Origin of the sequence: Alkalibacterium sp. AK22 (assembly GCF_000585255.1) — a bacterium.
In the GTDB taxonomy this organism is placed as follows: Bacteria; Bacillota; Bacilli; order Lactobacillales; family Carnobacteriaceae_A; genus Alkalibacterium.
In genome coordinates this window covers 1-51,521 of record NZ_JANL01000041.1, presented here as the reverse complement: position 1 = coordinate 51,521, position 51,521 = coordinate 1, and the positions used below count along the sequence as shown (strand labels likewise).

The 51,521-nt window shown below is 41.7% G+C and carries 43 protein-coding genes and 1 other RNA gene; 43 read left to right on the top strand and 1 reads right to left on the bottom strand.

Annotated elements, in window-relative coordinates:
• Window positions 1-106: 106 nt before the first annotated feature.
• Window positions 107-862 carry a CPBP family intramembrane glutamic endopeptidase gene (locus ADIAL_RS09425; protein WP_034302926.1) on the bottom strand — a complete coding sequence of 252 codons (756 nt, stop codon included), beginning with the start codon at window positions 860-862 and terminating at the stop codon, window positions 107-109.
• 193 nt (window positions 863-1,055) lie between these two features.
• Between ADIAL_RS09425 and ADIAL_RS09420 the strand changes: the two genes are divergently transcribed.
• The 43 genes from ADIAL_RS09420 (at window position 1,056) to ADIAL_RS09215 (ending at window position 51,448) form a co-directional block, all read left to right on the top strand.
• The gene (locus ADIAL_RS09420; RefSeq protein ID WP_034302925.1) at window positions 1,056-2,021 is read left to right on the top strand and encodes a LacI family DNA-binding transcriptional regulator; all 966 of its coding nucleotides are present in this window, start codon (window positions 1,056-1,058) and stop codon (window positions 2,019-2,021) included.
• A gap of 13 nt (window positions 2,022-2,034) precedes the next feature.
• Complete coding sequence (rbsK, locus tag ADIAL_RS09415) at window positions 2,035-2,949, top strand: ribokinase (protein WP_034302920.1); 915 nt, start codon at window positions 2,035-2,037, stop codon at window positions 2,947-2,949.
• Window positions 2,924-3,325 carry a D-ribose pyranase gene (rbsD, locus tag ADIAL_RS09410; RefSeq protein ID WP_034302918.1) on the top strand — a complete coding sequence of 134 codons (402 nt, stop codon included), beginning with the start codon at window positions 2,924-2,926 and terminating at the stop codon, window positions 3,323-3,325. Before rbsK ends, rbsD begins: the two co-directional genes overlap by 26 nt.
• A gap of 12 nt (window positions 3,326-3,337) precedes the next feature.
• Window positions 3,338-4,819 carry a sugar ABC transporter ATP-binding protein gene (locus ADIAL_RS09405; protein WP_034302916.1) on the top strand — a complete coding sequence of 494 codons (1,482 nt, stop codon included), beginning with the start codon at window positions 3,338-3,340 and terminating at the stop codon, window positions 4,817-4,819.
• Complete coding sequence (locus ADIAL_RS09400; protein WP_034302914.1) at window positions 4,819-5,781, top strand: ABC transporter permease subunit; 963 nt, start codon at window positions 4,819-4,821, stop codon at window positions 5,779-5,781. Before ADIAL_RS09405 ends, ADIAL_RS09400 begins: the two co-directional genes overlap by 1 nt.
• Before the next feature lie 19 nt (window positions 5,782-5,800).
• Complete coding sequence (locus ADIAL_RS09395; RefSeq protein WP_034302912.1) at window positions 5,801-6,736, top strand: D-ribose ABC transporter substrate-binding protein; 936 nt, start codon at window positions 5,801-5,803, stop codon at window positions 6,734-6,736.
• Window positions 6,737-6,945: 209 nt separating this feature from the next.
• Complete coding sequence (locus tag ADIAL_RS09390; RefSeq protein WP_197017796.1) at window positions 6,946-8,370, top strand: cryptochrome/photolyase family protein; 1,425 nt, start codon at window positions 6,946-6,948, stop codon at window positions 8,368-8,370.
• A 137-nt stretch (window positions 8,371-8,507) separates the two neighbouring features.
• Window positions 8,508-9,104: an ATP-dependent Clp endopeptidase proteolytic subunit ClpP gene (clpP, locus tag ADIAL_RS09385; protein ID WP_034302910.1), complete on the top strand. Its 597-nt coding sequence runs from the start codon at window positions 8,508-8,510 to the stop codon at window positions 9,102-9,104.
• Between the two features lie 475 nt (window positions 9,105-9,579).
• The gene (locus ADIAL_RS09380; protein ID WP_034302908.1) at window positions 9,580-10,110 is read left to right on the top strand and encodes a thioredoxin domain-containing protein; all 531 of its coding nucleotides are present in this window, start codon (window positions 9,580-9,582) and stop codon (window positions 10,108-10,110) included.
• Between the two features lie 231 nt (window positions 10,111-10,341).
• Window positions 10,342-11,376, top strand: a complete 1,035-nt coding sequence (locus ADIAL_RS09375) for a sugar-binding transcriptional regulator (protein ID WP_034302906.1) — start codon at window positions 10,342-10,344, stop codon at window positions 11,374-11,376.
• A 33-nt stretch (window positions 11,377-11,409) separates the two neighbouring features.
• The gene (gene gap, locus ADIAL_RS09370; protein ID WP_034302904.1) at window positions 11,410-12,402 is read left to right on the top strand and encodes a type I glyceraldehyde-3-phosphate dehydrogenase; all 993 of its coding nucleotides are present in this window, start codon (window positions 11,410-11,412) and stop codon (window positions 12,400-12,402) included.
• Window positions 12,403-12,629: 227 nt separating this feature from the next.
• The gene (locus tag ADIAL_RS09365) at window positions 12,630-13,817 is read left to right on the top strand and encodes a phosphoglycerate kinase (protein ID WP_034302902.1); all 1,188 of its coding nucleotides are present in this window, start codon (window positions 12,630-12,632) and stop codon (window positions 13,815-13,817) included.
• Window positions 13,818-13,949: 132 nt separating this feature from the next.
• Window positions 13,950-14,705, top strand: coding sequence for a triose-phosphate isomerase (gene tpiA, locus ADIAL_RS09360; RefSeq protein ID WP_034302900.1), 756 nt, complete (start codon window positions 13,950-13,952; stop codon window positions 14,703-14,705).
• 1 nt (window position 14,706) lies between these two features.
• A complete protein-coding gene (gpmI, locus tag ADIAL_RS09355) occupies window positions 14,707-16,236 on the top strand; it encodes a 2,3-bisphosphoglycerate-independent phosphoglycerate mutase (RefSeq protein WP_034302898.1) in 1,530 nt (509 codons plus the stop codon).
• A gap of 92 nt (window positions 16,237-16,328) precedes the next feature.
• Window positions 16,329-17,630, top strand: coding sequence for a phosphopyruvate hydratase (gene eno / locus ADIAL_RS09350; RefSeq protein ID WP_034302897.1), 1,302 nt, complete (start codon window positions 16,329-16,331; stop codon window positions 17,628-17,630).
• 187 nt (window positions 17,631-17,817) lie between these two features.
• Window positions 17,818-19,350 carry an ATP-binding protein gene (locus ADIAL_RS09345; protein ID WP_034302895.1) on the top strand — a complete coding sequence of 511 codons (1,533 nt, stop codon included), beginning with the start codon at window positions 17,818-17,820 and terminating at the stop codon, window positions 19,348-19,350.
• Window positions 19,334-20,032 (top strand): response regulator, encoded by a 699-nt coding sequence (locus ADIAL_RS09340; protein ID WP_034302893.1) that lies wholly within the window; start codon window positions 19,334-19,336, stop codon window positions 20,030-20,032. Before ADIAL_RS09345 ends, ADIAL_RS09340 begins: the two co-directional genes overlap by 17 nt.
• A 232-nt stretch (window positions 20,033-20,264) precedes the next feature.
• Complete coding sequence (locus ADIAL_RS09335) at window positions 20,265-20,576, top strand: hypothetical protein (protein ID WP_034302891.1); 312 nt, start codon at window positions 20,265-20,267, stop codon at window positions 20,574-20,576.
• A 17-nt stretch (window positions 20,577-20,593) separates the two neighbouring features.
• Window positions 20,594-21,016 carry a potassium channel family protein gene (locus ADIAL_RS09330; protein ID WP_034302890.1) on the top strand — a complete coding sequence of 141 codons (423 nt, stop codon included), beginning with the start codon at window positions 20,594-20,596 and terminating at the stop codon, window positions 21,014-21,016.
• 19 nt (window positions 21,017-21,035) lie between these two features.
• Window positions 21,036-21,701, top strand: coding sequence for a potassium channel family protein (locus ADIAL_RS09325; protein WP_034302888.1), 666 nt, complete (start codon window positions 21,036-21,038; stop codon window positions 21,699-21,701).
• Between the two features lies 1 nt (window position 21,702).
• Entirely contained in the window at window positions 21,703-23,178 is a 1,476-nt protein-coding gene (locus ADIAL_RS09320; RefSeq protein ID WP_034302886.1) for a TrkH family potassium uptake protein, read from the top strand.
• 261 nt (window positions 23,179-23,439) lie between these two features.
• Window positions 23,440-23,670 (top strand): preprotein translocase subunit SecG, encoded by a 231-nt coding sequence (secG, locus tag ADIAL_RS09315; protein WP_034302884.1) that lies wholly within the window; start codon window positions 23,440-23,442, stop codon window positions 23,668-23,670.
• A 174-nt stretch (window positions 23,671-23,844) separates the two neighbouring features.
• Window positions 23,845-24,585 (top strand): alpha/beta hydrolase, encoded by a 741-nt coding sequence (locus ADIAL_RS09310; RefSeq protein ID WP_034302882.1) that lies wholly within the window; start codon window positions 23,845-23,847, stop codon window positions 24,583-24,585.
• Entirely contained in the window at window positions 24,586-27,009 is a 2,424-nt protein-coding gene (gene rnr / locus ADIAL_RS09305; protein ID WP_231492158.1) for a ribonuclease R, read from the top strand. It begins immediately after the preceding gene.
• Window positions 27,010-27,023: 14 nt separating this feature from the next.
• Window positions 27,024-27,485: an SsrA-binding protein SmpB gene (gene smpB / locus ADIAL_RS09300; protein WP_034302880.1), complete on the top strand. Its 462-nt coding sequence runs from the start codon at window positions 27,024-27,026 to the stop codon at window positions 27,483-27,485.
• 128 nt (window positions 27,486-27,613) lie between these two features.
• Entirely contained in the window at window positions 27,614-28,297 is a 684-nt protein-coding gene (locus tag ADIAL_RS09295; protein WP_034302878.1) for a histidine phosphatase family protein, read from the top strand.
• A 278-nt stretch (window positions 28,298-28,575) separates the two neighbouring features.
• The gene (locus tag ADIAL_RS09290) at window positions 28,576-29,622 is read left to right on the top strand and encodes a PTS sugar transporter subunit IIC (RefSeq protein ID WP_034302876.1); all 1,047 of its coding nucleotides are present in this window, start codon (window positions 28,576-28,578) and stop codon (window positions 29,620-29,622) included.
• A 20-nt stretch (window positions 29,623-29,642) separates the two neighbouring features.
• The gene (locus ADIAL_RS09285; RefSeq protein ID WP_051503843.1) at window positions 29,643-30,605 is read left to right on the top strand and encodes a 2-dehydropantoate 2-reductase; all 963 of its coding nucleotides are present in this window, start codon (window positions 29,643-29,645) and stop codon (window positions 30,603-30,605) included.
• A gap of 502 nt (window positions 30,606-31,107) precedes the next feature.
• Entirely contained in the window at window positions 31,108-32,085 is a 978-nt protein-coding gene (locus ADIAL_RS09280; protein WP_231492156.1) for a PTS sugar transporter subunit IIC, read from the top strand.
• A gap of 88 nt (window positions 32,086-32,173) precedes the next feature.
• Entirely contained in the window at window positions 32,174-33,103 is a 930-nt protein-coding gene (locus ADIAL_RS09275) for a 2-dehydropantoate 2-reductase (protein WP_034302874.1), read from the top strand.
• 757 nt (window positions 33,104-33,860) lie between these two features.
• Window positions 33,861-34,225: a transfer-messenger RNA gene (gene ssrA, locus ADIAL_RS11265) on the top strand.
• Between the two features lie 145 nt (window positions 34,226-34,370).
• Complete coding sequence (locus ADIAL_RS09270) at window positions 34,371-35,342, top strand: tyrosine-type recombinase/integrase (protein WP_051503842.1); 972 nt, start codon at window positions 34,371-34,373, stop codon at window positions 35,340-35,342.
• Between the two features lie 398 nt (window positions 35,343-35,740).
• On the top strand, window positions 35,741-36,355 hold the full coding sequence (locus tag ADIAL_RS09265) for a recombinase family protein (RefSeq protein WP_034302873.1): 615 nt from the start codon (window positions 35,741-35,743) through the stop codon (window positions 36,353-36,355).
• A 472-nt stretch (window positions 36,356-36,827) separates the two neighbouring features.
• A complete protein-coding gene (locus tag ADIAL_RS09260; RefSeq protein ID WP_034302871.1) occupies window positions 36,828-39,428 on the top strand; it encodes a DEAD/DEAH box helicase family protein in 2,601 nt (866 codons plus the stop codon).
• Window positions 39,429-39,530: 102 nt separating this feature from the next.
• Window positions 39,531-41,558, top strand: a complete 2,028-nt coding sequence (locus ADIAL_RS09255; RefSeq protein ID WP_034302869.1) for a DUF262 domain-containing protein — start codon at window positions 39,531-39,533, stop codon at window positions 41,556-41,558.
• A 309-nt stretch (window positions 41,559-41,867) separates the two neighbouring features.
• A complete protein-coding gene (locus tag ADIAL_RS09250; RefSeq protein ID WP_034302868.1) occupies window positions 41,868-43,166 on the top strand; it encodes a hypothetical protein in 1,299 nt (432 codons plus the stop codon).
• Between the two features lies 1 nt (window position 43,167).
• The gene (locus ADIAL_RS09245) at window positions 43,168-43,386 is read left to right on the top strand and encodes a hypothetical protein (RefSeq protein ID WP_034302866.1); all 219 of its coding nucleotides are present in this window, start codon (window positions 43,168-43,170) and stop codon (window positions 43,384-43,386) included.
• 183 nt (window positions 43,387-43,569) lie between these two features.
• Window positions 43,570-43,815, top strand: a complete 246-nt coding sequence (locus ADIAL_RS09240) for a hypothetical protein (protein ID WP_034302864.1) — start codon at window positions 43,570-43,572, stop codon at window positions 43,813-43,815.
• A gap of 63 nt (window positions 43,816-43,878) precedes the next feature.
• The gene (locus ADIAL_RS09235) at window positions 43,879-45,159 is read left to right on the top strand and encodes a hypothetical protein (RefSeq protein WP_034302862.1); all 1,281 of its coding nucleotides are present in this window, start codon (window positions 43,879-43,881) and stop codon (window positions 45,157-45,159) included.
• 50 nt (window positions 45,160-45,209) lie between these two features.
• A complete protein-coding gene (locus ADIAL_RS09230; RefSeq protein WP_034302860.1) occupies window positions 45,210-47,987 on the top strand; it encodes a DNA methyltransferase in 2,778 nt (925 codons plus the stop codon).
• Between the two features lie 319 nt (window positions 47,988-48,306).
• Window positions 48,307-49,629 (top strand): AI-2E family transporter, encoded by a 1,323-nt coding sequence (locus tag ADIAL_RS09225; protein ID WP_197017795.1) that lies wholly within the window; start codon window positions 48,307-48,309, stop codon window positions 49,627-49,629.
• Between the two features lie 296 nt (window positions 49,630-49,925).
• Window positions 49,926-50,705 (top strand): Cof-type HAD-IIB family hydrolase, encoded by a 780-nt coding sequence (locus tag ADIAL_RS09220; protein WP_034302858.1) that lies wholly within the window; start codon window positions 49,926-49,928, stop codon window positions 50,703-50,705.
• Window positions 50,706-50,953: 248 nt separating this feature from the next.
• Window positions 50,954-51,448 (top strand): metal-dependent hydrolase, encoded by a 495-nt coding sequence (locus ADIAL_RS09215; protein ID WP_034302856.1) that lies wholly within the window; start codon window positions 50,954-50,956, stop codon window positions 51,446-51,448.
• The last annotated feature ends 73 nt before the right edge of the window (window positions 51,449-51,521 follow it).

Below are 51,521 nucleotides of genomic sequence, written 5' to 3'. Positions count from 1 at the left end.
ACTATCCCCATTAGAATTTGGAGGAATAGCAGTCTAAGAAGGTGTTTTATTAGTGTCTCAAATCAGCAGGTCAGTCTATTTACAGGGACAGTTTTTTTAAAATCAGTTATCCGGCGGCAGCCAGAACAATAAAGCCAATCAGATTATTGACAAAGTGGAAGAAAATAGCGGCTTCCACAGAACGTGTTCGCTTGGCAGCATAGCCGAACAAGAGGCCCATACCGACGTAAGTATAGACAGCCACGACCGTCGTCGGGACATGTACTAGACCAAACAGAATAGACGTAACGATAAGGGTCGTCCAGCTGATTTCATTGTGCTCGCCGCGGAAAAAGATGACTCCGCGAAACAGCCATTCTTCGGCAATCGGTGCCGCAATCACGATAATGATGAAGAGCATCCACAAAGGTGTATCGACCACAAGAGCTTCTACTGCCTCCTGGTTGACTAGCTCACCTCCGCCCATTACGATTTCCAAAATCGTTCCGCCGATATTAAACAGCACATAGGAAACGGGCACAAACCAGCCTAAAAATTTCCAGTCTTCCTTGGTCAGGCCACGCATCCCGACTGACTCTTCCCTGGTTAGACGTTTCCGGTTCATCACCGGCAGCTTTTTTTGGGTGATGATCAGAGCCATCAAAAGCAGACTGCCGGCAAAACCGACAAAGGTAATCAGGCCGTCCAGGCTGCCGATGCCCTCCAGCAGTTCCTCTGAAGTCTGTCCGGCATTCATCACGCCGAAGACTACACCAATCAACACGGACGGAATGATCGGGAAAAGAACAGGCGAAGCCAGCCACATCAGCAGCTGTTCCATAAAAGTGATTTTTCTCAAGGGGTAACCCTCAGTTAGTTTCATATGATTTCCTCCCAAAAAGCTTTATGGTCTCAAGTATAGTAAATATTTCAGGCTGATGCCACTAAAGACTGCCTGAGTAACTGAATAACAGGCGCATGAATGGAATAAAATAAAATTAAAGCGTTTTCTATTGACAAATAAGAAAGAGGTGATACACTGAGTGTGTAATCGGTTACAGAATGGAGCAGCTAATATGATAACGATCAAGCAAGTAGCAGAATATGCAGGGGTCTCGGTGGCTACAGTCTCGCGTGCCCTCAACGACAGCGGCTATGTTGGAAAGGAATCCAGAAAAAAGGTGGAAGAAGCGGTTGAAGCCTTAGGCTATTTTCCCAATGAAGTAGCCCGGTCTCTTTTTCAGAAAACATCAAGAATGCTGGGTCTGCTGCTTCCTGATATTTCTAATCCCTATTTTCCGCTTCTGGCCAAGGGTGTTGAAGACTGCGCACAGAAAAATGGCTACATGGTTATTTTAGGCAATGTGGAAGAAGATGCGGACAAGGAAGAGATGTATGTCAAATTTTTCTCCCAGTATAACATCAGCGGTATTCTGTCTGCGGCTTCGGGGAAAAAAGCCTATGGGGCTCAGGTTCCACAAGTACTTTTAGATAGGGCGCTGGAAGGAGAAAACTACTCTGTATCTACCGATGATACATTAGGCGGAGAGCTGGCGGGTCAGGCCGTCGTTGATGCGGGGGCCAGAGAAATTATAGTCATGGCCGGCCCACGCAAGGTATCGGGAGCCAGAGACCGGCTGTCAGGGATTCTGTCCGTTTTAAATAAAGAGCAAGTTAGCTACAAAGTACTGGAAACGGAGACGTTCAATGTCGAAAAGGCTGAAGCAACAGCCCAGAAGTTATTCGACACATTTGACACTTTCGATACAGTCATTGCGAATAATGATGTCTTCGCGCTGGCCGTCATGAAAGAAGCCATAAAAAGAGGGTTCAGTATTCCTGAAGACATTCAGATCATCGGCTACGACAACATGCTGTTCAGCCGCCTGATGTATCCGGGACTGACTACAGTAGCCCAGCCGGCTTATGAGGTCGGTTACAAAGGAGCTAAAATGCTCATCGATTTGATTGAAAAGAAAACCGTTGCAGATAAACGCGTGAAGCTTGAACCGGAACTGATCCGGCGGGATTCACTAAGATAAAAGGAGAGATCAAATGGCAAAGATTACAGTAATCGGCAGCATTTCAACTGATTTTGTCGTGGAAACAGCTAAACTGCCTGCCATGGGGGAAACCGTCGAAGGAAAAAGCTTTCAAACCAGTTTCGGTGGAAAGGGTGCCAATCAGGCAGTAGCCTGTGCCAGACTTGGAGCTGAGACTGTGATGCTGGGAGCAGTAGGGCAGGATGTGTTTGGGCAGCAGCTGCTGGCTAATTTAAGGGCTAACGACATTCATACAGATAATGTGGAACGGGTTACACAATCATCCGGCTCTGCCTTTATCACTCTTTTCGATTCGGACAATGCGATTGTCTATGTCGCAGGCGCCAACGGGCTGTATGGTCCGGACAGTGTGGACAAAGTTATGGATCAGAGTGCTGTTTTTCAGACAAGTGATCTCGTACTGATTCAGAATGAAACACCAGCCGATACGGTTAGGCACGTGATTGAACGCTGCAGCCAGCTGAATATTCCCTTGCTGCTTAATCCCGCACCGGCCCGTGAGCTAGCACCTGCCTACCTGGACAAAGTTACGTTTTTGACGCCTAATGAGACGGAGTTTGCTGTTTTATTTCCGGATGAAACGATGGACAGTGTTTTAAAGCGCTATCCGAACAAACTGATCATTACGCTCGGAAGTAAGGGGGCTATGTATTATGATGGCGAGTCGATTCAAACTGTGCCACCCGTGCAGATTGACCAGGTGGTAGACACAACTGGGGCTGGAGACACTTTCAACGGGGCTTTCGCCTATGCCTTCAGTTCAGGCCTGCCAATCAGAGACAGCATCCGGTTTGGAAACATAGCTGCAGGGCTGTCGATTCAAAAAGCAGGAGCTCAGACAGGTGCACCAACACTCAGACAGATGAAGGAGCATGAGAGTTTTGAAAAAGAATGGGATTTTAAATAGTAATATCAGTAAAGTGCTGGCCGATCTGGGCCACACCGACGAAGTGGTTATTGCAGACTGCGGCCTGCCCGTGCCAGAAGGAGTCACTAAAATAGATCTGGCTCTCAAGCCAGGCACTCCGGGTTTTCTTGAGGTACTAGAGACGCTGCTGTCTGAAATGAAAGTAGAAACCGTTACTCTGGCAGAAGAGATAAAAGAACAAAATCAGCTAATCCACCAGAGGCTGCTTGAGCAAATCAGCAAAGAGGACATTCCTGCATCCTATATCACGCATGAGACATTTAAGGAGCAATCCAGACAAGCAAAAGCCATTATTCGAACAGGAGAAATCACACCTTATGCCAATGTGATCTTACAAGCGGGTGTCATCTTTTAGGAGGAATCGACAGTGCAGGTAAAAATGAAAGGCATTACAAAAGCATTTGGTGAAAATAAAGTGCTCAGAGGCGTAGATTTCTCACTGGAAGCAGGAGAAGTTCATGCCTTGATGGGCGAGAACGGTGCGGGGAAATCGACCTTGATGAATATTCTGACCGGACTTCACAAGAAAGACAGTGGGGAGGTCTGGATTGATGGAGAAGAGACACTCTATGCCAATCCAAAAGAAGCTGAAGAGCAAGGTGTCAGCTTTATCCATCAGGAAATGATTACTTGGCCGGACATGACCGTGCTTGAAAATATGTTCATGGGAAAAGAAGTGCAAAATAAGATGGGCTGGATACAGAATAAGGCAATGGAAAAGCAGGCGGAAGCGGTCTTTAATGAACTGGGCATCGATATCGCCTTTGACCGTTTGATGAAAACTTTAAGCGTCGGCCAGCAGCAGCTGGTGGAAATCGCCAAGACTCTGCTCAATGATGCTGCAATTATTATTATGGATGAACCCACTGCCGCTCTGACGGACCGGGAAATACGGACATTGTTTACCATCATCCGGCAGCTAAAAGAAAAAGGGGTAGCCTTCGTGTATATCTCACACCGGATGGAAGAAATCTTTGAAATTAGTGACCGGGTCACGGTAATGAGAGATGGTGTATCGATCAGTACGAAAAAAACCACAGACACCAGTTATGATGAAATCGTCAAGCACATGGTCGGACGTGATCTAGAAGATTACTATCCTCAAATGGATAACCAGCCGGGAGAACCGCTTCTGGAAGTCAAAAAACTGAGCCATCTCCCGGCTTATGAAGGGGTTTCGTTCACCTTGCATGCTGGAGAAATATTAGGATTCTCCGGGCTGATGGGTGCTGGACGCACAGAAATCATGCGAGGGATATTCGGGATCGACCCGACAGATGAGGGTGAACTGTATCTGGATGGAGATAAAATAGATATTTCCAGTCCTTCGGATGCGGTTAAGAGAGGTATCGGCTTTCTGACAGAAGACAGAAAGTCTGAAGGGTTGATCCTGGACTTTTCGGTAAAAGACAACATCAGTTTGACCGCATTTGAGGAATTTTCAACCAAAGGATGGATAGATACAAAAGAGGAAGAGGCATTTGTTGACTTGCTAATCAAGCGGCTTACCGTCAAAACGGCAAATATGGAGCTGCCGGTAGGAGCCTTGTCAGGCGGAAATCAGCAGAAAGTAGTTCTGGCCAAATGGATTGGAGCCGGCTCACGTGTGCTGATTCTGGATGAACCGACTAGAGGAGTGGATGTCGGAGCCAAAAGAGAAATCTATAATTTGATGAAGGAACTGGCAGAGCGGGGTGTGGGGATTATCATGGTGTCTAGTGATCTTCCTGAAGTGATTGGGGTCAGCAACCGGGTGCTCGTTGTTCACGAGGGGACTATCTCCGGTGAGTTGAGCAGAGACGAACTGTCAGAAGAACGCATCATGACCTTAGCTACGGGAGGAAAATAATGGAAACGAAAAGTGCAGCAATTACGAGAAAAAAAGAAAGACGAAGTGATCTGTATCGCAAGCTGGGGCCGCTGGTCGCTCTAATTATCCTCATGCTGATTGTAACCATAATGAATGTGAATTTTATTAGGCCGGCAAACCTGCTGAATCTGCTGAGGCAGGTGTCAGTTAACGCCCTGATTGCATTTGGGATGACCTTTGTCATCATTACGGGAGGCATTGACTTGTCTGTTGGTTCGACCCTTGCATTGTCAAGTGCGCTGACAGCGGGCATCATTGGTATCGGTGTGCCGCCTGTGCTGGCCATCATAGCCGGCTTGCTCACAGGCGCCTTTTTGGGGATGATCAATGGTCTGCTGATTACTAAAGGCAACGTGGCTCCCTTTATCGGCACTTTGGCAACCATGACCATCTACAGGGGGCTGACGCTCGTCTATACGCAGGGGAATCCCATTACTGGTTTTGGCGGTGGCTTTGCCTTTCAATTCTTCGGCAGAGGCTACCTCTTTGGTATTCCTTTCCCCGTTATTATCACGACAGTCGCCTTTATGATCCTGTTCGTTGTGCTCCACAAAATGACCTTTGGCCGCAAGACCTTTGCTATAGGAGGAAATGAGCAGGCAGCATACATCGCAGGCATCAAATCCGACCGGGTCAAAACATCAGTATATGCCATATCGGGTATGATGTCGGCACTGGCTGGACTGATTCTGACGTCCAGACTGAATTCAGCTCAACCCACTGCCGGTACAGCCTATGAACTGGATGCGATTGCGGCCGTGGTTATCGGCGGAACCAGTCTCGCCGGAGGGAAAGGACGGATTGTTGGGACACTGATCGGGGCCTTGATTATCGGTACATTGAACAACGGCCTGAACCTATTGGGTGTATCCAGTTTTTATCAGCAAGTTGTCCGTGGAGTCGTTATTATTATTGCGGTATTACTAGATAGAAAAAAATAAAAAAATGGAGGAAACAATCATGAAAAAACTAATCGGCTTACTATCTGTATCAGCACTTATGGCACTGAGCGCTTGCGGGGCAGCTACCCTTGAGGGAGAACAGTCCGGAGACAATGGGGACGTCGAAGAGCGTGCAGCGGAAGATATAACTATTGGCCTGTCTATTTCAACTTTAAACAATCCATTTTTCGGCGATCTGCAGCGTGGTGTGGTTGAAACAGCAGAAGAAAACGGCTCGACAGTACGGGCAGTGGATGCACAAGATGATACGGCGACTCAGATCAACGGCATCGATGATCTAATTCAGCAAGGTGTGGACATTCTGCTCATCAACCCTGTTGATTCTGACGCCATCACCCCTGCTATCGAGTCAGCCAACTCAGCAGGCATCCCAGTTATTACCATCGACCGCTCCAGTTCAGGCGGGGACGTTCTAACCTTTATTGCTTCAGATAATGTTGAGGGAGGAGAAATGGCAGCTGAATTCATCATTGACCTAGTGGGAGAAGAAGCAGAAGTCGTCCAGCTGGAAGGTGTCCCGGGAGCATCGGCTACCAATGAGCGAGGCGAAGGATTCAGAAATGTTGCAGATGAGCGTCTGAATGTGGTGGAAAGCCAGTCAGCGAACTTCAACCGCTCTGAAGGTCTAAGTGTCATGGAGAACATTATCCAGTCCTACTCCGATATCGAAGCCGTCTTTGCTCAAAATGACGAAATGGCTCTTGGAGCGCTAGAAGCTCTTGAAGGTGCCGGTCTGAGTGACGTTGTGGTAGTCGGCTTTGACGGTAACGATGATGCACTGTCTGAAATCGAAGCAGGCCGCCTGGATGCGACGATTGCTCAGCAGCCATATGAAATGGGGTCCATTGCTGTAGATACTGTGTACAGCTACTTCTCCGGCGAGTCTATTGACGAGGAAATTGCCGCTCCTCTGGAACTGATCACGGCAGAATAAGCTTTAAAAAAGATCTGTGCCTGCGGGTGCAGATCTTTTTGCTGCTGCAAACGCCCCCCTTTTCTCTTTTATACCGCAGGGAGGCAAGCAGACCGTTCCTTATTTCCTTGTCGCTGATTTTTTGTGTTTTAAGTTTGCTTATGAATAGTGATTCGGGGCGCGAACATGGTACATTATTAAAATAACAAAGTGTTCAGGGAGGAATCAGTGTGACATCAGTGATGTGGTTTAGAAGAGATTTAAGACTAGAAGATAATATGGCGTTGAAACATGCCTTTGAAGAAGCAGACCGGCTATATATGGTTTTTCACGTGAATCCGGAACAGTTTCTGGAAGAAGGCTCCACCAATCAGGCCTCTTTTTTTAGTAGTGTGCAGACGCTGCGGGAGGAAATAGAAGAAAAGGGCGGCAAGCTGCATATTCTGAAAGGAGACTTGAAGGCGTGCTTTGAAAAGCTTTATGACGAGTTGGCTGACTGGACCGATGTCTATATCAACCGTGATGAAAAAGGATATGGGCTGGAACGGGACAAGATGATCGCGGCATTCTTTAAGGAAAAAAACATCAAGGCACACGGGTATTTCGATCATCATATGCATGCCTCAGGTGAAATCAAGACCAACTCCGGTACACCTTATCAGAAGTTCACGCCTTATTTTAGAAAATGGAAAGAACTGCAAAAACCCGAACCGGTCGAGGTATCCTTTGATGCTGATAAAGTCATGCAGCGTCCTGTGTTTACAGAAGACCGTGATTCGTTTGAAGCATTCTTGAGCCAGCAAAAAGAGCTCAAGGAGCTCAAGCAGGGCACACAAGCAGCCCACGACAGTCTGGATAATTTTATCGATGAGTATTTAAAAGACTATAAGGAAGCCAGAGATTTTCCGCTGAAAGACGCGACCAGCCACATGTCCCACCATTTACGCTCAGGGGAGATTTCGGTCCGGACTGTATACCACAAGGTCATGCAAGCGCCGCAATCAGAAGGCCGGGAGACCTATATACAGGAACTGGCTTGGCGTGATTTTTACAATATGGTATTTGCCGGCAATCCGGATCAGAAAGACACGGAGATCGACGAGAATTTCAGGAAAGTCCAGTGGGACAACAACGAAGACAACTTCAAAAAATGGACAGAGGGTCAGACTGGCTATCCAATTGTGGATGCGGCAATGAGACAGCTGAATCAGACCGGCTGGATGCACAACCGCCTGCGCATGATTACTGCTTCCTTCCTGATTAAAGATCTGCTGATTGACTGGAAGTGGGGCGAACGGTATTTTCAGGAAAAGCTGGTCGACTATGATGTCAGCAGTAATGTCGGAGGCTGGCAGTGGGCTGCATCGACGGGAACTGACGGGGTACCTTATTTCCGTGTCTTCAATCCCAATACCCAGTCTGAAAAGTACGACAAGGATGGAGATTTCATTCGTCAGTACGTACCCGAGCTGAAAAATATAACGAGTAAAAAAATTCATGATCCGTCCAAGTTGTCAGATGAAGAACAGGAAACATTCGGTGTACATTTGGGGGAAGACTATCCAAGACCGATTGTGGATCACAAGCAGAGTCGTGAGCTGGCTATTCAGGCGTATGAAGACAGTAAGAAAAAGGTTCAGGGAAGCAAGAGCTGAAAATGGGGTAAGGTAGAGAATCAGGCAGTTCAGGAGAGTTTGACCTTGTTTGACCTTTAGTGTATAATCTTTTTAGATTCACCATGAGCTTTAAGTATGCTACACTAATTAAGAATTGAATTTTAGGAGGAAAACACATGAATTTAGTACCTACAGTCATTGAACAGTCGCCACGTGGTGAACGTGCATATGACATTTATTCACGTCTGTTAAAAGACCGCATCATCATGCTGGGTGGACCGATTGACGATCAGGTTGCCAACTCAGTGATTGCACAGCTGCTTTTCCTGGATGCGCAGGATCCTGAAAAGGACATTTACCTTTACATTAACTCTCCAGGTGGAAGTGTCACGGCTGGCCTTGCCATTTACGATACAATGAACTTCATTAAAGCTGATGTTCAGACAATCGCTATCGGACTGGCTGCCTCAATGGGAAGCTTTTTGCTGGCTGCTGGTAAGAAAGGCAAGCGTTTTGCTCTGCCAAATGCGGAAGTCATGATCCACCAGCCACTGGGTGGAGCGCAGGGTCAGGCAACTGAAATCGAAATCGCAGCCAAGCATATCCTAAGAACACGCGACCGCTTGAACAAAATATTGGTTGAGCGTACAGGTCAGGAAATGGAAGTTATCGAAAGAGATACTGACCGTGACTTCTTTATGACAGCTGACGAAGCCAAGGATTATGGCTTAGTCGATTCTATCATGGATAGTTCGGCAGAACTGGGAAGCTGATTTAAAATCCGTATCCATTTAAAATATAAAGGCCCCTTGATTAGGTGTATAACGCATCTGGTCAAGGGCTTTTTGCTGTCCTGGCTTCAGGTGTGCACCTCTTTGCATTTTTATTCAAAAGGAACAGGTACCATGAATCACAAGTGAAAATAAATACAGTAGACCTGATTGTCAGTTTTGATGCCAGGTCTGCATGGTAGATATTGAAACGGGTACAAGAATTGAAGGGAAGTCTCGACGATTGGGCTGTAGTTAGATCTATCAGAAAGAAAACAAAGAGGTAGACTTGCCTAAGAGCTAGGTGTAATGGACCGGGCTAACGGCCTTTTCAGGTTAGTCAGCCAATATATAAATCACAAACTCGTATCATACGAAACAGCAGTAAATCAAGCACGGATAGTTAAAGCTTATCATTAGCCAGACGTTTTTCACAAAGGTATAATGAATGTTGCAGGGATTAACTAAGGAGGAAACAATGAATACAGAGCAAATTAACAGCGAAGCAGTTAATCAGACGGTCGGTTTTCACTTGGGACAGGCAGACGCGCCTGTTAAAACAGTTGAATTTATCAACCTCAGATGTCCATACTGCAAAGAGTGGTGGGACAAATCCGGCCAGGTTCTGGATCCTTATGTATCGAACGGTCAGGTCCAGCGAATCGTAAAGCTGTTTGACAAGGACAAGCCAGGATTGAGAAAGGGGAATATCCTCCACACTTATTTGGATTATGAGGACAGGAAACGCGCAGCTGAGGATCTGAATTATTACATGCATCACTTTAACGATTGGGCTGCTTTGCCGGATCAGGATCTATCCGTTTTTGCAGAGACACAGCGTCAGGCACGAAAGCAGGACAACCGCAGTCAATCCGAAGCCATTGTCCAGGAAGCAGCAGAAGCCAACGTGCGTTTAGTACCGACAATTTTTATCGGGGAGCATGTTTTTGATGAACATATATCGGTAGAAGAACTGAGAGATATCGTAGAAAACAAGCTGAAACACTAAGCCTGTCGGCCCTAGAAAGACTCGTGCAAGATTTAGCAGCGGGTCTGGAGGGTAAAATAGATAAAAAAAAGCAGGGGCATGCGTTGGGCGTAAAAAGTCCCGCCTAATTCTTTTTTTGGGTTGAAATCTGCCCCGCTTCTTGATACACTGTAATAGAACGTGCTAAGGAAGTTCATTAAGTAAAAAGTTTAATACAATTTAGATTTGTGTCAGGGAAGGTGCCGTTTCGTTATGCTGTCAGTTATTGAAAAAGTAGCACCGGGCACACTTCATATATTGAAGAAACGGTTTTATATCCTGAGTCACATACAGAAGTCTGGTCCGATCGGTCGCAGGACACTGGCCGAGCGTCTAGGCTTTACGGAACGTGTGCTGAGAAAAGAAGTTGAGGTCCTGAGAAGTCAGGGGCTGATCAAAATTTCCAGTCAGGGTATGGAGTGTACCCCTACGGGAATCACGGTTTTTTACCAGCTAGAAGAGCTCATGGGCCAGCATGTTCAGTCGCAGGAAAAGGAAGCCCGCTTGGCCAACAAGCTGGGAATTCAGCACTGCACGATTGTCATTGGCAACTCTGATAAGGATATTGCGAGCCTAGTCGATATGGCTCGGGCGACAACAGAAGTGTTGGACTTCCTGCTGCCTGAAGGCAAGAGTACCATTGCTGTCATGGGGGGGACAACGATGCTTGAAGTGGCTGAGGTCATGACCCAGCAGATCGGTATGCACCGGGAACTGCTGTTTGTACCGGCACGTGGGGGACTTGGAGAATCGGTTGATATTCAGGCCAACGCCATTGCCGAAAGCATGGCCAGAAAGACCGGCGGTAAAAGCAGAGCCCTCTACGCACCTGAACATGTGCGGTTGGAGACCTATTCGCTGCTTCTTGAAGAACCTGAAATTAAGGAAACAATTGAAATACTGGAAAATGCGACGCTTGTCTTATATAGTATAGGTAGCGCGCTTGAAATGGCTCAGCGAAGAGGACTGGAAGAAGAGACGATGAAACAGCTGATTGAAAAAAGTGCTGTTGCGGAAGCGTTCGGTGAATTTATCGATCCAGCCGGGGACATTGTATTCAAACTTTCCCGTATCGGTCTGCAGTCATCCAAGCTGCCAAGCATTCCGCATGTTGTAGCCGTAGCCGGTGGACGCAAAAAAGCTACCGCTATCAAGGCGCACATGAAAACTGTCCCTCCGCACACATGGTTAGTGACGGATGAGGCAGCCGCAAACGAGATTTTAAATGGGGGAAACCCTTTAAAATAAAAATTTTTTATTTCCTAAGGAGGAAATTAAGTTATGTCAGTAAAAGTTGCAATTAATGGTTTTGGTCGTATTGGTCGTTTAGCACTACGCCGTATCCTGGAAATCGATACAGAATTGGAAGTCGTGGCAATTAACGATTTGACAAGTAACGAAGACTTGGCTTACCTACTGAAATATGATACTGCTCAAGGTCGTTTCCCGCACGATGTAGACGTCAAAGGTGACGCACTTGTAGTCGGCGGAAAAGAAATCAAATCTTTCGCTGAAAAAGATGCAAGCAAACTGCCATGGGGAGACCTGGACATCGACATCGTTCTTGAATGTACTGGTTTCTACGTATCTAAAGAAGCTTCTCAAGCACACGTAGATGCAGGAGCTAAACGTGTACTGATTTCTGCACCAGCTAAAGGCGATCTTAAAACAATCGTTTACGGTGTAAACCACGACATTCTTGAGTCTGACGACCAGATTGTATCTGCTGCTTCATGTACGACAAACTGCTTGGCACCAATGGTAAACGTACTGAACACTGAGTACGGAATTAGCCGTGGACTAATGAGCACTATCCACGCTTACACTGCAACTCAGGCAATGCAGGATGCACCAGGCGGACGTAAAAACCGTGCCGGCGCAGCAAACGCGATTCCAGCTTCTACAGGAGCTGCTAAAGCAGTAGGTAAAGTTATTCCTGAAGTTAACGGACTAATCGACGGAACAGCTGTACGTATCCCAACTATCACAGGTTCAATGGTTGAACTGTATTCTGTACTGAAAAAAGACGTAACAGTTGAAGAAGTAAATGCAGCAATGGAGAAAGCTTCATCAAGCGCATACCTGTACACTGAAGACGAAATCGTCTCTTCAGACGTTATTGGCGTACCTGCAGGGTCAATCTTCGATGCAACACAAACAAAAATCATGGACAGCGAAGACGGTCAGCTTGTCAAGACTGTAGCTTGGTACGACAACGAGTACGGCTTCACTGGAAACATGGTATCAACTCTGGAGTACTTCGCAGGATTATAAGCAACAATCCAGCACAAGCCTCCAAAGCTTGACTCAATAATGAAACAGTAATAAATAAGCGGGGGAGCATATACTCTACTATTTAAAGAACAAAGCGGAATTGCGAAAGCAAGACATTCAGGCCTGTTCAATTTAAATATAGGGAATCGCGCTTCCCCCTTTTTTTGTGGACACGAACACCTTGCTACTCCAATATATTTTTCTATCCAGAAAGGTAGGATCCATTCATGGCAAAGAAGACAGTTAAAGATTTAGAGTTGAACGGCAAAAAAGTATTAGTGCGTGCAGATTTCAATGTACCGATGAAAGACGGAAAAATCTCGAACGACAACCGTATTCAGGCAGCTTTACCAACACTTGAATACATCCTGGAGCAAAACGGAAAGCTGATCGTCTTTTCTCACCTAGGACGTGTAAAGACCGAAGAAGATAAAGCGGGTCTTTCCATGCAGCCTGTAGCTGAACGTTTAGGTGAACTGTTAGGAAAAGACGTCACATTCGTCGCGCAGACACGTGGAGAAGAACTAGAAAAAGCAGTAGCTGAGCTAGCTGACGGCGAAGTGCTGATGTTTGAAAATACACGTTTCGAAGATGTAGATGGCAAGAAAGAAAGCAAGAACGATCCTGAATTAGGTAAATACTGGGCAAGCCTGGGTGACGTGTATGTCAACGACGCATTCGGTACTGCTCACCGTGCGCACGCTTCAAACGTGGGTATCGCCTCAAATCTTGAATCTGCAGCCGGTTTCCTGGTTGAAAAAGAGATCAACTTTATTGGTGGAGCAGTGGATGAGCCTAAGCGTCCATTTGTCGCGATTCTTGGTGGAGCGAAAGTTTCCGACAAGATTGGTGTTATTGAAAACCTGATTGCTAAAGCAGACAAAGTGCTTGTCGGTGGAGGCATGACCTATACCTTCTACAAGGCACTGGGACATGACATCGGCAACTCGCTAGTCGAGGAAGACAAAGTATCTTTGGCTAAAGAATTGATTGACAAAGCCGAAGATAAACTGGTACTGCCAGTCGACTCTGTGGTAGCAGCTGAATTCTCCAACGATGTAGACACCGATATCGTCGGAGAAAACATTCCTGAAGGTAAAATGGGTCTGGACATCGGACCAAAAACAGTTGAACTGTTTGAAAATGAGCTGAAAAATGCCAAGACAGTTGTCTGGAACGGACCGATGGGCGTGTTTGAAATGTCAAACTTTGCTCAAGGGACAGTCAAAGTCTGTGAAGCACTGGCTAAACTGCAGGATGCAACAACCATTATTGGTGGGGGAGACTCCGCGACCGCTGCCCAGCAGTTAGGTTTTGAAGAAGACTTCAGTCACATCTCAACAGGTGGCGGAGCCTCACTGGAATACCTAGAAGGTAAAGAACTACCTGGTATTGCAGCTATCTCAGACAAATAATACAGTTGAAATTTTTCAAGACGGTCTGGCTGGATCGGGTGTACAGAAAACCCGATCCGTCTAAGACGTTTAATTGACGAAACAGTAAGGTAACCCTTACTGACTCAAATAAGTAGAAAGAAGGATGAGAGCATGCGTAAACCGATTATTGCCGGAAACTGGAAAATGAACAAAACGTCTACAGAAGCAGCAAGCTTTATTGATGGAGTATTGGGTAAAATCCCAGCTTCAGATAAAGTAGATGCTGTTATTGGTGCACCCAGCCTGTTTCTTCAGAGCCTGATTGACTTGACTGTCGATACAGACCTTAAAATTGCAGCTCAGAACTGCTACTTTGAAGATGAAGGAGCCTTCACAGGCGAAATCAGCCCGAAAGCTCTTCAGGATATTGGTGCTGCTTACGTCATTATCGGACACTCCGAGCGTCGTGAGCTGTTCCATGAAACAGACGAAGAAATCAATAAAAAAGCGCACGCCGTAATTAAGCACAACATGGTGCCGATTATCTGTGTAGGAGAAACACTGGAACAAAAAGAAGCAGGACAAACGAATACGCTTGTTGCTGACCAAGTTAAAGCAGCACTTGCCGGGCTGTCTGGTGACCAAGTCAAGGATGTCGTGATCGCGTACGAGCCAATCTGGGCAATCGGAACAGGCAAAACAGCGACAGCTGAAGATGCCAACGATACGATTTCCGTTGTGCGTCAAACCGTTGCAAGCATCTATTCTCAGGATGTTGCGGATGCTGTCCGTATTCAGTACGGGGGGTCAGTTAAGCCAGCGAATATCAAAGAGCTGATGGCTCAGCCTGATATCGACGGCGCACTGGTTGGAGGAGCAAGCCTGGAAGCTGATTCCTTCCTGCAATTACTGGAGGCGGCTGAATAACATGAGTAAAGCACCTGTAGCCATCATTATCCTTGATGGATTCGGATGGCGCGAAGAAGAATACGGGAATGCCGTTGCACAGGCAAACAAGCCGAATTTTGACCGCTACTGGAATGAATTCCCGCACAGCACCATGCAGGCTTCCGGTCTGGCTGTCGGCCTTCCGGAAGGTCAGATGGGAAACTCTGAAGTCGGACACACCAACATTGGTGCCGGCCGTGTTGTGTACCAGAGCATTACGCGTATCGATAAAGCTATTGAAGACGGGGAATTTGAAACCAATGAAGCCTTTAACGGTGCAATCGATCATGTGAAAAAACATGGTTCGGCATTGCATTTGTTTGGACTGGTTTCAGACGGCGGCGTGCATAGCCACCAGCGTCATCTGACGGCCCTGATTGAAACAGCCAAGAAAAAGGGAGTCGACAAAGTCTACATCCACGCCTTTACTGACGGCCGTGATGTGGCACCTGATTCAGGGGAACGCTTTATTGAAGAGCTGCAGACCATCGTCACTGATTTGGGTGTAGGAGAGATTGCTACGATTTCCGGCCGTTTCTTTGCCATGGACAGAGATACACGCTGGGCTAGAGTTAAGCGCGCCTATGATGCCATTGTCCACGGTGAAGGGGCCAAGGCAATAGATCCAGTTAAAGCCATGAAGGACAGCTACAAGCAGGAAGTGATGGATGAATTCGTCGAGCCGGTTGTTATCGAAAAAGACGGGCAACCTACAGCAACTGTATCAGACAATGATGCTGTACTGTTCTTCAACTTCAGACCGGACCGTGCCATCGAGCTGTCCCGTGCACTGACAGAACCTGACTTTGATGATTTTGATCGCGGAGAAAGACCGTCAAACGTCAAGTTTGTAACCTTCACTCAGTATACGGCAGATATGGACGCGGACATTATGTTCCCGCCCACACTAATGAAAAATGTGATTGGCCAAGTCTTGTCTGACAACGGCTTAAAACAGCTGCGTATCGCTGAAACAGAAAAGTACCCGCACGTGACGTTCTTCATGAATGGCGGAACAAACGACGAATTCCCGGGAGAGAAGCGTATCCTGATCCCGTCACCGCAAGTGGAGACGTATGATCTGAAACCTGAAATGAGTGCTTATGAAGTAACAGATGCGCTCGTTGAAGACATTCAAAACGATCAGCATGATGCCATCATCTTGAACTATGCGAACCCGGACATGGTTGGTCACTCGGGTATGCTTGACAAGACAGTCGAAGCTATCGAGGCCGTTGATGAAAACCTGGGACGCGTCGTTGATCTGATCCATGAAAAAGGCGGATCGGTGATCATCTTTGCCGACCACGGCAATGCCGACACAGAACTGACTCCAGAAGGTAGCCCGCATACGGCGCACACGACAGTGCCTGTACCGGTAATCGTTACGAAAAAAGGTGTGACCTTGAGAAACGACGGTAAGCTTGCCGATGTGGCTCCAACCATGCTTGATCTGCTAGGGCTAGATAAGCCAGCAGAAATGACTGGAGAAAGCCTGATCCAACACTAATGATTTTAAACTGTTCCATTTAAGGAACGATTAAAATAAACTAACCCTAATTTTCCCGAAACGGGAGAAGACAATCAAAGGAGAGAATATTAATGCCATTTATTACAGATGTACTAGCACGCGAAGTTCTTGATTCACGTGGTAACCCAACAATCGAAGTCGAAGTCATTACAGAATCAGGTGCTTTCGGACGCGGAATGGTTCCTTCAGGAGCTTCGACCGGTGAACACGAAGCCGTTGAACTGCGTGACGGCGATAAAGACCGTTACCTGGGTAAAGGTGTTTCTAAAGCTGTTGAAAACGTAAACGACACTATCGCTGATGCAATCATTGGTATGGATGTCCGTGACCAGATGGGTATTGACAAAGCGTTGATCGAACTTGACGGTACAGACAACAAAGGTAAATTAGGTGCCAATGCCATCCTGGGCGTTTCTATCGCTGTTGCACGTGCAGCTGCTGATTACCTGGATATGCCGCTTTACCGTTACCTTGGTGGAACAAACACCAAAGTCTTGCCTACACCAATGATGAACATTGTTAACGGTGGATCTCACTCAGACGCACCGATTGCATTCCAGGAATTCATGGTATTGCCAGTTGGAGCGCCAACCTTTAAAGAAGCACTGCGTTGGGGAGCAGAAATCTTCCACGCACTGAAAGCGATTTTGAAAGACCGTGGTCTGGAAACTTCAGTTGGTGACGAAGGTGGATTTGCGCCTAAGTTTGAAGGAACTGAAGACGGTGTTGAAACCATTCTTGAAGCCATCAAAAAAGTTGGACTTGAGCCTGGTAAAGATGTCTACCTAGGATTTGACTGTGCAGCAGCTGAATTCTATGAAGACGGCGTATACAACTATGCTAAATTTGAAGGTGAAAACGGTGCTAAGCGTACAGCAGAGCAGCAAGTAGATTACCTTGAAGAACTAGTAAGCAAGTACCCAATCATCTCTATTGAAGATGGAATGGATGAAAACGACTGGGATGGATGGAAACTATTAACTGAGCGCCTAGGCAACAAAATTCAGCTGGTAGGAGACGACCTGTTCGTTACAAACACTAAGATTCTTGAACGTGGAATCAAAAACGACACAGCCAACTCTATTCTGATCAAAGTTAACCAAATCGGTACATTGACAGAAACCTTCAATGCAATCGAAATGGCTAAAAAAGCTGGCTACACTGCTGTCATTTCACACCGTTCTGGTGAAACTGAAGATGCAACGATTTCAGACATCTCAGTAGCACTGAACGCCGGTCAAATCAAGACAGGTTCCCTGTCACGTACCGACCGTATTGCGAAGTACAACCAGCTTCTAAGAATCGAAGACCAGCTTGGCGATCAAGCAGTCTACGAAGGCCTGGACGCTTTCTACAACCTAGCAAACAAGTAAGCACAATAAGGTGAACTGATTTTGATCGGTTCTCTGAGCCCCGCAAGCCATTCGTATGGCCTGCGGGGCTTTTTTTTTTAGTTTAGACAGTATCTGGTTAGAAGGCTCGATGAAATGAGGCTATCTTTTCAAGACACTCTCCTATAAAATGAAAATAAGATCAGGCATATATTCTGGAGGTTAAAATATGATAGAAACTGTAGAGCGTAAACAGTGGCTCCGTGCACTAATGCTGATGGTCTTCTTTCTTGGAAGTGCTTCGGTAGTTGGTATTCTTTTTGATTTAATAGGGTTTCCTGAAACGAATATTGTGATTATTTATCTGTTTTCTGTGATCCTCATTTCCCGGTTCACCCTTGGATATGCCTATGGTATTACAGCCAGTATTACTGCGACCCTACTGTTCAATTATCTCTTTACGGTTCCGTACTACACACTGACTGTAGACAATCCGAGCTACTTTATCACTTTTGGCGTTATGGTGACGACAGCTGTGATCACCAGTGCATTAACGATCCGTACCAATCAGAACAAGCAGCATGCGGAAGAAAGAGAGAAAGAGGCTAAAGCCCTGTACAGTCTGACTAGTCGTCTCACAGACGCTGTGGATATTAGCCAGATTATCAGTATATCCATTCATATAATTAGTGAAGTTTTAGATTGCCAAGCCGCTTGTGTGCCGTTTGACCATAAGGGTGAGCCGGCACCGTTTTTCTTGCAGGAAGTTGGTGCAAACAAGCAAGTGAAAATAGAGCTGAAAGAACCACAGGAGTTGAAAGATCAAATACTCAATTTGCGAAATGGATATGATGCCAGTTCTGAAGACTTTCATGATTGGCCTATATATGGACAAGACCATATTCTGGGCGTCATGAGAATTCCTACAGAAAATGCTAGAGCACTGGACCATACGCACAAGCGACTGTTATTGTCTATGATTGAAAATACCGCCTTGGCTATGGAAAGAGTTTACTTGGCTGAAGAAAGACTGAAATCCAGGGAGGAAACCACTCAGGAAAGACACCGGGGAAATTTATTAAGGGGGATTTCCCATGATTTGCGCACACCACTGTCGGGGATCATGGCTACATCGGAAATGCTAAAGGAGATGACAGATTCCGAGGATAGCCGCTATAGCATGATGGAAGCCATCAATAACGATGCCATCTGGCTTCATTCGCTGGTTGAAAATGTGCTTAGCTTGACCAAGCTTCAGGATGGCAGACTGATTTTGAAAAAAGAGAAAGAAGCTTTAGAGGAAATTATTGACGAAGCGGTCAGACAAATCAAAAAGCGTTCTCCCAATCAGCGGATTACAGTGAGCATGCCTAATGAGCTCATCCTTATTCCTATGGACAGTAAACTGATCATGCAGGTGTTTATCAATCTGCTTGAAAATGCTATCAAGCATAATCCATCGGCTGCACCTGTTGATATAGAGGTACAAAAAGATTCAGAGGCCAAAGAAGTCACTGTATCGATCAGCGATCAGGGGCAGGGCATAGACGAAAATGATCTGGAGAATATCTTTCAGCCTTTTTATACGTCCAGCTCAAAACATGCTGATGCCTATAACCGCACAGGGCTTGGCTTGGCCATTTGTGATTCGGTCATCAAAGCCCACGGTGGTCAAATTGAAGCACGGAACAAAAAAGATAAGGGAGCTGAACTGATTTTTACACTCCCTCTGGAAGGTGAACCTAATGGGAAAGCTGAATGAAACGGTCCTCATTGTTGAAGATGATCCTCAAATCAGGAATTTTCTTTGCTACACATTAAAAAAAGAAGCGTTCAATTTTCACTCTACAGGCAATGCTCAAGGAGCCTTGAATATCTTGGTATCTGAGCAGATTGATCTGGTAATCCTGGATCTGGGCCTGCCGGATTTTGATGGATTGAAGGTTATTGAAAAATTGAGAGAGTGGTCAGATATTCCTGTCATTATTGTGTCCGCCCGTGACCAGGACAAGGAAAAAGCGCACGCGCTCGATTTGGGTGCTGATGACTATTTGACTAAGCCCTTTTCTGCTACAGAGCTGCTGGCCAGGATACGTGTAGCCTTTCGTCATTATTTCAGAACCGCTTCTGAGCAGAACAAGCCGGTTGTCACTGTTGGAGACTTGACGATTGACTTCGACAAAAGAGTCGTCACTCTGGCCGGGGAAATCATTCACACAACACCAATGGAATACAAGCTCCTGTCTTTATTCTTTAAGAATATCGGAAAAGTACTGACAGCAAGTTTCATTATCAGTCATGTCTGGGGAACCGCTTATGGCGAAGATACGCAGGCTCTAAGAACCATGATGGCCGGACTCAGAAGAAAAATAGAAGATAATCCTGCTCAGCCTCGATACATTATCACTGAAATAGGGGTAGGTTACAGGCTGGTTGAAGATTAGAAGAGCATCACCCCACAAGAGAAACGCTATTTTAAGTCCAGGCACTCCGGTCCGACTTTGGTAGCGTTTCTCTTGTGGGGTCTTTTTTTTTACGAAAAAATCTGAGACCTGTCACGCATGATTGTCCCTTCCTCACACCATCCTCACATCCACTGTCTATGGCTCACACCATCCTCACAGGTCCTGGAGTATGCTCTATATATAGAGAAGAACAGATTGAGGAGGGAAGAACATGAAGTCACTGGTTGGTCATGATGAGAAGCATCAGCTGAACACTCTTTGTAAGGAGGTAGAGCGCTTATTCAAAGACAAGCAGTATGAGCTTTGTCTGGAACGAGCTACCCTGGCTGTCGGACAATATCCGCATGCTGCCGAGCCGCATAATCTTCTAGGGGTTCTGTTAGAAGCAAAAGGAATGAAAGCAGAAGCAATGAAACATTACCGGGCGGCGATTGCACTGGAACCGGGCTATCGTCCGGCCAGAGAGAATCTTTACCGGAATGGGGACCTGAGCAATAATAGCCAGAGATATTCATTTAAGTGAAACAGGAGGAGAGCGTTATGAAGTTATTTAGCAGTGAAAAAGAATATACATTAATTATTGGTTCGGGACGCCTGGGTGCTAGCCTGGCTAATGATCTCTCAGAACAAGGGGGAAATGTTATTGTCGTGGACAAAGACAAGTCATCCTTTAGGAAATTGTCACCTTCTTTTGGGGGATTAACAGTAATTGGAGATGCGACCAATTTAAATGTACTGAATGAAGCTCAAATAAAAAAGGCCAAGACCGTTATTGTGGTGACAAACGATGACAATGTAAATATTATGATTTCCCAGATGGCTTCCAAGTTGTTCGATAAGCAGAAAGTCATTTCAAGACTATATGATCCAGACCGGAAAAGCGTCTATGAAGGGTTCCATATCGACCTGATCTACCCAGCGATTCTGTCAGTCAATGAAATTAACCGCCTGCTGCAGGCATAAAAAAGGAGAGAGAATGACGATGAAAAAGCATATATTACTCATAGGAGGATACAACAAGACCCTAGCCTTAAGTAATTCACTGATCAAAAAAGGGTATCAGGTTACTGCAGTCAATAAAAACTACCAGCACTGCCAGAAGCTGGCGGAAATCAACCGGCTGGGAGTAATATTTGGAGACGGGACCAAGCCGTATATACTTGAAGAAGCCAAAGTGCATACGGTGGATATAGCAATCGCTTTGACCCAGAAAGATGAAATCAACCTGGTCATATGTGAACTGTGCAAAAAAAAGTTTCATGTCAATAAAACAGTGACACTGATTGATGATCCTAAAAAAGTGGATTTCTTTTACAGTATGGGAGTCGATTCAGTTGTGTCAGCAATCAATGCGATAACCAATATCATCGAACAGCAGGCCTTGCTTGATCAGATCACGACAGTTATCCCTGCAGGAGCAGGACGCATTAGTATAACTGAAGTAGTAATTCCGGAATCAGCTGAGACCGTTGGCAAAAAGCTGATGGAAATCGACTTGCCGACAGATGTAATTATCGGCTGCATCATCCGTGAAGGAAAAGGTCTAGTCCCAAGAGGAGACACACGCATTCAGTCAGGAGATGAGCTGATCCTGATTTCATCTGACCATCAGGAACAGGCTACAAAACAACTGATAGGTGATGAGTAAAATGAAAACTAAATTTAAAGAACTACACAATATCGGAAAGCTGATGATTTTGATTGGAGGTCTCCTTGCGGTTCCTGTAGTCATGGTACCCTTTTACCCTGATGACACAGTCTATCTCGGAGCCTTCCTGGTACCATCCTTTGTTTCGATTGCCTTGGGACTGATAGTGGGTATCCTGTTCAGGCATAAAAATGATGAAATCCAGTTTCAGTATAATTCACAGGACGGAAGCCTGACGGTACTGTTTGCGTGGTTTTACGGCTTTCTGCTGGGAGCTTTTCCCTTTGTGCTTTCAGGACAGCTGACCTTTTTGCAGGGTCTTTACGAATCAGTCAGTGGCTGGACAACGACAGGCCTTTCAGTTATGGATGTCACACAGACTTCACCGACTTTTCTCTTTTACCGCAGCTTCATGCAGTTTTGTGGGGGGCTTGGATTCATCATGATGATGATCATGATTATTCAGGGAAAAGACTCCATGAGTTTATACAATGCCGAAGGACACCCGGACCGTCTAATGCCCAACATCAAGAAAACAGCACAGGTTATATTCCAGATATACAGCCTGTTTCTGGTTATAGGGACTTTGATCTACATTGTCCTGGGGATGCCGTTTTTTGACAGTCTGCTGCATACGATGTCCGCTTTGTCTACAGGAGGATTTTCGACTCGAGCAGACAGTATAGGAGCTTTTGACAGTCCTGCCATTGAGGCGTTCACCATTGTTCTGATGATTATCGGAACAACCAATTTTGCGGTGCTGATGCTACTGACCAAGCGGAAATTCGACCGAATCTTCAAGGTCAGTGAGCTTCGTTTTCTTGGGATTCTCCTGCTGATTTTTGTTCCGATCATTTCTATTTCTCTATTCCAGGGGATGTACTTGAGCCTAGGTGATAGTATCCGCCATTCGCTTTTTAATATTGTGTCCGCTCTTTCAACGACAGGGTATTCAACGATGGGATATGAAAACTGGCCCGCAGGAAGTATTGGAATTATGATTGTCATGATGATCATCGGAGGTGGACTGGGATCAACAGCCGGTGGACTGAAGTTGACACGGGTGTACCTTATGATTCGCATTCTTGGTTTCAATATCTACAAGCGATTGTCCAGCCAGCGTAAAGTCAGCCTGTCATACTACGGCACTGCCCAAGGCAAACGCTCGATCGACACGGACCTGATTTCAGATACAATCGGCTTTATTGCCTTGTATCTGATGATTCTGACTACTGGTGGACTGCTGATTACCTGGACTTCAGGCGCGAGTCTAACGGAATCGATGTTTGAATTCGCCTCATCACTGGGAACGGTCGGCCTGTCGATTGGCTTAACTGGCCCGACAACCGATGGGGGAACACTGATTGTTCAAATGATCGGCATGATCCTTGGTCGACTGGAAATCTTTATTGTTCTGATCGGTATATACTCTGGAGCAGCTTCTGTTCGTTACAAACTGCGAGAGGCGACCCAGTAAATCTATTGCTATAGGAACAGCACCGGAGTATACTTTCTCCAGTGCTGTTTTAATTATGGGATATACTGGCTTTCACATAAGTAAAGTGTAAGCAGAAGATTGCGAAAAATGATCAACAGAGAGTACTTGAATCAGGTTCAGTGATGAATGAACCAGGCGGATGTCTCACCAGTGAATCATGGGTCAATCCGGACTGGAAATACTGATTTGCTTATGGTATATTATAAAATAGGAGATTTGTCAGAAGGAGGTACGTTCTTAATGTATGAAATTTTGTTAACGGTTATGCTTATACTTTCTATATTCATTATCATTGTTATTGCCATGCAGCCAACAAAAACGCAAAGTGCATCCAATGCCTTTATGGGCGGAGCGAGTCAATTATTTGGAAAACAAAAAGCAAGAGGCTTTGAAGCCGTGCTGATCAAGACAACGGTGGTCAGCCTGATCCTGTTCTTTGTTCTCTCTTTCCTGTTGACCCGATTCTTTTAATTAAACTCAAGCTGATCTTAGTACTCCTGTTCTCTCTTGTCGCAATAAGCTCCGGGCTTATTGTGCTTGGAAATAGGGGTACTTTTTTATTGCCTGTGAGGTTTGGGAGTTGTATTTCGGTACAAAAAGCGGATAAATTAAGGTAGAATGAAGAAGAGACTGAAAGGGGATAATATGAAAGATCAATCACTGTTTTATCAAAAAGGAAAGAAGGCGGTTCTATTGTTTCATGCCTTCACCAGTAATCCTAAAGATATGCTGAGCTTAGGGCGGGCTCTGGAGAGAGAAGGCTATACAGTATATGCACCAGTTTTTTCTGGTCATGGAACCACTGACCCGGATGATCTGTTCGATTATTCAGTTGAAGACTGGGTCCAGGACGGTAAGGAAGCACTAGCTTTTTTAAAGGGAAAAGGCTATGAGCAGGTTGCGGCTTTAGGTTTGTCCCTCGGAGGAGTGGTCGCTACTGATCTCCTCTTAAATGAAGAAGTACTGGGTGGAGGCATCTTTGCCTCTCCAGTCGTTTCTGAATACGAAACCAGTGTCGCCGGCCATTTTATGGTCTGGTATAACAATATGAAAGAAAAAGCGGGTCTGGACCAGGACGAACGGGAGCGAATCGAACCGGAAGCCCGTCAAAAGGTCAATGCGATTCTTAAAGGGGTCAATCGTCATGTAGCGAGGATGGAAGAAGACTACAGTGGCTTAAAGAAAAAAGTGTTTATTGCCCAGGGTGGCAAAGACAATATGATAAATGAACAGTCTGGCAAGAAATTTAAAGAAAAACTGACGAACGCGCAGGTCGATTTTCACTACTATGAAGAAGGTCCGCACGTTCTCACAACCGGCAAGATAGGTAAAGAGTTGCAGCAGGATGTGCTGGCTTACCTGTCAAGCCTAGAATGGAGTGTTTAAATGAGTTCTGAGAAAGACATGGAAAAAGAAAAAGGCATATTGAAAAAACAGATCATCCAGTTTATGGAAGAACAGGAAGGTCAGGCGGTAGAAGTCAGCGACATCAGCAAGGGGCTCGGCAGATCAGGTTCCAAAGCGTTTAAAGAGATGGTCAAGGCCATCGCCCAGCTGGAAAGAGAAGAAAAAATGGTCCTGCTGCCAAGCGGAAAATTTAAGCTGACCGGTGGATCAACGGCCATGCAGGGACGCTTCAGCGGAAACGAAAGAGGCTTCGGCTTTGTATCGATCGACGAATATGAATCAGATATTTTTATTCCGCCCACTGAGACCCGATCAGCTTTAAATGGTGATCTGGTCAAAGTAGAAGTGACACAGGAATCCATCCCGAGCCAGGACAAAGGCCCAGCCGGCAGAGTCATTGAAATTCTTGAACGCGGGACGACGGTTGTGTTTGGTGAATTTCAGCCTTACACGGATGATGAAGTGGAAGAAATGAATCTTTACGGCTTTATCACGCCCCATAATCAGAAACTGCCGAATGTACTGGTCAAGATTGAAGCAAAAGGTATCCGCCCGGCAGCCGGCAGTATCGTACAGGTCGAGTTGACCCAGTACAATGATACGCAAGCAGGGACTGACCTCAAGGGAATCGTGACAAATACCATCGGACACAAGGACGAACCGGGAATCGAAATCCTGACGATTGTTCACAAATATGATATCCCGACAGAATTCCCGGAAGCCGTGATCCAGGAAGCGGACGCGGTGCCGGACACAATTGCCGAAGAAGAGACAAAAGGACGCAAGGATTTCCGAGATGAAATGATCATCACGATTGACGGAGCCGATGCGAAAGACTTAGATGATGCCGTTCAGGTCAAGAAGTTGGATAACGGAAACTACTACTTGGGTGTGCATATTGCCGATGTCAGTCACTATGTGACAGAAGACAGTGCCATGGACCAAGAAGCCCTGGAGCGCGGAACCAGTGTTTACCTGACCGACCGGGTTATTCCGATGCTGCCTCAGAGGCTGTCAAACGGTATCTGCTCGCTTCATCCGCACGTGGACCGACTGACTCTGTCCTGTGAAATGGAAATCGACCGAAGCGGTAACGTAGTGGACTATACAATCAGTCCGAGCATCATCAATTCACACCACCGCATGACTTATGCAGCAGTCAATCAGATCCTGATGGACAAGGACGAAGAGGTCAGAGAAGAGTACAGCGAAATCACTGACATGCTGGAACAGATGGAAGAGCTGCACCATATTCTTGAAAAAAGAAGAGAACAAAGAGGATCAATCGACTTTGATACAAGAGAAGCGAAAATCGAAGTCGATCCACAGGGCATGCCTGTAGATATTCTTCTGAGAGAGCGTGGAGTCGGAGAGCGCCTGATTGAATCCTTCATGCTCGAAGCCAATGAAACAGTATCCGAGCACTTTGCAACGCGCCGCCTGCCGATCCTTTACCGGATTCATGACCGGCCGGATGAAGGCAAGATGCAGCGGTTCATTGAATTTGTCTCAAGTTTTGGAATTGAGGTCAAAGGGACCAAGGATACAATCAGTCCGCTTCTGCTTCAGGATATTTTGAACAAGGTTAAAGGAAAACCGGAAGAGGGCGTCATCAGTATGCTGCTGCTCAGATCAATGCAGCAGGCCAAGTATGATGTGGAACCGATTGGACACTACGGTCTAGCGGCCGACTTTTATTCACACTTCACGTCCCCGATCAGACGGTATCCTGACCTGATTCTGCATCGTCTAATCCACTACTATACCGAAGTGGACAGCTCTCAAAAAGCAGTCAACCGATGGGCAGCTAAGTTGCCGGATATTGCCGAGCACAGTTCCGTTACGGAAAGACGGGCCGTAGATGCAGAACGTGAGACAGACGAACTAAAGAAAACAGAGTACATGCTGAGCAAACTGGGTGAAACTTTCGAAGGTGTTGTAACTTCGGTAACCAACTTTGGTATGTTTGTCCAGCTTGACAATTCAGTTGAAGGCCTGATCCATATGTCGAACCTGAACGATGATTACTATGAATTCATTGAACGAGATCTGCTGCTAGTGGGTCGACGCACAGGTAAGATCTTCCGCATCGGCCAGACCGTCACAATCAAGGTGATCGGGGCCGATACAGATAACTACAAGATTGATTTTGAGCTGGTTCCGGATGAGTCTCAGGAAACCGTCAAACAGAAGGGCGACGCTAAAAAGTCCAAAAAAGGACGTTTCCGTAAACGTACGGTAGACCGTAAAAAAGGCAAGGACGGCAAAAAGGAAAAAGCGGGCAGTCAGAGCCAGGACCAAAAAGGGCGCTTTAAGCGCAGAAACAAGTCGGATGACAGCCAGACCAAAAACCGGAAAAAAGGACGCAGGAAAACAAAGAAATCCGGTAAAAAACGCAAATAAAAAGGGGGAGTAACATGCCTAAAGGTGAAGGCAAGTTGATTGCCCAGAACAGAAAGGCGCGCTATGAATATTCGATACTGGATACCATCGAAGCGGGGATCGTTCTCAAAGGAACAGAAATTAAGTCGATCCGTGCCGGTCGTATCAATTTAAAGGACGGCTATGCCAGTATCAGAGATGGTGAAATCTGGCTGTATAATGTTCATATTTCGCCTTTTGAGCAGGGGAATCAGTTCAATCATGATCCTGTCAGACCGAGAAAGCTGCTAATGAAGAAAAAGCAGATTGACAGTTTGACTGGAGAAATAAAGCAGGGTGGGATCACTCTAGTTCCTTTAAAAGTCTATATCAAGAACGGCTTTGCCAAGGTACTGATCGGACTGGCCAAAGGGAAGAAGCAGTATGATAAGCGGGAGACCATCAAGCGCCGTGATCAGGACCGTCAAGTCAGACGCGCACTGAAAGAAAATTATTAAAATGACACAGACACGTGCTGAATGAGCGTTCAGCACGTGTTTTTATGTGTTTGGGGCATTCTCTGTCGAATAAGTCCAATCAATTTGATAGAATGGAAGAAGACGACTGATGAAAGTGAGGAGCGACAATGGCTAACAATGGTGTAACAATCTATTTTGTAAGGCACGGGGAAACGTACTTCAACTATTATGGACAAATGCAGGGGTGGAGCAATACACCGCTGACTGAACACGGAAAAGAGGATGTCAGACGCTGTGGGCGCGGTCTGAAAGGGGTAACGTTTGACGCTGTCTACACCAGTGATCTCTCACGGACCCAGGAAACAGCCTCTCTGATCCTTCAGGAAAATGGACAGTTCGATACGATGAATATGATTCAGATGCCCGAATTCCGGGAAGTGTTCTTTGGATCGATGGAAGGCTGGTATGGATCCGATGCCTACGCGAAAATCCGTGACTATCTGGGTTATGAAACCACTAAAGAGATGTTCATAAATACGGATGTTGCTGAACGCATGAATGCCTTTCATGCCGCAGACCCTGAAAAGCATGCGGAAGACTTTATGATGTTCTGGTCCAGGGTGGAACAGGGTCTCTTAAAACTGATTGACAAGCATCGGGATAGTGGAGAGACGATTCTGCTGGTTGCTCACGGAGGAACAATCCGTTACATTCTGGAAAACTTGATCCCGGATTTGACTGAAACTAAATCGCTGCTAAATGCCAGTGTCTCCGTAGCTCGTTACGACGAAGGTCTGTATCATCTGGAAAAATATAATGATGTGTCCCACTTCACTGACGCAGACGACTAGTCGACTGTAGCTGTACACAACCCTATATAATTCATCAGAGCTTCTGTTCTTATTGCCTGTCTTCTGACAGATAGGCAGCAAAGACAGGAAGCTCTATTTTTTATATATAAAGAAAAACTGAACAGATAGAGTTGGCTCTATGAGATTATCATAGGCAAACATTTAAGAACCCTTAATTATTTTCATGCAATTTTCTGAAAACAAAACTTTTTATGTGATATAATGAGCATGTTAGTGAAAAGAAAACACATATACATTGTGATTAAGGGGATGTAGACATGTTAAACAAAGAACAATACTCATTTAAGGACTATCTCAATAAAGTCCTGGCTGGAACAGCCAGCGGCATTGTGATCGGGTTAATCGCAAATGCCATTTTAGGCGGAATCTTCAAGGCACTGATACCATACGGATCGATTTTTCAGACATTGGCGACCGTCGTTTCTACCATGCAGTTTATTACACCGGCCCTGATTGGTGTGCTCGTAGCGAATCAGTTCAAGCTGAATGCCATGCAGAGTGTAATCATCGGGGCAGGGACCTTTCTCGGTTCAGGTGCTTATGCGGTGACAGAAGCCGGTATTACTCTTGTTGGTATTGGAGACCTGGTGAATGTCATGCTAATATCCGGTCTAGCAGTTTTCGCCACGCGTTTTCTTGAAGGCAAGCTGGGTTCTCTGAACCTGATCCTACTACCTATCCTCGTTGGAGGAGGAATTGGGACTGTCGGCCTGCTGACTCTTCCCTATGTGAGTCTGGTCACTTCAACTATCGGAAGCATCATCAATACCTTCACGACACTTCAGCCGCTGCTGATGGCCATTCTAATTGCCGTCGCCTTCTCAGTGCTGATTATTTCACCCATTTCAACTGTAGCGATCGGGATTGCCATCGGCATCACCGGCCTAGGAGCTGGGGCTGCTGCGGTGGGCATTACCGCCTGTACCGCTGTACTGGTTGTCGGGTCTAAAAGAGTCAATGAAAAAGGAACAACGCTGGCCATTCTGCTTGGAGCCATGAAAATGATGATGCCTAACTTAGTGAGACATCCAAGAATCGTTGTACCAATCATCATTAATGCCATCCTTTCGGGTATGGGGGCTTACCTTTTCAACATTCAAGGACTGCCGCAGACGTCCGGTTTTGGTATCGTCGGCTTGGTCGGACCAATCCAGGCTGTTGAAATGGGTGCGCCACTCTGGACAGTTATTATCGCATACTTCGTGTTGCCGTTTGGTGGGGCTGTATTGATCGACATATTACTGAACAAAATGCTCAAAGTCTATGAACATGATATTTTCAAATTTGTACCAGCAGCCAATTAATTAAAGGAGAATTAAACGATATGAAAATAGCAATTGCAGGATCAGGAGCACTGGGATGCGGGTTTGGATACTTGCTGCAAAAAAATGGCGAGTCTGTGACCTTGCTGGACAACTGGGGCAAGCACATCGAGGCTATCGCTTCTCAAGGGCTTAAGATAACAGTCAACAGAGTTGAAGCAACGGAAAATATGGCTATCTGCAGACCCCATGAAGCAACTGAGACCATGGATGTAATCTTTGTATTTACAAAGGCCATGGGTCTGGAAGCGATGATGGAAAGTATTCGTCATCTGATCGGCAAACAGACCCAAATTGTCTGCTTGCTGAATGGTCTGGGACATTTAGAGACCTTACAAAAGTTTGTAGATAAAAAGCAAATCATCATGGGGACCACAGTCTGGACAGCGGGGATTGATGCTCCCGGCGTGACACATTTCAATGGTCAGGGACCGGTGGAGCTGCAGAACAGCCATCCCGATGAAAAAGACAGTGCTCAAAAGATTGTCCAGATGCTGCAGGACAGCGGCCTGAACGGTGTTTACAGTGAGAATGTCAACTTTACAACTTGGAGAAAAGCCTGTGTCAACGGGACGATGAATGCGCTGTGTGCACTGCTTGATGCAACAATCGAAAAAGTATTTCAGTCTTCAACGATTGACTCCATGCTCAATGGCATCGTCTCCGAGTTTTCGCAGGCAGCCAAGCTGCAGGACGACGTTGAGCTGGATGTGGAAGAAACAGTCCGCTACCTGAAGGCGGTCGCTGAAAAAGTGGGGGCACACTATCCGTCCATGTATCAGGATCTGGCTAACAAACGGCCGACCGAGATTGACTTCCTGAACGGTGCAGTGGCTCAGGCTTCAGTGAAACTAGGATTTCAGGCTCCCTACTGTCAGAAAATCACTGACCTGATCCATGCAAAAGAGGATATTTTAGGCATCAGAGAACTTCCAAAATTTTCACGGACATCTCCTGTCTGCTGATTCCAGTTATTAGTATCAGTCAGTTCAGTAAAACAATTAGCATGCACCCTGAGTGGAAAAGTTCGATTCACTCATGGTGCATTTTTCTATGCTTCAGACAACTCATGGTCGTATTTGTTATGAGCAGTTTAAGCAAAAAGGCCCTTTAGTCAAGTGTATACCCAGCCAGCGCTGAGCTTGCCGAATAGGGATTTTTTGACCCAGCCAGTGCAGCTGACCGCATGAGAAAGCCGAAAGAGAGGCCTTCTTTTAAACATTACAGCTCTTGCGTTTACAGTCGGCTGATAAATGTCACAAAAAAGAAAAACCTTTAGCCGTCCTGTAATAAAGGCCCGTCAGTGGCGGGCTGATGCACTTGATTAATTTATAATGAGAGATAAACAGACTTAGTTTTAATTAAATCTCATTTTTCTCATGAAAATTGCTGGATTCGATGTACATTTATGATACAATCGTCACCAACACAAAAAAGCTGAGAGGCTATAGTTAAAGGGGAGTTATCATGGTAGAAACAAGGTCATACAGTTTCAAGGACTATTTGAATAAAGTACTAGCGGGGACAGCAAGCGGGATTGTAATCGGGCTCATTCCCAATGCCATTCTGGGCGGTATCTTCCAGGCTCTCGTACCTTATGCCTCGATATTTCAGACAATGGGTACAGTGGTGGAGACCATGCAGTTCTTGACACCGGTACTGATCGGTGTGCTGGTTGCGATGCAGTTCAAGCTGGATCCGATGCAGAGTACCGTCATTGGAGCCGGAACGTTCCTGGGGTCCGGTGCCTACACGGCTAGCGAGGCCGGGACCAGTCTCATCGGCATGGGAGACCTGGTCAATGTAATGCTGATGGCCGGAGCGGCTGTCTGGCTAACACACTGGCTGGATAGCCGCCTGGGGTCATTGAATCTTATTTTGCTGCCAATCCTGGTTGCTGGAGGAATCGGGACTTTGGGATGGCTGACATTGCCGCACGTCAGCCTCGTCACGCAATCAATCGGCAATCTGATTAACATCTTCACGACTTTGCAGCCGCTTTTAATGGCTGTCCTGATCACGGTAGCCTTCTCTTTAATCATTGTTTCGCCGGTCTCGACAGTAGCGATTGGTATCGCCGTTGGAATCAACGGACTGGGTGCCGGAGCAGCGGCTGTCGGAATCACAGCCTGTACAGCTGTTCTGGCCCTAGGTTCCAAGCGTGTCAATGAAAAAGGGACCACCCTGGCGATTTTGCTTGGAGCCATGAAGATGATGATGCCCAACGTGATCAAGCATCCGATGCTGGTGGCGCCAATCATTATCAATGCCATTATATCAGGTGTTGGCGTCTACATGCTGAACCTGCAGGGAGTCCCTGAAACAGCGGGTTTTGGAATCATCGGCCTGATTGGTCCAATCCAGGCTGCACAAATGGGTGCCCCCCCTGTGGGCCGTCATCATGGGATATTTTGTCATTCCATTTGGCGGAGCCTTGCTAGTTGATGTATTATTATATAAGGTACTGAAAATCTACGAAGATGAGATTTTCAAATTTGTACCGGCAACGAACTAGTAAAAGGGGATTAGATCGATGAAAATTGCAATTGCCGGATCAGGCGCACTCGGATGTGGATTTGGTTATCAGCTTCAGAAAAATGGACAGGACGTCACGCTCCTGGATTACTGGGAAGACCATATCCAGGCTATCAAGGACAAGGGACTGACCGTTTCTGTCAACGGAACCGAAGGAAACCAGCAGATGAAAGTCTGCAAGCCGGAAGAAGCTGATGGAGAGATGGATATTATCTTTGTCTTTACAAAAGCCATGGGACTGAAAGCAATGATGAAAAGTATCGCCCATTTAATTGGTCCAGACACTAAGATTGTCTGCTTACTTAACGGACTGGGCCACCATGAAACGCTCCAGGCTTTTGTGGACAAGCGCAACATCATCATGGGGACTACAGTCTGGACAGCGGGCATCGAAGCACCGGGAGTAACCCGTCTAAACGGTCAGGGACCGGTTGAGTTACAGAACAGCCATCCAGAAGAAAAACAGGCGGCGCTTGATATCGTCGATATGCTTAAAGAGAGCGGTTTGTACGGTGTGTACAGCGAGAACGTCACTTACACAACCTGGCGTAAAGCTTGTGTGAATGGAACCATGAATGCTTTGTGTGCGCTTCTGGACACGACAATCGATAAAGTCTTTGCCTCATCGACCATAGAATCGATGCTCAGAGGAATCGTATCCGAGTTTGCCGCAGTTGCAGAATTGCAGGACGGTATCGCCATTGATGTGGATGAGATGATCATTTACCTGAATGATGTTGCAAAACAAGTGGGAGAGCATTACCCATCCATGCATCAGGATCTGGCAAACAAGCGTCCGACAGAAATTGATTTTTTAAATGGCGCAGTCGCTGAAGCATCCAGAAAATTGGGTCTTTATGCACCCAATTGCCAGAAAATCACTGATTTAATCCATGCCAAGGAAGATATCCTGGGGATCAACCGGTAAGTTTAGTGAAAGACCGAAAGACCTTGCTTTCAGACAACGTTTAGGCTCTTAAGTATTTTAAAGGGCCTGAAGCTGCCTGCAGGCTGGGTCTTTTTTTGGTTCTATACTGGGTCGTGTTTGAGCTGACACGATGGGTCTATCATTGGAAAAAGTCAGCCTAGTTTATTGTCAATCAGTTGATTGAACGCTCAGAGTCGTTGATTTTTGCCAAGGCGAAAAGCGACATCCAGCATGACAACCTAAAATGACAACAATCAAATGAGTGCAGTAGACTGTTTAGTTTTTGTTATAAGTACAGACTTGATCAGTGTGTACTTGTCATGACTAGGGATAATTGTCACAAGTACAGCACAGTCGAGGCAGTAGACATGACGATTAGGGCTAATCATCGCTTTTTCGTGAACAAAGCGAAACGCATCATGATAAAAGACTCATCGCTATAAGTTTGGCTTTTGTGGATAAAGAAAAAAGCAATGAATACGCGGATGCATCATCCGTTTTTTCTATGCTGCCCCCACTGCTGGCCCCACACTATTGGGAACAGGACACTGTTTGATCAAGGCGATGCGACTAGGCGCCTGTTCGCTTTTCTCCGTATAGCTTACGTCTGAAAAAAACTATCAAACTGTAAATAGTAAATTACTCTCCCCGAAATAGGCACAAGAGGTAAAAAGAGCGGGGAAAGCGAACACTCTTTCTTTATAAGACAGATTATGCTATAATAAAAAGAGAACAGGAGATGTTCTACTTTTAAAATGGGGTTGTTACGGATTCGACAGGCATAGATTGAGCTTGGGTTGCGTTTTGCAGGTGACGGCTGCGCATCAACGTCAACAGTTAAACTAACTGCAAACAATAACAATAACTCTTACGCTTTAGCTGCGTAATAACAGCTTAGCGTGATCCGACCGGCATCGCCCATGTGCTCGGCACCGGGTCCTATATTAAGTGGGATACGTCTGTTCCTCCCGTCTGCAGGAACAGAAAGAGATTATCAGACTAGCGGCGCATGATGCCTGTTTTACGGCTAATGCTTAGCGAATTTAAGTAGTAAGACTATGAACGTAGATACTTGAGTGGCAATGTGTCTGGACAGGGGTTCGACTCCCCTCAACTCCATATTAAAATTTAGGTCAGAAGTGCTGATAAATCAGTGTTTCTGGCCTTTTTTGTCGTCTGAATAGCCTTAAATATCCTTTTAGGGAGACGGACTAGACGAAAAAGGATTACTGAGTGTGATTATAAAAAAGCAAAGGAGAGAGGTAATATGGGGCTTTATACTGTTGATTTAACTGGAAGAGAAGATTCTATTGAGTTTGGAAATGTTGGTAATAAGAATAACGAGTTAAAATTTTTTGTTGATATCCTAGAAACTAGACTAAGGATGGAAAACCTTAGATCGAGAACAATACATGATTATTTAAAATGGTATAAACATTACATTCAGTATTGTAACTCCCAAAGTACTTATGAGGTATCAAAACTAGATGCAAATTCGATATATGATTGGTTGGACAGTATGAAAGTATCGGATTCTACTAAGAATATTAGGTTAAAGTCTTTAAAAGCTAGTTTAAATCGATTGTATGATATGAATTACTTTAAAAATAATTACTGGAAGAATGTCAGAATAAGAATAGATATAAAGCAAAAACATGGGGCTAATGAAAATGATGTGCAAAAGCTGCTATCTACGCTGAATTTAAATGATTTTTTTGGGTTGCGTGATGCAGCTGCAATTTTATTGATGTACAGAACGGGTATTAGAAATTCTACGATGATGCAAGTAAGAGAAAAACACTTTGATTTTTCTGAGAATATTATTTATTTAGATGGCTCTATAATGAAAAACCACAAAAAGCTAGCATTACCAATTGATAATCAATTATCCCAGCTATTACAGTTATTGATATTTCAAAATAGCAAAATCAGAAATCATAACAATGTACACAATGATTATCTTTTTATTAGTCGTATTGGCGAAGGAATATGTGTTGGTGGCGGTCATTCAAATACAATTCAAAAAAGACTATTTAAGTACTCTAACAAATACAATATTGAAAATATTAGTCCCCATGGTTTAAGAAGAGGATTTGCGACAAATTTATTGAAGTCTGGAGCAAATATAGCTTTAATAAGCAAAGCACTAGGTCATAGTAGCTTAGAGGTCACAACAAGATATTTAGACATCTCAGAGAAAGAATTGATCGAAGGACTTAGAGAATTCCAAAATAAATAATTGGCTACGTTAACACCCCTAAAAACGTGGAGATATTAAGAGTCTAACGTTTAAAAGGTTTTACGTCTCCACCTTATTATTTTAGGTGTTTAGTGTTCTTTTAATCTAAATTTATTATTTTTTTAAATTTCTGTGTGGATTTGGGCACTTAAAGCGGTAATCAGATAAATAATTGAACTTTTAGAGTAATTTAACCCCGTAGGTTTAATTAGGGATTAAATTATGTAGACGGCTATTTCTATGGGAATTAAACATCTATTCTACTAACACTACTTTAGAATGCACTACGATAGTCAGAAACTTAACAGTTTATGACTACTGAACTTAATAATAAGAAATAGTTAAATCTAAAGGCTCTCAGAGTATTCAGAAACTTATGTTCATTTAATAATTTAGAAATGGAGGAAATTACAATGGATTATGGCTATGCAAGAGTATCAACTAAAGGTCAATCACTTGGAGACCAAATAAACCGACTTTCAGATGCAGGTGTCCTAAAAGAGAATATATACTCAGAGAAGTGTACAGGCACAAAGACCAACAGGCCAGTATTCAACATATTGATGGACAAATTGAAAGTTGGAGATACTATTCATATAACAAAGTTAGATAGGCTAGCTAGGAACACTAGAGAAGCTCTAACAATAATTGAGCAGCTTTTGGAAAGTAATGTAGCAATCAATGTACTTAACATTGGGAAAATAGAGAACACTAGTATTGGTAAATTAATATATACTATACTTTTATCAGTAGCTGAACTTGAAAGAGACATGATCGTAGAGCGTACTCAATCTGGTAAAGAGTTTGCTAAAAAGAATAACTCAAATTATAAAGAGGGCAGACCAAAGAGAAAGCTGACTAGTAAATATTTGCATGCCCTAGAACTGCTTGATGAAAATAGCTACAAACAGGTCGAAGAGAAAACGGGTATTAGTAAAAGTACATTGCAAAGAATCAAGAAGCAACATAAGAAAGAAGTAGATGATGGACTCAGAAAAATTAAAACTAGTTAGGTGCTGGAAAGTTTATAAGTTTACATTTGCTTATTTTAATAATTAGTTTACGAGTAACATTTTGAGAGATTTTCCAGAAGTGAGAAAGTATATACTATGGTGCATCAATTTAAAATTGCTGCTATTCAGTGTTATAGAGTACGGTATTAGTATATTTTCATCGTTAGTTTAAAATTATCGTTTTTCCAAATGAAAAATATTATATATGATATAATTTTAACTATAGGATTATTAGAAATAATAAAGTGATTCTGTACTAATTAATATTATTCAGATTGATAAGATTGGCTTATATTAGTCTCGTTAATAACGGTTACAATAATAAACTACTCATAGTTTACTTTCATAGAATAGTAAGTAGTTGTTAACGACACTTCTCAAGTAACGATCTTTATTAATTTTCATATACATGTTTATATGAGTTTAATTATTTCAATCAAAACTAGCGCTTATACTTGAGGGGGAGAATGTAATGTCAAGATTTAAATTCGAAGAAGAAACAACTATTAATTATTTTAGCCCACAAGAGATGTATATAGATTATAAGAAAAAGAAAATTAAAGGAATTATAAATTATCAGTCAGAAATGGTTGATAAATATATGAATGAAGGCTTTTACAAAAAAGATGTGGCTCTGGAATTACCAACTGGAAGTGGAAAAACTTTAGTTGGTTTGTTAATAGGAGAATTTAGAAGAATAACAGAAGGTGAAAGGGTAGTGTACGTATGTCCGAATAATCAACTTGTTAATCAAATGGTAGATAAAGCAATTAATGAATATGGGATTGACGCTGTAGGTTTTACTGGTTCTAAAGAAAACTATGGTTCAGAAGAAATAACTAGTTATTTAAGTAGTAAGAAAATAGCTGTGACAAATTACAGTTCTATTTTTAACATAAATAGTTTTTTTAGTGAATCTGATATTCTCATTTTTGATGATTCACATAGTTCGGAAAATTATATTGCCAGTAACTGGACGCTAAATATTAATAAGTATGAGCATTCTGATTTTTTTATAGCTTTAAGTGAAAGCTTAAAATCTGTAATTAACAATGCCTCATATAAAAGACTTGTTGAGGAGAGTAGTCCAAGCTCAGATGATAGTTGGAATGATTTGGTTCCAATGGCAAAGCAAAATATAATTATTGACGATTTGTATGAAATTATTAATACTAAAGTCCAAAACACTAATTTATTCTATCCATGGGAAAACATCAAAGACAAACTAAATATCTGTAATATATACCTCAGTAAACAAGATATAGTAATTAGACCCTACATTCCCCCTACCTTAAAGCACAAACCGTTTAAAAATGCAAAGCAAAGAATTTATATGTCAGCAACATTGGGTAATTCTGGTGAATTAGAAAGGACAGTAGGGGTTGGGAGAATAAATAGAATTTCTGTAGAAAAGGAAAGCATTCCTAGTATAGGGAGAAGGTTATTTATTTTTCCCAATGTTAAATTTCCAACTGAACAAAACTATGAGGTATTTCGTAAGATAAAATCTAAAACCCCAAGAGGTTTAATTCTTGTTGAAAGAAATGTAATAGCAGAGGAAATTAGATCTAAAATTAGTGAGAAAGACCCTAACATTCAATTATACAATGCCAAACAGTTAGAGAATTCTATCGAAGAATATGAAAATGATGAAAATGCAGTTGCTATATTGGCCAATAGGTATGACGGATTAAATTTGCAAGATGATGCTTGCCACTTTTTATTATTATCAGGATTACCGACAGGTAGACATCTTCAAGAAAAATTTTTTAATTATAGACTTTCTACTTCAATTCTTTATAACGAAAGACTAAAGACAAGAATTACTCAAGCAACAGGCAGATGTACTAGAAGCACTAATGATTACGCTGTAGTAATGATTACTGGGAGAGATTTAGAAAATATAATGCTTTCTAAGGATAAACAAAAGCTTTTTGCTCCAGAGTTAAGAGCTGAAATAAAAACTGGTTTAGACGTAAGTGCTTCTGCAAGAGATATTGATGATTTAGTTGATATTGCTAATCTGGGACTGACTCAAAGTGGTGATTGGGATGAAATTGAGAGCCAGATAATAAAGAAGAGAAATGAATATAGAAAAACTGATAATGACAATTCTGTGTATGAACAATTATATAAGGTTGCAAAACTTGAAGTTGAGTATCAGTATCATATGTGGATGAATGAGTTCCTTGAAGCACTAGAGGTAGTGGAAAAAATTATTAAAGAATTAAATGCTAGAAGTCTAGGAGGTTACAGACAGTACTGGAATTATATTATGGGAAGTATTTATGATTTGCTTTACTTAGAGCATGGGGGTCCTGTCTATAAAAATAAGGCTAATGAATATTACGATAATGCAGCAAGATACTCAGACACTATAACTTGGTTCAGAAATTTAAAAACTAAAGATAAAGATGTAAGCTTTACAGACAAAATAGAAGAATCAGAAGTTGGAAGTGTAGTTGATAGAATTGAATCTTCACTATCAAAGATTAGAGTAACAAGAAAGACAAGTATAATAGAACAAGAAGCACATGACATTATTTCTTTGTTAAATGACAAGGGAGTCAAGTTTGAAGAGGGAATGGAGAAGTTAGGCAATTTCTTGGGTTATGATGCTGGCAATGCTGAATCTGGTGGGGCACCTGACCCTTGGTGGGTATTAAATGAAAAATTATGTATAGTCTCTGAGAGTAAAATTTATGAGAGTGATAGTAAGATAATTCCTCTTAAAGATGTTAGAGAATCTGCCGGACATCCTAACTGGATAAGAGAGCATATTGATAATTTAGATGAGGATGCTGACATACTTAATATTTTTATTACTAATGCTAATAAGATCGATAATATTGCAAAAGTTCAAGCAGATGGAATTTATTATTTGAACAAAGTAAGAATTATTGATTTTGCAGAACGGGCATTAGCTGTAGTCAAGACTATTAAGAAAAACTATACTTCTGAAGGTAGTATGACTTGGAGAGAATATGCTAAAGAGGAATTAGTTAAAAGCAAAGTAACACCAAAGGATTATATCGACTTAGTTAAACAATATGAACTAAACGAATTAGATTAATTTCCACCTTGGAAAATACGATAAAATCAACATTTTACCAAGTTTTATTCTTAGTAATTAGCTGAGTTGTGTTAAAGAATATTATCTATGGGAGGAATTTTCATGAGCTATGTTATTGAACCTATGACACTGCTATCATTTTTAGATGAATCAAATATGAAACTGCCTAGATTTCAGAGAAGAGCAACATGGACCAGTAAACAAAACTTTGAACTCTGTATAAGTGTTTTTCAAGAGTATCCAATAGGTGTAGTAATCGTTAATAAGGAAAAAAGCACATCATGGCTTTTAGATGGTCGACAAAGACGAAATGCTTTGTCTTTAATGAGAAGAAATCCGATAGATATATATTTATGGGCACAAAGCTACCTCAAATTTAACAAAACTGCTGACACTAGTGAAGTTACAGATGTTTTTTGGGCAAAAATTGCAAAGTACCTTCAAACAGATACTGTAGAAAACAATGAGGGAACTGAAAATGAAGAAACTTCATTGTATGAAGGAGAAGAAGATTTAACGGAGCACTCCTTTAATGCAGAAACCCAAAGGAAAGGCTTAAACACATTATTAGATATTATCAAGATGGTTCATCAAATCGACAAAAAGGGAATCAGTTCTTGGGAAAGACAGTTTGACTACAGTGATTATTTCTCTAAACTCAAGTACGCCCCTTACAAAAATGGTGAAAGAAAAATCGATCCTATCTCACTTAGGGAATTCATAATACAACTACAGAAAGACTACAATAAAGAGTATGAGGGAGCAATTACTAAGGAATTTTTTATTGATTATTATTTTACTTTATATGATATAAAAGATGGCTTTAAAAATAGTTTTAAGGAAAAAGTTGATACTCATTGGAAAGATATAGAGCACTGTTTCGATGTAATCAAAAGAACTGAGCAAGTTTTTGCTGATACTAGAATAGGAGTAATACATCTCAACAATGCCTCGCCTTTAGATGCTCAGCTTATATTTTCAATGACTAATAGTGGAGGAACTCAGCTTAGAGCTGAAGAATTACTCTCTGCAAAACCTTTTTGGAATATACCAGTAGGTAATTTACAGTCAGATGTTATAACTAAAATCAACGAATTATATCATAAACTAGACATACCTACTCCTAGTCAAATTGTTAGATGGGACTTGCCAGCGACATTAATATCAAGGGTAGATTATGACAATTTAATATTTGAGAATTATAACGCTAGCAAGAAAAAGGGCACAGTGTCAATGGATGAAATAACATTAGGATTTAAGCTTGTCAGTTCTATATATAATAGTGGAATGTCAGCTCGACATGTAGCGGAATTAGAAACTAATAAAGAATTGAATTGGGAAAAAGATATTAATGAACTCGCAGAAGAAATAAATAACATGATAAGTGTATTAATGCATAAAGGATTCTTCAGAAATTTACAGAGCTGGAATATGCCTATAACTAAGTTGTTAGGCAATGCTATAGCACTTGAATTTTTGACTATATCATATTTGAACTGGAAAGATAAAGATTCTCCAATGATATCGTCTAATGCGGTTAAAACATTTCAAAGGGAATCAATTATCTTGTTTGATCGATTAGTTTATGAATATGCTACGAGAAGTTGGCGTGGTTCGGGAGATTCGAAGATGTCTAACGATATTAAGGATTGGAAAAATAGAATCAGACCAGTTTCAAAAAGCGAATGGAGTGAGTTTATAAAAGAATCTTGCTCAGGTGAATATAATGGGGCTGCAACTACAGTTAAATTGCTTAAGCCTACATTGTATTATAGTTATTTACTCAGCAATCGTACCCCTGAGAATATAGTTGATATTAAGCACGAAGTAGACCATATTATTCCAAAAGAAAAGCTGAATAACAATCCAATGGTTAATAAGAATTTTAAGGATAGTTTGTCAAATTTAGCTGTTCTGTCTAGCATAAATAATAATTCTAAGAAGAGTAAAGCATTGAATGAAATTACCGATGCATGGTTAAAAAATATGATTAAAACATATACAGGAATTGATGAAAAAGACTTTGATAAGTTTTCAGATGTTTCTAATATTGATTCATTAGTCAAAAAAAGAACTAAATTTTTCCAAAGCATTTTTGATGCAGACAGAGATAATCTTTTATCTAATTAGTTCATCTAACTTTCAATACAACTGAAAAGTATGAGATGATTTCTTTAAAGTAAAAGAACCCCACAAAACAAAACTTAACACAAACTCAATTATACAATTCTAAAAGTTGAAAGTAGCTTATTATGCTCAACGGAAATAATATGTTTTAAATCCATTATAAATTAGGTGTTAATGATGTGTTGCAGGTGAAATTCAACTCTATTAGTAATAATTTATTAATGTATTTGGATATCACCTGTAACATAAATGAAATGCATAAAACATGGACTTTTGGAGTGTATAGTTAATATAAAAGGAGTACCAAATTAGATGGCAAGAGTAGAATATACACAAGTAGAATTATTAGTTAACAACCCATATCTAAAAGATGTTGAGATCGAAACATATTCTAAAGAATTGGAAAAGAATGGAAGACTCCATACTACAACAATGAAAAAGATTGAAAAAATATATAAAGATAATCATCATGCTGTTAAGTGGACAGCATATGGTAAAAGAGGTAAGTTATTAGTCGGTAAAAAGAAAACTAACCCTAAGCCAAGAATCGAAAACAGAAGAGGAAACTATACGGAGTATGCTGAGGCAGGTAGTAAGTTACTAGCACACTATATTTATGAGTTGAATAGTAATAACAAATTAGATGCTACTTTTAAAGAATTAAGTATGACTAGAATAAATTGGCTAAATCATATTGACATCACGAGTCCAATGAAGCTTGAAAATTCTCAAATTAATTATATTGAGGAAGATTTGAAAAATCTAAGTATGAACATAGGTATTGATGAAACAAGGCTAGTTAAGTTAGTTTATAAAGTTATTGATAACTATAAAATTAGAAAAGAACTATTTTACAGAGAAGTTTTTTCATCAATTTCGAATTACTTGAGAAACGAGTATAGTTTGTTTTTTGATGATAAGTATTATGCGCTTTTAATAAGTGGTGACGAAGATTTTTTGTCTGAAAATGCTAAGATTAAGTATAATTATTATATAGATAATTTAGATTATACCGAGACTTATAACGGGCATAGGATAAAATTAAGCAAAGATGATGAAGAAGATATTGTAGCATATCAAAAAACCTTACTATCTCACTATTCTATTACCCATAAAGATATTATGTGGAGAATAAATTATGAACCTGTTAAGGATTATTTAGGTAATGAGAGTAGATATTTAAAAGAGAACTATCACATACAAAGATTGTGGAAACAAAAAACTGTACAGAATCCAGACATATTAAAAAGAGTACAATATGGCATTCAAAAGCGAACGGCAGATAGAGATATAGTACGTGAACAGTTGCAAAAGAGATGGTTAAAACATATGGAAAACATAAATAGAGCAAAAGGTTTTGAAGGTCTATTTATGTTCTACTATTTCAATAAAATAGACTCATTGTTAAATGGGAAAATATTAGATGAACGTCAATTTTTTGAAAACTATGAACAGTATTATAATGATGAGATTGCTGAGTTGATAGAACTATTTGGAGATAAGGTGCTAGATGTTGATATGCCAAATAATAATGAAACTTTGTATTACAAAATATTGCTAGAATTAAAAGGAAATCATCGATCAGGTTTACCTAAAAGTAAGGGAGCTTAATATGAAAACATACAAATCTAGGCTTGATGGTAATAATATTGTATTAGATGTCCCGAAAGAATTAGACATTAAAGTGGGAGAAGAATATATTGTTCTTGTAGGGGATGATAATTCGATTACTTATGTACCTTGTGAAAGACATAGTATTAAGGATTCAATAAAAGCTCGATCAAAAGATAAAGAAATCGAATATACAGAACAAATTTGGGAAGACTTATAATTTATCAACGGGTGTAATTATTCATATTTGTCACGCCAGTGGTTCATGACAAGTATTTCTTAAAAAGAATTTATCTCACATGTGCTAAATCAGTTCTCTTACGTTTTTTCAGTTTCGGAGCTATTTAATTCCTAGATAAGTTTACATTTGATTAGAACTTACACATGCTAAAGGAGAGTAACTATGACAGCAGAAGACTTGCGCAACCAACTTATTTTATATCTGCAAAATAAAATTCATGAAGAATATGATATTCGTCATGATAAAAACAATCAGATATTTTCATATGCGTCGAAAGGAATTGAAAAAGATATAGATGCACTTCCAGAAATCACTAATTCACTTAATGAAATAGCACATAGTGAACAGCGTTCAACTAGCTTTCATGAATTATTAAAATTTTTAGAAGAGTTAAATTTGTCTAAATAATAAAGCATGGTTTAAACAGATAGGACTTGTTTTTTAAAAACCTTAGTAAAGAGAGGTGATTTTTTGAAGGAAATCTATAATGAGTATTACTACGTATTACGAGAAACAGTCGATCTTGATTTATTCTTTGAAGAGCTTTTTAGCATTGAAAGAAAGAACAAAAATTCAGACACAAAAATTATTAGAATAGGCAAACAAAATTTTGACTTTCAGTATAATAATAAAAATTATAAGTGCTACTATGAAGTTTTTAGCAACTATAAAAATGAAGAAACCGTATCTTTGAAAATTGGTATTTATTATGAAAAAAATAAAGAGAGAGCTGCCAAAGTATTATCTGAAGTTTTGCTTAAAATTTCAAAAAACACTAATAACAAATTTTACTCTATAGCTATTGAAGACAATTTGTCTATGTATTACTCTATAAGAACATTTAAACATCTGGCAGTGTATGAACGAAGTTTAAGGAAACTTATTATATCAATATTTGTACCGTTGCATAGTAAGGATTGGAGTAAAATTATATTAACTCAAGTACCTGATTTCAAAGGTGCAGGAAATAAAGACAATATAGAAAAGGGATTGGAAAAGTTATCATTATCTAAGTTAGAAGATTTGTTTTTTAAAAAAAGATTACTTCTAAACTCTCAGAATTTCAATGAAATATTTAACACTGAGGACATAAAAAAAATGAATAAAGAGGAGCTCGTTCAGCTTATTGAAAAAGCCAAACCTTATTCACTATGGGACAAGCACTTTTACAAGTTTGCTAAGGTGGAAAATCCAGAAAAAATAATGAAAGAGATTAAAAAAGAACGAGATAAAATAGCTCATCATAGGTATTTTTCAAAAAAATCCTATGAGAATGTGACTAAAAATCTAAATTACTTAATTCCAAAAATACAGAAAGCTAACGATAATATTGTGAGCCATCAAAATCGATCTATGATAATCGATTTTGCTAGTATACTAAAGAATTTACCCGAATTGGTAAAGAATGTTCAAGAATCTTTTAAAATACTGGCAGACACTATGGCTAAAAATGAAATATTTTTAACTAAATTAAATATTCCAAAGGCTATTGATTTGGCAAGTATGGTACCTAAAGTTGAAATGCCTAATATTGATGATATAGCAAGTATCATGGCTAAAATTGATGTACCCAAATATACTTTTCCAGAGTTTAATCAACTTTCAGACAATAAAGATTACTCCGATATTTTTATATTAAATCGGCCGAACTTCATTGAACATAATTATTTAAATTATTACAGGGGGAATCAATTCTTTATCAGTGGGTTCATAAATAACTTTGACGACAAAGAACTAAATGATAATCGGTAACATTACTAAACAATATTATCGAATTATAATAACTTACAGGAGGGGTACTGTTGAGTCACTTAACATTAGATGATTTAAGAAATAGAGCTTTAGTATTTGAAAAGCATCATAGCAACGATGCAGACGAACGACAGCAAGCTCAATCATGGATTAAAGATTTTTTAGAAGGAATTTTTGATATTCCTAAAAGAAAAGTAAATGCTGGATTTGAATGGAGAGTAAAAACTGAATCCAGACAAGTGTATGTCGATCATCTTTTAAATGGTGTTATTTTGATTGAAATGAAGAGTAAAGGAAAATCATTAGATAAAGCCAAATCACAAGCCTATCAGTATGTTATGAAGCTAAAAGATGAGGACATTCCTCAATATGTAATGTTATGTGACTTTGAATATATTCAATTAATTAATCTAGACAACAATCACGAAATTAAATTTCCAGTAAAAGAATTACATAAATATATTGAAACATTTAACTTTCTGACTAATAAAGAAATCATAGTAACTACTCCACAAAATCCAGTCAATAAGGAAGCAGCAGTTTTACTAGAAAAATTGCATCATTTACTTAGAAAAATGAACTATCCACCAAACGCTTCTACTTTGATTATGACGAGATTAGTTTTTTGCTTATTTGCAGATGATACTGGAATTTTTGAAAAAAATCAGTTTCGACAATTTCTAATTAATAATACTGCGGAGGATGGATCGGATTTATTAGATAAATTATCAAACCTGTTTATAGTTCTTAACACCCCTGAAGAAGATCGCTATCAAAGTAAAGAATTTCTCGGTTTTAGATATATTAATGGTGGTTTATTTAAGGTAGCGATTCCATCTGGAATTTCTCTGACGGAAGAAGTTAGAAATATGCTATTAGAGGTTTCTAAATTAGATTGGAGTCAGATAAGTCCAATTATCTTCGGTTCAATGTTTGAAGGGGCACTAAATGAAAAAGAGAGACATAATTTGGGTGCTCATTACACATCTGAAGTCAACATTATGAAAGTAGTTAATTCTTTGTTTCTAGATGATTTACACGATGAACTTGAGTCAATAACCAAATATAAATCGGGTAGATTAAATAGGTATTTAGAGTTTCATGATAAAGTATCTAATCTCAATTTTCTCGATCCCGCTTGTGGCTCAGGTAACTTTTTAATACTAGCTTACAGAGAGCTAAGGAGATTGGAAAATGAGGTAATTCGATTAATTAGAGTTGAGGAATTCTTGGCTTCTAATAGAAATATCAGTTCAGTAAGTGCAGACGAACTTCATTATAAAGATTACCAAGATACTTTATTTAGTGTAGAAGACAGCATAAGAGTTAATGTTAATAATTTTTATGGTATTGAAATAGAGCCTTACGCAGCATCCATTGCTAAATTAGGTTTATGGTTGATGGACCATCTAATGAATATAGAAACTTCTAATAAATTTAGTAGATACTTTGTGAGGTTACCTTTGCAAACAGGGGCTAAAATATATACAGACAATGCAATGCAACTCGATTGGCGAGAAGTAATTAGTCCCCAGAAATTAAATTATATTATAGGCAACCCACCATTTATAGGAGCACGATTAATGAGCTCTGAGCAAAAGGAAGAGCTAAAGAAAGTTTTTGGAGATAAGAAAGCTGGTAATTTAGATTATGTTGCTGGATGGTATCATAAAGCGGCTATAATGATGAGTTATAATGGTACTATAGATGCGGCACTGGTCTCAACAAATTCTATTGTCCAAGGGGAGCAAGCAGCGTTACTTTGGAAAGATATATTTAATAGAAATATATCTATTAATTTTGCTCACCAAACGTTTAATTGGGATAATGAAGCTAATGTTTTCGTAGTAATTATAGGATTTTCCAAATTAAAGAAAAAGGATAAATATATATTTGAATATGAAACTTTAAATGGAAATCCCAATTCAAAAAAAGTATCAGTCATAAATGAATATCTCCTAGAGTCCTCACCACTACTATTAACTAAGTCGTCTAATCAAATTTCGAGTTATCAGAAAATGCATTTTGGGAGTATGGCTAATGATGGAGGAAACTTGATATTAAGTAGTGAAGAAAAAAATAATATTATAAAACTTCATCCAGAACTAACCCCTTATATACATCCTTTTATAGGCTCAAAAGAATTAATAAGAAATGAAAAAAGATATATAATTTATCTTAAAGATGCTCCTCTATCGTTAATGAGAAGTAATTCAGAAATAAAATCCAGAGTTGAAGCTGTAAAAGCTTATAGATTGAGTAGTAGAAGAAAAAAGACGAATGAGTTAGCAGAAGTTCCATATCTGTTAGGTGAAGATAGGGTAGTTAAAGATACTTTTTTAATTATACCGAGAGTATCGTCTATAAGAAGAGAGTATATACCTATGGGCTTTGAAGAGTGGCCTACAATTGCTTCAGATTCTGCTTTTGTACTACCAAATTCAGACTTATTCATATTCGGAGTTTTAGAAACGAGAATGCACACGCTTTGGCTGAAGACTGTAGGAGGAAAATTAAAAGGGGACTATAGATATTCAAATAGTCTTGTCTACAATAATTTTGTTTTTCCTGAGGTAACAGATGAGAAGAAAGAAAATATAAAAAAATTGGCTTCTATTATGTTAAAGAAACGCAATGATTATTTAGAAAAAGGTAATTCCTTAGCAGACTTATACGATCCACTGTTTATGCCTATAGATTTAAAAAAATCTCATCAACTTCTTGATGATGCTGTTGAGAGGCTTTACAAGACAGACGGATTCGATAATGATAATGAACGACTTGAATTCATTATGAAGCTTTACTTGAAAAAAAGATTTGACAGGTAATTATGATATAAGTTTATATTTAGGTTCATTTTAGATAGTAGGGAGAGCCAATAATATTTTTTTAAATTATTATTGACTTATAAACTTATAAGTTATACTCTAATTAAAACACTTCGAACTAAATTCGTGGAATTGTCCGTCTCCCTTACAATAGGAGAAGTTAAAAACATTGCTGTATCAATCTAAGTAGTAAGACTATGAACGTAGATACTTGAGTGGCAATGTGTCTGGACAGGGGTTCGACTCCCCTCAACTCCATAGAATCAACCGTCAAGAAGAGCCTGTAAGTGCTGATCAGTCAGTATTTGCAGGCTTTTTTATGGAAAAGACAGGACTGAATGAACCTTCTCCCAGAGGCTTCCCCGTCTTTAACAACATATTCCTTTTCCTTGTAAAATACTTTATACTGAAGCTAGGCAGTTCAACAAACGAACGTGACCGGATGTACATAAACAAATCAGCGGAACTGTACCCAACAATAAGTAAAAAATACTGCACAATAGGAGATGGAAAAAGAGTGGAAAGTACACACAAAAAGAAGCGGAAAAGCTTTAGCGATAAATGGTTCAACATAGGGAAGAATATCTTGCTGCTCTTTCTGATTATTTATGTCGGTAGCCGAATCGACTGGCTGTTTACACCTGTTCGGGTGGCTTTTCAGACGGTCTTTATCCCGCTGATTCTAACGGGCTTTCTGTTTTACCTGCTGCGCCCGTTCGTTAAACTTCTGAACAAGAAAATACCCAAAGGTCTGGCTATTCTTATCGTCTATATCATCCTGGGAGGGACCCTCACTTTTGGCCTAGTGTCTCTCGGGCCGATTCTGCAGGATCAGATCATGAGTCTGGCTAACAACATCCCTAACATTATCGCCAGTGTTGAAGATTGGGTACTGGAAGTGGACCTGTTCAACCGGATTAGCCAGCTTGAAGATGAGCAGTTTATCAACCTCGATGAGTATATAGAAACAATCACCAATACCTTGAACACGATGGGTCGAGGGCTGATCAGCGGACTCGGGTCGCTTGTAGGGACAGTCGCCAGTGTGCTGTTTGTCCTTTTACTGCTGCCGATTCTTTTATTCTATATTCTGAAAGACTCCAGCACTTTTTATGAAAGCTTTATACGGGTTTTTCATCCTAGACAGCAGAAGGAAGTCCGAAGCATACTTGAAGACATTGACCATACCCTTTCCTCCTATATTCAAGGACAGGGAATCGTTTGTCTCTTTGTCGGTATTCTGTGCTTTGTCGCTTTTCTTGTCATTGGCCTGGAATATGCCTTACTCCTTGGAGTTATTGCGGGGGTGACGAATCTGATCCCTTATTTTGGACCCTGGATTGGCAGCGTGCCGGCCGTTATGGTCGCCATCTTCACCTCGCCCTATGCGGCCTTGGCGACAATCATTGCTGTTGTTGTGATCCAGCAGATTGAAAGTAATCTGATTGCTCCCCAAGTCATCGGCAAGAAGCTCAAGATTCATCCCATTATGATCATTTTTCTAATCCTGATTGCAGCTCAGCTGATTGGACTCATCGGCATGATCCTGGCCGTACCTTTCTACGCCACTTTCCGGGTACTGGTCGTTCACGGCATGAAGATATGGATGCTCAGAGGTTATGAAGAAGAAAGTGAAGCCTGAGCTTCAAACAGTGTACTATTTGATTTCTAGCAAAAAAGTGCCATTAGTGATGAAATGAAAAAGCTGAGTGTGCAGAGTCCTGCATGGTCAGCTTTTTCTGTTTTATGTCTGTGGGAAAGCTTAAGGAGAGTAGACTGATCTATAGGGCTCAGGATGATAGACAATAGCGGCCGGAGCAGATATACTAAACACTTGAGGACTATAAAGTAAATCGATGTATAAAAGAATGTGCGGATAAAAACGAGGCAAGGTCAGCGTAAGCAAATAAATACAACGCAGGAAAAGGAGCAGAAAAAATGAAACCGACAGCACTAGTATTTTTTGATTTAGATGGCACACTTTTAAATGCAGATTCCATGATTGATGAGGATGTAAAAAAAGCCCTGTCAGAGTTGAAGCAGAAGGGAGCCGTCCCTTTTATTGCGACCGGCCGAAGCCAGATTGAAATTCAGCATATTTTGGAAGAAACGGTTATCGACTCTTATATCACTTTGAATGGGCAGTACATCCATTATGAAGGTGAAGAAGTGTTTAGAAATGTTATTTCCCCTTCCATCGTTAAAAAAATGAAGAACCTGACAGCAGAAAAGAACTTGGCCCTTTCACTTTACAGTCCGGATAAGATACGGGCTACCTTCCACAATGACACAATCAGAAAGGCCTATGGCTTTATTCATGAAGAGCCACCGGCAGTGGATGCAGAGCTGGATGAAAAAGAGGATATCCTGATGATGTTGGTCTTGAATGAAGAGCCGGCTAACGATCATCAGATCACTCAGAGCTTTGATGACTTGTCCTTTTTCAGAAACACTCCTTTTAGTATAGATACAATCTCCAAAGGGCACAATAAAGCAAAAGGCATCGATGCTTTGCTTGATGCAGCTGGCATGACAGATGTCCCTCTGTATGCCTTCGGTGATGGAGCCAACGACAAAGAAATGCTCAGCCGGGCAGATCACAGCGTGGCCATGGCTAACGGACTGAACGAGGTGAAAGAGCTGGCCGATTATGTTACGTCAGCAAATACTGACGGTGGAATTAGAGAAGGCCTTAAACATTTCGGACTGATTGACTGACCACACATCAGCTTCCGATTCATTTTTACTTTACAGACTGCATTCACAGGATGCAAGAACAAGGCGAAGAGCAGAGAAGCCATAGGGACAAACAGCAGGCCCTCTGTCTTTGGCCTGAAAAAAGGCGAAGCCGTAGGAAGTCACAGATTTCAGTGTCAACAGACAGATGAACAGACTGACTTATTGAAAGGCTAAAAAGGGGAGGCTTTTTAAGCTCTCCCTACTATTTAATAAAAAGGAGTCAGTTCATGCTTTATAAAACACATATAGCAGTGACCTATGCCACTGCCCTGCCGCTGATGGCGATGACCGGGCCCGTGACTGTAGGGAATCTTTTTGCCCTCGGGCTGGGGTCTGTCATGCCGGATATCGATCATCCGAAATCGTTTATCGGGAACCGGACTGGGGGAATCAGTCAGGGCATCGGCAAGGTCTTTGGGCACCGGGGCCTGGCCCACTCTCTGCTGGGGACCGGTGTTTTCTATCTGCTGGCCCAGGCATTGATTACCTCATTCAATTTTCCTTCAAGCTGGCTCAGTTGGTTTATTGCGGGCTACCTGGCCCATCTGGTGCAGGATTCCTTTTCAAGGACTGGAGTAGCATGGCTGCAGCCGGTCATCAACAAACGTATTCAGTTTGGCTTCAGAATCGTGTATTACCGGACCGGAAGAACAGCAGAGACCATTATTTTTTGGCTGGCCTGTGGGGGAGTTCTTTACCAGTTTTCAAGACTACTTAAGTGACAGACAAACAGTATCTTGTTTTTGTATATAAAAGACAAGCGTCTTTGTATATGACTACTGCCAGTTGAATGTA

What these genes read in the sequence shown, in the direction of transcription:
- ADIAL_RS09255 (WP_034302869.1), top strand. Translation starts at nt 39,531, where the DNA reads ATGAGCTATGTTATTGAACCTATGACACTGCTATCATTTTTAGATGAA.
- clpP (WP_034302910.1), top strand. Translation starts at nt 8,508, where the DNA reads ATGAATTTAGTACCTACAGTCATTGAACAGTCGCCACGTGGTGAACGT.
- eno (WP_034302897.1), top strand. Translation starts at nt 16,329, where the DNA reads ATGCCATTTATTACAGATGTACTAGCACGCGAAGTTCTTGATTCACGT.
- ADIAL_RS09275 (WP_034302874.1), top strand. Translation starts at nt 32,174, where the DNA reads ATGAAAATTGCAATTGCCGGATCAGGCGCACTCGGATGTGGATTTGGT.
- ADIAL_RS09225 (WP_197017795.1), top strand. Translation starts at nt 48,307, where the DNA reads ATGGAAAAGACAGGACTGAATGAACCTTCTCCCAGAGGCTTCCCCGTC.
- ADIAL_RS09290 (WP_034302876.1), top strand. Translation starts at nt 28,576, where the DNA reads ATGTTAAACAAAGAACAATACTCATTTAAGGACTATCTCAATAAAGTC.
- ADIAL_RS09285 (WP_051503843.1), top strand. Translation starts at nt 29,643, where the DNA reads ATGAAAATAGCAATTGCAGGATCAGGAGCACTGGGATGCGGGTTTGGA.
- tpiA (WP_034302900.1), top strand. Translation starts at nt 13,950, where the DNA reads ATGCGTAAACCGATTATTGCCGGAAACTGGAAAATGAACAAAACGTCT.
- gpmI (WP_034302898.1), top strand. Translation starts at nt 14,707, where the DNA reads ATGAGTAAAGCACCTGTAGCCATCATTATCCTTGATGGATTCGGATGG.
- gap (WP_034302904.1), top strand. Translation starts at nt 11,410, where the DNA reads ATGTCAGTAAAAGTTGCAATTAATGGTTTTGGTCGTATTGGTCGTTTA.
- ADIAL_RS09295 (WP_034302878.1), top strand. Translation starts at nt 27,614, where the DNA reads ATGGCTAACAATGGTGTAACAATCTATTTTGTAAGGCACGGGGAAACG.
- ADIAL_RS09245 (WP_034302866.1), top strand. Translation starts at nt 43,168, where the DNA reads ATGAAAACATACAAATCTAGGCTTGATGGTAATAATATTGTATTAGAT.
- ADIAL_RS09325 (WP_034302888.1), top strand. Translation starts at nt 21,036, where the DNA reads ATGAAAAAGCATATATTACTCATAGGAGGATACAACAAGACCCTAGCC.
- ADIAL_RS09330 (WP_034302890.1), top strand. Translation starts at nt 20,594, where the DNA reads ATGAAGTTATTTAGCAGTGAAAAAGAATATACATTAATTATTGGTTCG.
- ADIAL_RS09365 (WP_034302902.1), top strand. Translation starts at nt 12,630, where the DNA reads ATGGCAAAGAAGACAGTTAAAGATTTAGAGTTGAACGGCAAAAAAGTA.
- rnr (WP_231492158.1), top strand. Translation starts at nt 24,586, where the DNA reads ATGAGTTCTGAGAAAGACATGGAAAAAGAAAAAGGCATATTGAAAAAA.
- ADIAL_RS09260 (WP_034302871.1), top strand. Translation starts at nt 36,828, where the DNA reads ATGTCAAGATTTAAATTCGAAGAAGAAACAACTATTAATTATTTTAGC.
- ADIAL_RS09340 (WP_034302893.1), top strand. Translation starts at nt 19,334, where the DNA reads ATGGGAAAGCTGAATGAAACGGTCCTCATTGTTGAAGATGATCCTCAA.
- smpB (WP_034302880.1), top strand. Translation starts at nt 27,024, where the DNA reads ATGCCTAAAGGTGAAGGCAAGTTGATTGCCCAGAACAGAAAGGCGCGC.
- ADIAL_RS09270 (WP_051503842.1), top strand. Translation starts at nt 34,371, where the DNA reads ATGGGGCTTTATACTGTTGATTTAACTGGAAGAGAAGATTCTATTGAG.
- ADIAL_RS09240 (WP_034302864.1), top strand. Translation starts at nt 43,570, where the DNA reads ATGACAGCAGAAGACTTGCGCAACCAACTTATTTTATATCTGCAAAAT.
- ADIAL_RS09395 (WP_034302912.1), top strand. Translation starts at nt 5,801, where the DNA reads ATGAAAAAACTAATCGGCTTACTATCTGTATCAGCACTTATGGCACTG.
- rbsK (WP_034302920.1), top strand. Translation starts at nt 2,035, where the DNA reads ATGGCAAAGATTACAGTAATCGGCAGCATTTCAACTGATTTTGTCGTG.
- ADIAL_RS09375 (WP_034302906.1), top strand. Translation starts at nt 10,342, where the DNA reads ATGCTGTCAGTTATTGAAAAAGTAGCACCGGGCACACTTCATATATTG.
- ADIAL_RS09215 (WP_034302856.1), top strand. Translation starts at nt 50,954, where the DNA reads ATGCTTTATAAAACACATATAGCAGTGACCTATGCCACTGCCCTGCCG.
- ADIAL_RS09345 (WP_034302895.1), top strand. Translation starts at nt 17,818, where the DNA reads ATGATAGAAACTGTAGAGCGTAAACAGTGGCTCCGTGCACTAATGCTG.
- secG (WP_034302884.1), top strand. Translation starts at nt 23,440, where the DNA reads ATGTATGAAATTTTGTTAACGGTTATGCTTATACTTTCTATATTCATT.
- ADIAL_RS09425 (WP_034302926.1), bottom strand. Translation starts at nt 862, where the DNA reads ATGAAACTAACTGAGGGTTACCCCTTGAGAAAAATCACTTTTATGGAA.
- ADIAL_RS09420 (WP_034302925.1), top strand. Translation starts at nt 1,056, where the DNA reads ATGATAACGATCAAGCAAGTAGCAGAATATGCAGGGGTCTCGGTGGCT.
- ADIAL_RS09265 (WP_034302873.1), top strand. Translation starts at nt 35,741, where the DNA reads ATGGAGGAAATTACAATGGATTATGGCTATGCAAGAGTATCAACTAAA.
- ADIAL_RS09320 (WP_034302886.1), top strand. Translation starts at nt 21,703, where the DNA reads ATGAAAACTAAATTTAAAGAACTACACAATATCGGAAAGCTGATGATT.
- ADIAL_RS09335 (WP_034302891.1), top strand. Translation starts at nt 20,265, where the DNA reads ATGAAGTCACTGGTTGGTCATGATGAGAAGCATCAGCTGAACACTCTT.
- ADIAL_RS09220 (WP_034302858.1), top strand. Translation starts at nt 49,926, where the DNA reads ATGAAACCGACAGCACTAGTATTTTTTGATTTAGATGGCACACTTTTA.
- ADIAL_RS09280 (WP_231492156.1), top strand. Translation starts at nt 31,108, where the DNA reads ATGGTAGAAACAAGGTCATACAGTTTCAAGGACTATTTGAATAAAGTA.
- ADIAL_RS09380 (WP_034302908.1), top strand. Translation starts at nt 9,580, where the DNA reads ATGAATACAGAGCAAATTAACAGCGAAGCAGTTAATCAGACGGTCGGT.
- ADIAL_RS09400 (WP_034302914.1), top strand. Translation starts at nt 4,819, where the DNA reads ATGGAAACGAAAAGTGCAGCAATTACGAGAAAAAAAGAAAGACGAAGT.
- ADIAL_RS09250 (WP_034302868.1), top strand. Translation starts at nt 41,868, where the DNA reads ATGGCAAGAGTAGAATATACACAAGTAGAATTATTAGTTAACAACCCA.
- ADIAL_RS09310 (WP_034302882.1), top strand. Translation starts at nt 23,845, where the DNA reads ATGAAAGATCAATCACTGTTTTATCAAAAAGGAAAGAAGGCGGTTCTA.